The following is a 56,768-nucleotide window of genomic DNA, read 5'->3' on the forward strand; positions in this document are numbered from 1 at the left end:
TCGTCTTCCAGTGTGGGGCGGGCGATTCGGATGAGCGCGGTTTGCCAGAGCAACGTCATGCGCAGCAACAGTTCGCGTTCGATGGTGTCGTCGAGGCCGCGGAGATGAATTTGTTGGAGCAATGCTTTGATCCGCAGTTGTGTGTCGAACACTGTGCGGCGGCGCGTTTCCGTCGGATGCGCGGTGAGCACGGGCGCAACGTGGGCGTCGCGTATCATTTGGGCCCGCGTCGACGGGACTTGCTGAAGTTTCGCGAAGGTTCGCTCCAGCGACACCGCGGCTGTCTGCGACTCGTCGTCGAGGTCTTCCACAAGGTTGGTGAGGAGCGCGAAGTAACTGAATGAACGCGCCACTAAGTTTGCTTTACTCACGTCCATGTCCCGGAAAATTGCCAGGAGGTCGTCGGGGCGCGCTTCGCCGCGCGCTACCGCGAAGGCCGTCACTCGTGTGGATTCGACGAGCTCAAAAATTTCCTGGCCTTCTTGCTGGGCGATGACCTGGCCCAGGATCCTGCCGAGGAGTCGGATGTCTTCGCGGACGCGATCAGTCACTTGGCATTCCTTCCATGTTCGACCCTATGTATTCGGGGCAGATTCATAGTATCCGCTTTCCGACGCGCGCAAGGCACACTCCATGAGATGGAATCCCGCGCCCGCGCTGCACCAGTTAAAGAAGGTTTTATTCACAAAAACTAGACCGAGCTGTTTACTTTTTTCGGACCGAGGCTTAAAGTCTAGGAATCCCACTAACGAAAAGGACTGAATATGACCACGAAGTACGACAATTCAAATTCCGCCGCCTGGAGCTTTGAAACCCGCTCCATCCACGCGGGCCAGCCTGTGGACTCTGACACCAGCTCCCGCAACCTCCCGATCTACCTCACGAGCTCCTTCGTCTTCGACTCCGCTGAGCACGCCTCCAAGCGCTTCGATCTTTCCGACGCCGGCCCTGTGTACTCCCGCATCACCAACCCAACGGTCGGGGCCGTGGAAGAGCGCGTGAACTCCCTCGAGGGAGGCGTCCACGCGGTCCTGTTTGCCTCCGGTCAAGCTGCGGAGACCGCGGCGATCCTCAACCTCGCGCGCGCGGGCTCCCACATCGTCGCATCACCACGCCTGTACGGCGGCACCGAGACGCTGCTGAAGGTGACGTTGGCCCGCCTCGGCATCGAAACCACATTCGTGGAGAATCCCGACGACCCCGCTTCCTGGGCGGCCGCAGTGCAAGACAACACTGTGGCGTTCTACGCCGAAACTTTCGCGAACCCACAGGCAGACGTCTTGGACATTCCAGCCGTCTCCGAGGTTGCACACGCGAACCAGGTTCCTCTCATTGTGGACAACACACTCGCAACCGCCGCTCTGGTCCGCCCACTGGAGCACGGCGCAGACATCGTGGTCGCGTCCCTTACCAAGTTCTACACCGGCAACGGCTCTGGCCTCGGCGGCGTTCTGGTTGACGGCGGCACCTTTGATTGGACTGTCAAGCGCAACGGCGAGCCTGTCTTCCCAGATTTCGTTACCCCTGATCCCGCGTATCACGGTCTCAAGTACGCCGACCTTGGCCCTGCCGCATTCGGCCTGAAGGCCCGCGTCGGCTTGCTCCGCGACACCGGCGCAGCCCCTTCCCCTTTCAACGCCTGGGTGACCGCGCAGGGTCTGGATACGCTGTCTCTTCGTGTTGAGCGTCATAACGAGAACGCGGCCCGGGTCGCCGAGTTCTTGGAGAATCACCCAAAGGTGTCCAAGGTGAACTATGCGGGCCTGCCTTCTTCGCCGTGGTACGAGACGAAGCAGAAGCTCGGCCTAAAGTACACCGGTTCGGTGCTTTCCTTTGACATTGTGGGCGGCAAGGACGAGGCGTGGGCTTTCATCGATGCGCTCAAGCTGCACTCCAACTTGGCGAACGTCGGCGATGTCCGTTCCCTCGTTGTCCATCCCGCAACGACGACCCACTCTCAGTCCGACGAGGCTTCCCTCGCAGCGGCGGGCATCAACCAGGCAACGATCCGCCTTTCCGTGGGCATCGAAAATATTGAGGACATCCTCGCTGATCTGACTGCGGGCTTCGACGCGGTCTAACGTACAGTATGTCCTAATTAACGATTCAGGAGGCTCGATGCTCGTCACGAACGGCACCCCACAATCCGTATCTATTGGGGAATTCACCACTGAGGCCGGCGTGACCATCGATGCCTCCATCACCTACCAAGCGTGGGGCACATTCCGGGGCAGCAACGTCATTCTCGTCGAGCACGCGCTCACGGGAGACTCGAATGCGGTCGAATGGTGGGGCGACGTCATCGGCCCCGGCAAGGCCCTCGACACCGACCACTTCTGCGTCGTCTGCACGAACGTTCTCGGCGGATGTAAGGGCAGCACGGGACCCAGCAGCTTGCGTTCCGACGGCACCGCTTGGGGCTCACGCTTCCCCGCTATCTCTATCCGTGACCAAGTCAACGCCGAGGCCGCACTCTTGGATGTGCTCGGAATTTCCCGCCTGCACGCCGTCGTCGGCGGGTCAATGGGCGGCGCGCGCACCCTCGAATGGACCCTCCTCTACCCAGCCCGCGTCGACGCGGCGTGCGTGATCGCGGTGTCGGCGCGGGCTAGCGCTTGGCAGATCGGTATTCAGACGGCCCAGATCAGCGCGATCGAGCGCGACCCGAATTGGCAGGGTGGGGACTATTACGACGCGGCTCCACCGACCGCGGGCCTCGCCGCCGCCCGCCGCATCGCACATTTGACGTACCGCGGCGAATTGGAGATCGACGAGCGTTTTGGCACCACGGCGCAGCGTGGTGAAAATCCTCTGGGTCCGTATCGAGATCCAAATCAGCGATTCGCAGTGCAAAGCTACCTGGACTACCAAGGCCTGAAGCTGACCGAACGCTTCGACGCGGGCTCCTACGTCGCCCTCACCGAGTCTTTGAACAGGCACGATATCGGCCGTGATCGTGGCGGACTCAACAAGGCCCTGGCCGCAATCCAGGTACCCACGATGATCGTGGGCGTAGACACCGACATCCTTTATCCGTACCACCAGCAGGAACACCTTTCGCGGAACGTCGGAAATTTGCTCGCCATGGCGAAGATCAGCTCCCCCGTTGGGCACGACGCTTTCCTTACTGAGTCGCGCCAAATGGATCGAATCTTGCGGCACTTCATTGAGCTCGCAGATGGCGTTCGCGACGCCGGCATCGAATACCATTTATAGCCGCCTAACTGGCCTTTTACAGACATAGCACCCTACCCCTTGCCCAACAGATTCCCCAACGCTATAATCGCAATCAACTCAAACAAACATTCGATTTTCGGGGGAATCCAATGTCTCTTGCAAATTTCTTGCACACTGACCACTCAAACCAACTCAGCGAATTTCAACGGAGGAAAAATCAGCTCGAAATCGAGCAATGGTACCGCTACAAGCCTGACCCAGAAAAGGACTATCATACCCAAATTGCCGAGGTCAGCGCACTCACAAACATGAGCCGTGCGGAAGTAAAAAACCTGCTCAACGTGGGCACAATGCTCCGACAGCTCCCTAAATTTTTCCAGCTCCTCAGCACGCTTTGGCACGTCAGCATGAACCGACTTTCCGCCATAGAGCGCCAAATGATGGCACTTCAGGACCCGAGCCACATCGCCGCTTTGGACGAGTTTCTGGTTTCCTATTTCACGCCGCGCTACGCCGATCAATCCATCCCGCAACCGCCGACCATTACCAAACATTTGCGTGAATTCGTGCAAAAGCTCGATCCCGAAGCTGCCTCCACCCCACCGAAGCGCACTGGGCGAAAGGTGTCGTTCCGTCAGGGAAACGAAGGCACGGCGCGCATGTCAGTCCAGCTTGACGACGGCGAAATGCAGGAGGTGTACAAGGCTCTCAGTGCCGCGGGAGATCCCACGTGCCCGGATACCTTCTTGGATTTCTTCCGCTCCAAGACCCGCTACAGGGTTAAGCACGTCACCTTCAAACTCGGCGAGGCCCTTCATCTCCTGGGAGGCGGACGCATTGACGATCACAGCGACTTCTGGGCCAAGCAACCCACCAAAAACGTCAACTACAGCAGTTCAGCGAAGACCAGCAAGTATCAACCCACCCCAGAAATCCGCGCGACCGTCCAAGCGCTGGACGGCTCCTGCCGCTTCCCCGGCTGCACCACCCAAGCAACCGAATGCGACCTCGACCATGTCGTTGCCTTCGAACAAGGCGGAAGCACAAGCGTCGACAACCTCGCATGCCTCTGCCGCTTCCACCACAACATGAAATCCAGCCAACGGTTCCACTACGAAATGAACCCTGACCGAACAGCTACGTTTTACTTCCCCAACGGCGCAACGAAGACCTCCACCCCAGGTGGTCCGCTTATCACCGATATCATGTTCGGTCAATCATGGGCAGAGCACCAGCGCCGGCGCCAAGACTACCGCCGTCAGGAACCCAAAGAGTCCACCGACGCAGACAAGAACACCATCAAGACGCCCACCGCAGCCGCATAACACATATCAAACAGCCGAGAGCGGACCGCAAGAACTCCCAAAATCTTAGAGTCACATGCCCAGCGGATAACGACGTACCAAAGCATGCCAACTCCCAAGGCAAAAGTGGCACGCCGCCAGTGATCAGTCAACGCAAACAATCCCGAGACCAACACAAGCGCCACGAAAGCAGCCACCCCCGCTATCTGAACCCCCCTCGGTAGCGGTGATGGCTTCAAACCACGATCATGTGGATTATCCAGCAAGCTCAGCACGCTCCACCACATTGCGCACCAAAAACGCTCGGGTCAGGGGGCCAACTCCTCCTGGATTCGGCGAAACGGCGCCCGCCACTTCCCACACGTCCGGATGCACGTCGCCAACCAACTTGCCGTCTACGCGCGATACTCCAACATCGAGCACCGCAGCACCAGGCTTGACCATATCCGCCGTCAACATGTGCCCGACGCCAGCAGCCGCGACGATCACGTCCGCTTCAATAGTCTCGGCCTTCAGGTCGCGAGTACCTGTGTGGCAAAGAGTCACGGTGGCATTCTCGCTTCGCCGCGTCAGCATCAACCCGATTGGACGACCCACTGTGACGCCGCGGCCGATAACCACGACCTTTTTCCCATCGAGTTCAACGCCGAAGCGGCGCAGCAGATGGATTGCACCGTTCGGTGTGCACGGCAAAGGCGCGGGTTCGTTGAGTACGAGTTTTCCAAGGTTCACGGGATGCAAGCCGTCCGCATCTTTGTCTGGATTGATGCGTTCCAGCACGGCGTTTTCATCGAGATGTTTGGGAAGTGGGAGCTGCACGATGTAGCCCGTGCACTCGGGGTCCTCGTTGAGCTCGTCGATCACGGCGAACAGCTCTTCTTGTGTGGTATCCGCTGGTAGATCCTTTCGAATCGACTTTACGCCTACCTGCTCACAGTCGCGGTGCTTCATTTTGACATATGCCTGGCTGGCTGGGTCATCACCAACTAGTACTGTGGCGAGACCAGGGGTGATACCCTTCTCTCGAAGTGCAGCCACGCGCTTGGCAAGGTCGTCGAAGATTTCGTCGCGGTAGAGATTTCCGTCAAGTTTTGTCGCAGTCACTCCACGATTATTGCACGATCTGGCTCTTACATCGTTGGCTTAAGATTGTTCATATGGCTTTTGCGCACGTGATTTTTGACCAGCCCGTGATTCCACCAAATACGGGAAATGCAATTCGAATGTGCGCAGGCACGGGTGCGCATCTTCACCTCGCTGGGCCGCTGGGTTTCAATTTGGAGGAAAAGAACCTTCGGCGAGCAGGCTTGGACTACCACGACCTCGCCGAGGTCTCCGTGCATGAAAACCTCGAGGCCTGCTTCGAAGCGCTGCCCGGGGCGCGGGTCTACGCGTTCAGTGCGCACGGCGACGTGAGTTACACAGACATCGAGTACCGCATGGGCGACGCACTGTTGTTTGGAACCGAGCCAACTGGGCTGGAGGATGCGGTGCTTTCGCATCCACGTGTCACTGCAGTTGTTCGGATCCCGATGCTTGAGGGTCGTCGTTCGATGAATCTGTCCAATGCCGCCGCTGTTGCGACGTATGAGGCGTGGCGTCAGCTTGGGTTTCCTGGTGTATGAGTTCCACGTCGCGGCGTCGCAATGCACTGAGTAGCGCGACAGCGTCGTCAGCATCAAGATCTCGGGCGGTCATCTTGATTGGTCCCGGCACGAGGTCAAGCCGAAGGTTTCGCAGATGCAGTCGCCGTTGAATTGGTCCTTCTGTCAGGGATAGTTCTTGGATGTGCTTCGTCTTTACGGTCGCGCTTCGACGCATGAGTCGGCCAGAGAAGATGGTGATGTACTCCCCCACTTCCACGGCTTGGCGCCGATATGCGAGTGGAGAGACCCATTTTCCGCGTTCGGGCGAGCGGTAGGCCGGGTTGGTGGAGTCGACAGGGAGGGGCGCGCCTAGACGTTGCGCTAGGGCGCTGGCCTCGTCGTAAGTGCAGACAGGGAGGATTGTGGAGGCGTCTTCGTAGCCGATTGCTGTGGCTCGGACACGCCACCAGTTGAAGATTCGCCAGAGCGGTGGTTGTTCGAGCTGGATGGCGTGGATGCGGTCGATGGGGATGGACTGGCGGCGGCGGTTGGCGAGGCCGTAGGTGATGCGGATGGTGTCGTCGATTTGGATGCTGAACCGCCACGCGCGATCGAGCGCGCTCCATACCGCCGGCACGATACCGAGGGCCGCGGGGAGGAGGAGCGCCGGGTTAAGGATCGCGCCTGCAATCATCAACGCAACGCCCCAACCCTGGCTGAGCGCGATTGCGGTGAGGCTTCGAAGAATGGGCAGCTCGTGCTGTCGGTCGCTGTGCACGCCCGTGAGTTCGGCGCGGATGCGCTCCGCTTCGTGCTTGCGGAGGTAGGAAATGGTGAGCGTCGAGCCCGCGCCGCCCGCGGTTTCCACGCGTAGCTCCGCGAGGCCAAAGATTCTGGGAAGGAATGGCTCAACGACGTCCACCGCTTGGATCTTTTCGCGCCTGGCTGACGTGCGCTTCTTGTTGAACACGCCTTGACGCAGGACGATTTCATCACCGATGTCGTACGTCGTTGCGCGCCACCAAATCCCCGAGACGGCCCAAATGATGAGGCAGGCCGCGACGAATCCTCCGAGCGTCCATGCGAGTACTAGTGGGTGTTCGCGGATGAGGTCGAAGTCGATTTGCACCACTGTTGCGATGACAATCGCGATAAATCCCTGCCAAAACTGCAGCAGCGGAGTGAGCCTGTGAACGCGATTCATAGCGCCTGCATTTTCTTCGCGCGCTCGGACAGACGCACTCGCAGGTCACGGGCTAGCTCACGCTCGAGCCCCGGGATGGTGGCGTCGCTCGAGGCGGACGCCGTGTGCAGTTTGATCTTCGCGAGGTCATAGCGCGCGTCGACGGGCCCCTCGAGGACTTCGATGTATTGGATGCGCCCATAGGGCACGACGGTGAGCGTCCGCCACAACTTTCCCTTTGCGATGAGTAGCTCGTCGCGGTCTTCTTGCCAGCGAATTCGACGCACTTGGAGCGGGTTGATCCATGCGGCAGCAACGCCCAGGGCCGCAACGACGCCGACGCCCCACCAAACCCATGGGAAGAACGTCGCGGTGATGATGAGCGCGATGAGGACAGGAATGGTTAGTGAGCCAATCGTGATCCATCGCGTTGTCACAAGCTTCGGGCTCACACTGTGTTCGAGGTCTAATCGCTGCATGTCCCCACTTTAGCGAAAATCCCGAGACCCCCTGCTCAGGAGTTCAGCAAACGGCAGCGGCTCGAATTTGTCCGCGACCACCGCCGCCACCCCGTTCGCGTTCTGCACGATCCCGCGAACAATGACTGCACGTTCCGTGCGCGCCAACGCCTCGCGCCGCCACAGCCCAACGCTGACGACGACATTCATGAGGCCCGTCTCGTCTTCCATCCCCAAAAAAGTCACCCCGGAGGCCGTGGCGGGGCGTTGCCGGTGCGTGATCACGCCCGCGACGCGGATCCTGGCACCGTCGGGCTGCCCGAGGAGGTCGCAAGCGCGCGTCACGTCGAGGCGGTCCAGGCCCGCGCGCAGAAGCTCGATGGGATGCGTGTGGGTGATACCCGTAGCGGTGACGTCGGCAGCCATCATCTCGAACGCGCTCATCCCCGGCAGCGCGGGCGGCGCGATCACGCTGAGCCCCGGCAGCATGGAGGGCTTTTCGGTGGCGGCGACGCCTGCTTGCCACAGCGCTTGCCGACGCTCCCCCAGCGCCCCAGCGCGCGCCAACGCCTCGAGGTGGGTGACGGTGAGCTCGGCTCGGCGCGCGAGGTCGGCGATGTCGCGGAAGGGTTGCGCTTGGACGATCGCGTCGACGCGGGCTAAGCCGCGCACGGAATTGAGCCCCAGGCGGATGGCGCCGTCTTCGATGCTGGCTTCCGCCTGGGAGCGGTTGATGTCGACGGGAAGGACGGTGACGCCATGGCGGCGGGCGTCATGCAGCAACGACTCTGGGGAGTAGAAGCCCATCGGCTGCGCGCGGAGCAGCCCCACACAAAACTGCGCCGGGTAGTAGTGCTTGAACCATGCAGAGAAGTAGACGATCGAGGCGAAGGACTGCGCGTGCGACTCCGGGAAGCCGTAGGCCGCGAACGCAGTGACTTTGTTCCACAGCGCATCGGCGGTGCTCCCTTTGATGCCGTTGCGCGCGAGGCCCGCGTAGAAGCGCCCTTTCAGCTCTGCCATACGCTCCGGTGAACGCTTGGCACCCATCGCGCGGCGAAGCTCGTCTGCCTCTCCCCCGCTAAAACCAGCGGCGTCCACCGCCAAGTGCATGAGTTGTTCCTGGAAAAGTGGCACCCCGAGCGTCTTGGCGAGCGCGGCCTCTAGCAACGGGTGTTCATAGGTCACGGGTTCTTCGCCGTTTCGTCTCCGCAGGTAGGGGTGCACGGAGCCGCCTTGGATGGGGCCGGGGCGGATGAGCGCGACCTCAACCACGAGGTCGAAGAAGCACCGCGGCTTCAGCCTGGGCAGCGTGGCGAGCTGCGCGCGGGACTCCACCTGGAACACGCCCACGGCGTCGCCACGGCAGAGCATGTCGTAGACGGCGGGGTCGTCGAGAGGGATTTCCCAAAGATTGATCTCCCGGCCCGTCTCCGCGACGAGGTCGATCATATGATGCAGCGCCTCAAGCATGCCAAGGCCCAACAGATCAAATTTCACCAGGCCCGCAGCCGCGCAGCCCTCCTTGTCCCACTGCACCACCGACCGATTCTCCATACGCGCCCACTCCACGGGCACCACGTCCGCGATCGCGCGGTCACAAATCACCATTCCGCCAGAATGGATCCCCAGGTGGCGCGGCTGGCCAATGAATTGCTCGGCGAGCGCCTCGACGCGCGCCGGCACCCCGCCTCGACGCGCCCATGCGTCGGCCACTCCCTGCGGGTAGCCGAGGGCACGCGCGGCGTCGCGGACCGCGCCTCGACGTCGGTAGGTGATGTAGTTTGCTACTTGCGCGGCGTTTTCCCGGCCGTACTTTGCGTAGACGTATTGGATCACTTCTTCGCGGCGCCCGGATTCGATGTCGATGTCAATGTCCGGCGGGCCATCGCGCTCCGGGGAGAGAAAACGCTCGAACAGCAAGCCCGCCGCAATCGGCTCGGCATTCGTGATGCCCAGGGTGTAACACACGGCGGAGTTCGCAGCCGACCCGCGCCCCTGCGCAAGAATGTTTTGGGCTTTGCAAAAATCCACAATGTCGCACACGATCAGGAAGTATCCCGGGAAGCCGAGCTGCTCGATCACTGCGAGCTCATGCGCAATCTGCGTTCGGGCCGCGTCCGCGCGTTCCGACGCTCCGTAGCGCGCGTCGAAGCGAGACTCGACCAGCGCGCGGAGGTGGGCTTGCTCATCGACGGCCACGCCGTCGACGGTCCAGTGCGGTAGTCCGGGCGCGATGAGGTGGAGGGGGAAGGAACACTCTGCCGCGATATCCAGAGCGGTGTCGAGCTGTTCGCGGGGCGCCGGTGGGATGCGTAGCCAGGTGGATCCTGCTGGGTGGAGGCGGTAGCGCGCCTCGTCGAGGGATTCTCGTTGGTAGAGGGCATGCTTCGCCGCGGCAAGGCGGGAGTCGCGCGGGGTTGCCGCGCTGGGGCGCGAGGTGGCGATGCGCCGCCCTGGGTATGAATCGAGGGTGCGGTGGTTGTCGGCATCCTCGGGTGTCATCGTGTAGACGTATTCGAGGATTACGTTGTCACCAAAGCAGGCCAGTTCGCTTGGTTCCCAGGTGTGATCAGCGAGGACATACCAGTGCCCGTCAGCGTGCCTGGCGATCTCTGGCAGCGGAGGGTACTCGGTGGTGTCTTTATCACCTCGCATCCTTGCTGCAGAGATGAGCCGAGACAGCCTCCGGTAGCCTTCCGGGTTCTTGCAGAGCACCGAAAGCACGCGGTGGTCAATGGTGAGTTCCGCGCCGAACACCGTTGCCAATTCCCGGCTTGCCGCGGCCTCAGCAAAGGCCATTGCGCCGTATAGGCCATCCCTATCGAGCAATGCCAAAGCTTCGATTCCGCGTTCGATTGCAGCAGCTACCATTGCGTCCGGTTCACTCGCCCCCAACAAAAAGTTGTAGGAACCGCGCGCATGCAGCTCTGCAAACCCACTCCGCGGCGCTACCGGCACATTTCCGCCAGAACCCTCATCGGAAACCACATGTAGAACTGGTTTCAACTCAGGGGTTGGCTTGCCGGAGAGGATGCGCTCAAGCCGGGACCAACTCAGCGGCTTACCATTGAAGCCACTGATCCCACTACTCCATTTCACAGGTCGCTACAATACTCCCGGCACCCCCCTTTCTCCAAACACATGTTCTAGATTAGCGACAACACAAGAAGGCGTCAAGATAGACCAAGCTGTACATTTTCTGGCCATGTGTGTAGTATTTCCCAACATAAACTGAACAGCTTGGTTCATTTTGGACTTAAATGGCCACCTCAGAGGCACCACGGGCATACATAAAGCGCGCATACAGCACGCACAAAACGCGCAAAAAGCAAGCGCGCAAACCCCACCCGCCTCCGACGTTGCCCTTTGGTTCACAATGCACGAAGCAACCCCCGAGGAGCCCTGCTCACGCCGCCCCGCGCCTGCCTACGTCGGCAATGCGACTCCACAGCAAGCGCGCAGCACGAGCCCGGCGCCAAGGGATTGACACAACAAAAGGAAGACTCATGAACATTCGCAAGACCCTCGTGGCCGCAACTGCACTGGTTGCAGCTACTTCGCTCGTCGCTTGCTCCAGCAACTCCAGCGACTCCACCGGAGAGACCGCAGCGTCCGGCGAGAACACCACCATCCGCATCGGAACCACCGACGCCACCCAAAAGTCCTGGGCCGTGCTGGAGGACCTGGCCGCAGAAAACGGCATCACCCTCGACGTGGTGAACTACTCCGACTACAACACCCCAAACGAGGCACTTGACCAGGGCCAGCTCGACGTCAACCTCTTCCAGCACCTGAAGTTCCTCGCCGCCTACAACGTGGGCAAGGACGCCACCCTCACCCCCGTTGGGGCTACCCAGATCGTGCCACTCGCACTGTTCTGGAAGGACCACACCTCCCTCGACGGCATTGAGGGCGAATCCATCGTGATCCCGAACGACGACTCCAACCAGGGCCGCGCCATCAACGTCCTCGTGCAGGCGGGCCTGGTGACCCTCAAGGAGGAGGGTCTCGTCACCCCAACCCCAGCGGACATCGATGAGGCCGCCTCGAAGGTGACCATTACGCCAGTCGACGCGGCCCAGACCACCGTGGCATACGGCGAAGGCCGCCCCGCGATCATCAACAACTCTTTCCTGGATCGCGCAGGCATCGACCCCAACCTGGCCGTCTTCCAGGACGACCCAGCTTCCGCTGAGGCCGAGCCTTACATCAACGCGTTCGTCACCACCGCCGACCGCGCCAACGACCCAACCATCCTCAAGCTCGCCGAGCTGTGGCACGACCCAGCCGTGCTCGCCGCCGTGGACGAGGACTCCAAGGGCACCGCAATCCCTGTGACCCGCACCCAAGACGAGCTGAAGGCCATCCTGGCCCGCCTCGAAGAGGACGCCCGCAGCTAACCCTCCCGCATACGCCAGCGCCCCGTCGAACGATGGGGCGTTTCGCGCGAAATCCACACGTTGACATAGTTCACGTTGACATAGTTAAGGAACACCATGAGCGGAACTCGTATTGAGTTTGAGGGCATCTCCAAGGTCTTCACTTCCGGCAAACGCACCATTCAGGCGCTTGAAGACGTCACCCTCACGGTTGAGCCAGGTGAGATCCTCGGCGTCATCGGTTACTCCGGTGCCGGTAAGTCCACGCTGGTTCGCCTCATCAACGGCCTCGACACGCCCACCAGCGGCCACCTGCGCCTCGACGGCGTAGACATCGTCGGCATGCCTGAGTCCGGCCTTCGCCAAATCCGCAAGGGCATCGGCATGATCTTCCAGCAGTTCAACCTCTTCAACTCCCGCACCGCCGCCGGTAACATCGCATACCCGCTCAAGCTCGCGGGTGTGCCGAAGCCGGAGCGCGAGCGCCGCGTGCAGGAATTGCTGGAGTTCGTTGGACTCGGCGACCGCGGCCGCAACTACCCCGAACAGCTCTCTGGTGGCCAGAAGCAGCGAGTGGGCATTGCACGCGCGCTCGCGAACAACCCCGCGCTGCTGCTTGCCGACGAAGCCACCTCGGCCCTGGACCCCGAAACCACCCACGACGTGCTGGAACTTCTGCGCAAAGTGAACCGCGAGTTCGGCATCACCATCGTGGTGATCACCCACGAGATGGAAGTGGTGCGCTCCATCGCGGACAAGGTCGCCGTGATGGAAAACGGCCGCGTGGTGGAGTACGGCTCCACCTACGAGGTGTTCTCCAACCCGCGCACCGGCGTGGCCAAGCGATTCGTGGCCACCGCGCTGCGCAACACGCCCGACGCCATCGAGTCCGAGGATCTCCTCGCCCACGAGGGCCGCCTGTTCACCATCACGCTGTCCGAGTCCTCCGACTTCTTCACCGCCGCAGCCAACGCCAAGGCAGCCGGGGCCTCCATCAACATCGTGCACGGCGGCGTGACGACGCTGCAACGGCACTCTTTCGGCAAGATCACAGTGCGTCTCCAGGGTCCAGACCAGGCCATTGACGACTTCTTTGCCCACCTCAACGGCACCACCGACATCAAGGAGATCCGATGACAACCACGCTGGCAGCCGACTGGGGGCGCCTCGGCCCCACCTTCACCACCGCCATCCTGGACACCCTCATCATGGTGTCCGTCACCTTGGCAGTAGGCGGCCTCCTGGGCTTGGGCCTCGGTGTGCTTCTCTACACCACGCGCGCCCAAGGCATCCTGCGCAACGGGCCGGTGTATAACCTCATCAACCTTGTGGTGAACTTCATCCGCCCGATCCCGTTCATCATCATGATCTCCGCTTTCGGCCCGCTCACCCTCCTGGTCGTGGGAACGACGATCGGCAGGAACGCGGCGATCTTCGTGATGATCATCGCCGCGACCGTCGCTGTGTCACGCATCGTGGAGCAAAACCTCGTGGCCATCGACCCCGGCGTCATCGAGGCCGCGCGCTCCATGGGCGCGAGCCCGTGGCGAATCATCACCACAGTGATCATCCCCGAAGCATTGGGTCCGCTGGTGCTGGGCTACACCTTTATCTTCATCGCAATCGTGGACATGTCTGCGATGGCGGGCTACATCGGTGGCGGCGGTCTCGGCGACTTCGCCATCGTCTACGGCTACCGCGCCTACGACTGGCAAGTCACGTTCGTTGCCACCGCCGTGATCATCCTGATCGTCCAGGTTGCCCAACTGTTCGGCAACTGGCTGTCCAAGAAGATCATGCGTCGCTAGTGACGCTAAGGACGAATCTTCGCGACCCACACCTTCCCCGGCTTCGACGCGGCGCCACAGGAGGCCACCACATCCATGGTTTCCTGGCGCGCGTCGATGTGCCACACCCGCCCATCTCTGTGCCGCACTTCGGTGCCGTGCACGCTGAGGTCACCGAAGCGCGCCTGCCCCAACTCCCCCAGGACTGCGATTTCCGCTGCTTGGCCGGGGGCGTCGTAAAGGCCGCGTCCGCGTAACCCGGGGAGGAAAATCTCGCCGCGCTCCGCAAAGGTGTACGCCTGGAGCGCGGCTTCGGCGTTGAGTCGGCCGTAGACGTAGCCGTGGGGGAAGATGACGATTGCCGGCGCGAATCGGTGGCCTTTGGTGTGGCTGGATTCCCAGACGTGCGCGCCGCGGGCGGCGAGGTCGGCGGCGATGGGGCGGCCTTTGATGGCGCAGCATTGGTCGCGCTTCGCGTGCGTGCACACCAGCATGAGGGTGCTCACGGGTTCTGCGCCGTTGCGGCCGGGGCCGGTGAGATCGAGGGTGAAAAGGTCGTCGAGGCTGGTGATGTGGAGGCGTTCGGCCACCCCCTCGGCACTGAACACCAGGTAGACCGTGCGCTTATGGCTGCGTTGGTGCCCTTCGCGGCCAGGGCGGCGGATGAGGGTGAGCCCGGGGAGAGCGCTGAGGCGTTCGGTGTCGGCGCCGAAGGTGTGGCCGTCCAGGATGTCGTGGCTCCAGGGGCCAGGGTGTTCGAGGAGAACGAAGGTGTCGCCGCGTTTCGCGGTGCCGGGGAGGGGCTCGTTGTTGTCTGAGCAGCGCGGGGCGAGGTTCATGGTTGCCTAGCGTACCTGTGGCGCGTCTGTATCTCGGTTTCGCAACGATTCCCGCACACCCGCCACCACCGTTGTTACGCAAGTTACCCTTGGGGCATGAGTTACCGCCTCGTCTCCGCCCCATTTCTGGCCCCAGTTCTCGCCCCAATCCTGGCCATCGGCCTCGCCGCGTGCAGCGCCCCCGAACCTTCACTCGCCACGCTGTCCGCCACGAGCACGGCAACAACCTCCACAACCACCGCAACGACCACCACCACCACTCCCGTCGGGGACCTCGACCCGAAGGAATCCGCAGGCACCGCCGCTGAGCTGCAGGTCCAGGACGTCCGCGTGGGCACCCACGACGGCTACGACCGCATCGTCTTCGAGTTCTCCGGCACCGGCACCCCCGGCTGGTTCATCAACTACACCACCGAGCCCGCACAGCAAGGCAGCGGCTTCCCCGTGGAGTTTGAAGGCGGCACCGCGCTCGACATCCACCTCCGCGGCATCCTCATGCCCTTCGAAACCGGCGTGGACGTAGGCCCGCTTCGAAGCGACGGCGCAGGCGCGATCAACGCGGTGGAGTCCCACGGCATTTTTGAGGGGCAGGAGCAGTTCGTGGCGGGCATCGACAAACCTCGCCCCTACTCGGTGACGCTGCTCGAAAACCCCACGCGGCTGGTCATTGACATCCAGCAGTGACATCCAGCAGCCCTAAATCTAATACTCCGCCTCCACGCGCCACTGCCCCGCCCACACCAGCAGCCACGCGCGCGGACCGTCGCCTTCCCCCGTGACCTGTAGCCGCACGCAGGGTTCGCCGCCGCGCCACCACGCGTCGTCCACCGGCCATGGCCCCGCCCAGCCCGTGACCCTGTAGGCAGTGCGGCCGCGAAGCAGCGTCGCAGGCGCGGCGGTCAGGGCCGCGTCGGCAAGCCCAATGTCGGTGCCGTCGGCGGTGAGGAGACGCACTTTGGTTGCGGGGTGGCGTATCGACGCGGGCAGGGGCGCGCGGATAGCTCCAGCCCATGGCCGGGTATCGGATTGCGCGTGCTCACCGTAAGCGACGAATTGGATTCTTTCGGCGACGCCGCGGCCACCAGCTTCGAAGGGTTGCAGGACGGCGTCGGTGCCAAGCGTGGATTGCACCTGAGCCACCGCCTGCTGGCCTTCGCCGCGGCTTCCCCACAGTTCCGTTGGGGGCGCGGGGGCGCATTGGGGCTCCAGGGTGAGTTCTTCGAGTTGCCCTTGGCCGCCGGTGGTGAGCCAGCCGTCAAGTTGCCAGCGCACGCGTTGCGCGGTGGCGTGTTCACTGAGTGGTTCGGTGGTGCGCCATGTGCGGCTGAGCTCGCGCTCGCCCACGTGAGCTTTGATGGTGAGCCTGCTGCACACCAGACCTGTGCGCGCGATGCGTTCGTGGAGCTGGGCGGCGAGTTGGCGCGCCACGAAGGCCGCTTCGTCGACACGTTGGATTGCTTCTTCGGGGCGGTAGGTGACGGTGAGCTCTGGTTGTGTGAGTTCCGGCGCGACGAGTCTGGTGTCGCGGGCCTGGGCGATGGCGTGGCAGCGTGCGCCCGCAGCACCAAAGCGTGTGGCGATTGAGCGCGCGTCGAGGTCTGCGAGCGCACCGAGGGTATGTAGGCCGAGTTCCTCAAAGGCGTGCACGGTGTCTGGGTCGCAGGCCAGCGCGGGCTCGGCGAGCACCCCGATGGGCTGGCTATACAAGAAGGCCTGCGCACCTCCCGGCGGAACAACCTGGCTGGCGCGGGCTGCGATGATGGCGGTGGGGATGTCATCGGCGATACCCGCAAAGCTGTCCAGGCCCGCGCGGGAGCTTGCATCCACGAGCATGCTCGCGGCCTTGTCCTCGCTGCCGTGATAGTTGGCGGCGGCGCGCACGTCTACGGCAACGAGTCCTGGGCGGAGGATTTCCACGCTGGAGGCCACGTCGTCGAGGCCGTCTGCAATGGTGGAAAACACCCGAGCGTCGCGCTCCTCATTGGCATCCACCAAGGTCAGCGGCGGGTAGATGGCCTGGGCCTGCCGCGCGCGCATGCCTCGACGAATCCCGTGGGAGCGCGCGGCGGCGTCACACACCACCACTCGGTGCTGGGCAACAACCGCCACCGCAGGTGATTCAAAGAGTTTTTCAAACCGTGCTGCCTGCACCGGCCAGTCCGGAAACCAAAGTGCGAGTGTGCGCACGTTACATCACCGTCAGTGTGCGCTGCTCACCGATACTCATGGATGTTTGTGTCCGGCCCCCCTTCGCCATCACCTCTACCTGCAGGTCCACTGCACGAATCCTGCCCGTGCCTTCCCCAATTCCACGAAAGCCCGTGACCGAGGCGCGTATGCGCGCCGCCGGGGAGGCCACCGTTACGCCTACCAAGAGCAACGCCGCAACGCCTGTGCGCAGCTTCCCCAGCAAGGGGCGCGCCTGCACGGGAGTCAGTTGCCGCGCTGCACCGCGGTAGACCACCAGGTCCACGCCTGACACCAGTACCGACACCACAGAAAGCGGATCCGGGCCGGGGTCAGGGATTGCCACGATTCTTTCCAAACTCCCGCCCTGCGTAGCCACAGCAGCATACGCCAAATCTGACCACCCCACTACCGCAACAAAACCGCCAGATCCGCTCACCTGTGCGATTATCTCAGCAAGAAGTGAGGGCGTATCACTACACTCAGTAATGGCCCTGCGCGGCAAGCCGCCACCAACCAACACTTCCCCAAGCGGCGGATGCAACGCAAGCACTTCCTCCGCAGGCAAAACGTCTACCTGCGGCTGTTTTCCCAACATCTGATCCATCTGCTTTCGCAGTGCAGATATGCGCTCTTCGCGACTAAGGAATGCCCACCCCTCGGCCGCTTCAAGTTCTCGCACACCCGTTTGAATCATGGGTTCATGCTAACCCCGCTCAGCACACGCGTCAAGCCCCTCCCCAACTGCCAGCTCAGCACCCAAAACTCACCACAGAACCAACCCCACCAGGGCGTGTCCGGGCCAGTTGCTAGGATGTGCCCATGCTCAACCCTTCCATGTTCAACCCTGGAGCCTTCATCACCCCGATTCCCACCCCACCCACTGTGCGCCTGGGGGCGTCGTTCCTGCTCGGGGCGGGTGCGGCCGTCCTCACCACAGCCCTGCCCCGCGGCGTGCAAGTGGTGCTGATGGTCCTCTTTGTTGGTGCTGGGATTACCCTGATTTTCTCCCACCCCTACCGAGCAAAAATCCGCAGCTTCCTGGAGGAACGCAACCTGCATTACACGCCCAAATTCGCGCAGATTGTGCCGATGTTCATCATCTGGCTGGCCCTCATGATCGCGCCCACCTTCGCCCCCGCCCCAATATGGATCACCCTGCTATTCGGCGCGGGCGTGTGCGCATGGACATACTGGGTGTTTCCGCATATCGACGGCACCAGGGCGCTCGCATTCCTGGAGAGCAAAGCAGGCGCAAAGGATTAATCCACGGGGTTAGTCCAAATCGCGGGCATGCGCCCAGTGGGTCAGCGCGTGCCGGTTGGACTGCTGCGTCTTCCGCAGGATATTGGAGGCGTGGGTTTCCACGGTTTTCACGGAAATGAACAGCTCGCTGCCAATTTCCTTGTAGGTGTAGCCGCGTGCAAGCAGACGAAGCACCTCCAGTTCACGGCGGGTCAGGGCATCCACGATTGGGTCCACCTCCTGGCCATGCTCCACCGCAGCGTCTTGTTCCGGCGCGTCCACTACGCCCGCGCCGGCTGGGTCTGGCTTGGCAAAAGCGTCCAACACGAAACCTGCCAGGCGTGGGGAGAATACGGCGTCTCCCTCAGCCACCCGCTTAATGGCGGCTACCAGCTCCACACCGGAAATGCTCTTGGTCACATAGCCGCGCGCACCGGCGCGGATCACGTTGATCACATCCTCGGCGGCGTCGGAAACGCTCAGGGCCAAAAAGCGCGGAGATCCGCTGACCTGCTGCAGCACTGCAACGCCGCCACCTTCGGGCATGTGCACGTCGAGAAGCACCACGTCAGGCTGCGTGGCGTCGATCCCCGCAACGGCCTCCGCGACGCTGCCCGCCTCGCCGACGATCTCCACCTGCTGCCCGATCTCAGCGCGCACCCCGGCGCGGAACACGGAATGATCGTCAACGAGAAACACCTTCATGAGTTCCATTTGTATCACTCAACCGCCCTCACCCCAAGGGCATGCGGATCACAACCTCAGTTCCACCTTCATTGCGGATATCAACGGTCCCGCCCGCACGCTCCACACGCTGAAGGATGGATTCACGAACACCGTGACGGTCCTCATCAACGAGCGCCAAGTCAAAACCGGGGCCGCGGTCACGGACAAAAATATTGAGTTCGTCGAAGCGTTCTGCGTAGACATCCACGGTATCCACCCCGGCGTGCTTGGCGGCGTTCACCATGGCTTCGCGGGCTGCCAGCACGGCCGCCTTGCCCGCGTTGTCGAGCGGCACGTCCTGCCCCACGATCACGGGGGCGATCCGCGCCCCGAAGAGGTCCTCCACCTCACCGGATGCCCTCTCGATGGCGGTGAACACGGTGGCGTCTTCACGCGGATCGAACAACCACTGACGCAGCTCGCGCTCCTGTCTCCGGGCCAGGCGCTGCACCTCAGGTTCCTCGGAGCGTTTCTGGATGAGCGCCAGGGTTTGCAGCACGGAGTCGTGCAATTGGGAGGCGATTTCCGCGCGTTCATCCGCGGCGGCCTTCTCCGCTCGCTCCTCTGAGATCTTCTCCCACAGGCGGATACCGAAGGGCACGGCGAGCGCGCCCACGCCGAACAAGGTGAGCGCCACCGCAACCACCGCCTGGCCGAACAATGCCCCGTCTTGGCGTTGGAGCGCACCGAAGATCACGCCAGCAAACACCAGCGTTGAGCCCAGAACCACGGTGAATACGGATTGTTTGGTGCCAAGCCTGTCATAGGCAAACCAGGCCAGGGCCGCGCCGACGCCAATCACGGCCAGTGCGATGAACAGCCCGATCGGGAGGCCTGGGCGAAGCAGCACCCCCGAGCCAAGCAGCCCCACCACCACGAGCATGATGTTCAGCGGCATGGAGCTGTGCTTGCGGTCAATCGGCGCGCCCTGCTTCACGGATTTGCTGCAGATCCATACCAGAACATAAATCCATTGCCCGATGCCGAACAAGGTCAGGGCTACGAATCCGACGCGCACCCAGGTCACATTCACGTTAAGATGCGCGGCGAGTCCCGATGCCACTCCCGCGAGGACTGCCCCGTCGGCGCGGCGCTGGAAAGTGGGGTAGGCAGGTTGCATGTGTTGATTCTCCCACGCGGGCTTACACGGGTGGAATCGGGAATGTCCCTGAAACGGCGGGTCGCGCAGAATTGGGGGTACTCCCCGATGTGCCAACGGTAGGCGGCGGCCCACAATGAATGCATGGAAACCTTCACTCACACATGGGCTCAGATGTGGAACACCCGTCCCGTTCGCATGCCGGACACTGCTGGTGCTGGCGTCAGTGAAGGTATTGGTGTTCGCTACCAAATCGACCCCACCCTCGTGCGCATCGCCTTCGTGGTGCTCACCTTCCTCGGCGCCGGCATCCCGCTATATATCCTAGCCTGGGGGTTCATGCCAAAATATTCCCTGGCGCAGTCCCCCATGGAGGCACTGTTCGGCGGCAAGCCCGTCACCGACAAAGCTGACAAAGCCCAGCAAAAGGAACGTCGCAACGGCATCGCGCTGATCATCGCTTTCGTCCTCCTCGGCGGTCTGAGCGCGTTCTCACTCTCCGACATCCCCGCGTTCTCCGGGGTTGTCCTCGCCGCGTTGGCTTGGTGGGCATTGCACGCGCGCACCCCAGAACCTCCCGTCGGGCTGCTGGTCCGCGACGCCGGCCGCGAGCCCACCCATGATCTCAGCTCCTACGCGCCTGCCGACGGGCACAGCGCCCCATTCCAAACGCCCACGCCGCCCGCTTGGGATCCGCTGGGCGCAGCGCCGGGGTTGTGGCACCTGCCTAACCCCGGGGATGCCCCTGAGCCCGCCCCTGAAAAGCCGCGCAGGGGGCGCAAGATCGTGCTCGTGGGAGTCACTGTGGCGCTGCTGGTGGCCCTTGCTTCCGCCGCGGGCCTCGGGATTTACCGCGCTGATGTGAAGGTTGAGAATATGGATGTGGCGGTGGAAGATCAGCTTCAGCCCGTCTACCAAACCGACATTGGCAATATCACCGTGGATTTCTCCGACCTGGAGCCCCTTGAGGAATCACGCGATGTGACCGTACGCGCAAACATCGGCCACGTGATGGTCACCTTGCCCGAACACGTGGCCGTGGAGCTGACGTGCACCAACTCGGCTGGCAACGTCACCTGCCCGGACTCCCCCGTGGTGCCGGAAGGCGTGGACCCGAACGCGCCCCGCCTGCACCTGCACCTAGAAAGCGGCGTTGGTAACCTGACGGTGCAAGAAAGCTAGCTTTCCAATTTGCCGCGCAGTTCCTCACTGAGGTCCGCTACGTCGTAGGGTTCCTCGTAGGACTGCGCGGCTTCGTGGTCTTCGGGGCTCAACGCAAAGTATTTCAGTGCGGTGGTGATCTGGGTGTGGGTCTTGGGATCGGCGTCAATGCGCATCATGCGGTCTTGCTTCCCACCCACCCGGGCCAGATTGAAACGCCCCACCTTTTTGGATTCCAGCAGCAGCACCGCGAGTACCAACACGGGGTTGTAGGTATAGGAAAAGTGGACCGCGCCCGAATCTGGGCCCGCATCGAACTCCCCGCCAGTGAAGTTGCCGGCAAGGTCTGTAAGCCCGAGGTCGGAGAAGATGTCTGCCACAGCAACGATCTCTTCGCTCTTACTGCCCAGGTAGTCCACGAGCGTTTGGGCGTCGTGCTGGGCGGCTGCGCTGACCTCGCCCCAGTATTGATCAATGAACATGTTGCTCCCTTGAGTGTTGTCTTGGCATAACAACGCGGGCACAGGAATCATTTCCTGTGCCCGCGCGTTGTGTTACTCCCACTCAATTGTTCCCGGTGGTTTGGAAGTGACGTCCAAGACCACGCGGTTGACGTCGGCTACCTCGTTGGTGATGCGGGTGGATATGCGCTCGAGTACGTCGTAGGGCAGGCGCGTCCAGTCCGCCGTCATCGCGTCCTCGGAGGAGACGGGGCGTAGCACGATGGGGTGGCCGTAGGTGCGGCCGTCGCCTTGCACGCCAACGCTGCGGACGTCGGCAAGCAGCACCACCGGGCACTGCCAGATTTCGCCGTCCAAGCCCGCGTTGGTGAGCTCGGTGCGCGCGATGAGGTCTGCTTGGCGCAGCGTCTCCAGGCGCTCTTCGGTGACTTCGCCGATGATTCGGATGCCGAGGCCGGGGCCTGGGAAGGGTTGGCGCGCCACGATTTCCTCGGGCAGGCCGAGCTCGCGACCAACGGCACGGACCTCGTCTTTGAAGAGCAGGCGCAGGGGCTCAACCAGCTCGAACTCCACGTCGTCTGGCAGGCCGCCCACGTTGTGGTGGCTCTTGATGTTGGCGGTGCCGGTGCCGCCGCCGGACTCCACCACGTCTGGGTACAGGGTGCCCTGGACCAGGTAGTCCACGGTGGTACCTTCGGGTGCCGCCTCCAGGATGGAGGTCACTGCGCGCTCAAAGGAGCGGATGAACTCCGCACCGATTGCCTTGCGCTTTGCCTCCGGCTCGGTCACGCCGGCGAGCTTGGCAAGGAACGCCTCACGCTCGTCTACGGTAACCAGCTTGGCGCCGGTGGACGCCACGAAGTCGTTTTGTACCTGCTCGCGCTCGCCCGCGCGCAGCAGCCCGTGGTCCACAAAGACACAGGTGAGGCGGTCACCAATGGCGCGCTGCACGAGTGCTGCAGCTACCGCGGAGTCCACACCGCCGGACAGACCACAGATCGCGCGGCCTTCGGGGCCAACCTGCTCGCGCACCGCGTTGATGAGTTCCTCAGCGATGTTTGCGGGGGTCCAATTCTGCTCCAGGCCCGCAACCTCAGTGAGGAAGCGTTCCAGCACCTGCTGGCCATGCGGGGAGTGCAGCACCTCGGGGTGGTACTGCACGCCAGCCATCCGGCGCTCCACGCACTCAAAGGCGGCAACGGGCGCGCCTGCGGTGCTCGCGGTGACAGTGAATCCCGCTGGGGCTTCAGAGACGGCGTCGCCGTGGCTCATCCACACCTTGTGGGTTTCCTCTAGACCGTCGTGAAGCACGCCACCTGCAACGTTGAGGTCGGTGCGGCCATATTCGCGGTCGCCGGTGGAAGCAACGGTGCCGCCGAGTGCGCGGGTCATATATTGGAAGCCGTAGCAAATGCCGAACACCGGCACCCCGAGTTCCAGGATGGCCGCGTCAAGCTGCGGGGCGCCGTCCTCGTACACCGAGCTAGGGCCGCCGGAAAGAATCAGCGCGGCGGGGTTTTTCGCCTTGATTTCCTCCAAGGTGACGGTGTGTGGAACAACCTCGGAGTAGATGCTCGCCTCACGCACCCGGCGCGCGATGAGCTGGGCGTATTGCGCGCCGAAGTCCACCACGAGCACCGATTTGTGGGCCGTATTGTTGGGTTGTGGAGTTTTCTGTGTCACAAGTTGGCAGTCTACCCTGCCAGCCACTGTTTCCTGAACCCCGCTAGCGTTTGCCGGCCATCCCGAAAAGCTCATCCGACGTGCACATGTGGGCGTGAAGCTTCACCCGGATACGCGCGGCGCAGGATCTCGTGCACCGCCACCGGCAAAAAACTTATGCTTCGCGCCCAAGATTTTTCCGAGGCGGCCCCGCACCAAATTCGCTTTGCCTATCGACGCTGCCCAGCGCCACCACCCTCCCGCACGCACGGATGCGGATCACTGCCGCAAGTTGCCACTGCAAACCCTATTGGACTTGATTCACCCATTCCTCCAAGATGAAAGGCATGCAGCAGCCCCCACAGCCGCACTCAACCCCACAACCCACTTCAGGCCACACCTCACTCAGTGGCGTGGCTTTTGTGATTGGCTCCTGCATTTCGCTGCAATTGGGCGCAGCTCTGGCAATGCAGTTGTTCCCGCACCTCGGCGCGGCGAGCACCACTGCCCTGCGGCTAGGCATCGCGAGCATCATCGTGACGCTCATCGTGCGGCCGAAGTTGCGTGGCTACTCGCGGATGCAGTGGCGGGCGATGGCCTTGTTCGGCCTCTCGCTCGGCTTGATGAACACCTTTTTCTACGCGGGCATTGCCCGTATCCCCTTGGGGGCTGCGGTGACCATCGAGTTCCTCGGCCCGCTGCTGCTGGCGGCTGTTCTCTCGAGGCGCCCCCGCGACTTCCTCTGGGTGGCTCTCGCGCTTGCGGGTGTGGCGCTGCTCGGCTTGGACTCGCTGATCCGCACGCCGTTGGACCCCGTGGGCGTGTTCTATGTGCTCTGCGCGGGCGCCTGTTGGGCGGCCTACATTTTGGCTTCGGCGAAGGTTGGTCAGACAGTCCCAGGCTCAAGCGGGCTGGCGTTGGGCATGCTGCTGGCTGCGTGCGTGCCGCTTCCGCTCGGCATCCCGGGGTTGGGGAACCTCAATTGGGAGCTGTTTGGCATCGCGGCCGCGGGCGCTTTGTTTGCCTCGGTGCTGCCGTACAGTTTTGAGTTTGCGGCGTTGCGCAGAATGCCTGAATCCGTGTTCGGCATTCTGCTGAGCCTCGAGCCGGCGTTCGCGGCGCTGTTTGGTTGGCTGCTGCTGGACCAGCCGATCACCCCTTTGGTGGGGCTTGCGATCCTACTGGTGATCGCCGCTTCGGCGGGTTCCACGATAAGCAGGACGCCGCGCCCGCAGAAACCCGTCCGGGATGGCAGCGTCTACTAGACGTCTAGTAGACGCTAATCTCCACTTTTTGGAAACTCTTGAGGTCGGTGAAGCCGCACTTCGCCATCGCCCGCTTGAGGCCGCCCACAAAGTTTTCCTCGCCAAACACCTTGGTGGAGGGGCCGTGCAGGATGGTTTCCAGGCTCACACGCTCAGCACCATAGGGGGTGTTCACCTCCACTCGGGGGAAGCGTGGATGCGCGGCTGCGGATTCCCAGTAGTAGCCTTGCGCTGCCGCCTCGGAAGCGTTGGCCAGCGGCTGGCCCAGTACCACGGCGTCGGCACCGCAGGCGATTGCCTTGACGGCGTCGCCGGAGAAAGAGATCTCTCCGTCGGCGATCACGTGGACGTAGCGGCCGCCGGTTTCGTCCAGGTAGTCGCGGCGCGCGGCGGCAACGTCGGCGATGGCTGTTGCTTGGGCGCTGCCAATGCCCAGGGAGAGATCTTGGGTGGAGGCACCGGAGCCGACGATCACGCCTACCACGCCAGCGCGCATGAGGTGCAGCGCGGTGGTGTAGTCCGATACGCCGCCTGCGATCACGGGGATGTCCAGGGTGCCGATGAAGTCTTTGAGGTTAAGTGGCTCTCCGTCCTCCTGAACGTGTTCTGCAGAAATGATGGTGCCTTGGACCACCAGAATGTCTGCGCCAGCTTTGATTACCACTGGCGCAAGCTCGCGGCAGTTCTGAGGGGAGACGCGCACCGCCACTACCTGCCCGGAGTCGCGGACCTCGCCGATGCGCTGAGCCAGCAGCTCATGGTTGATCGGTGCCGCGTGCAGCTTTTGCAGTGCTTTGATGGCGCCGGAGGAGGCCAGCTCGTTGTGATCGTCCACGCCCTCGATCACCTCTGCGATTGCGGCGTGGAGGTCTTCGTGGCGGCCCAGCAGGCCTTCCGCGTTGAGCACCCCCAACCCGCCTTGCTTGCCCATCTCAATGGCAAACTCTGGGCTGGCCAGAGCGTCCGTGGGGTGGGACATGAAGGGGATGGCAAAGGTGTAGGCGTCGATGTGCCAGGTGGTGTCTACATCCTTGGAGGATCGGGTGCGCCGGGAAGGCTGCACGGTAACCCGTGACAAGGGGTAGGTGCGGCGCGCCTCGCGCCCAATGCCAATTTCTACGTATTCACGCATGGTGTGTGGGGGTGCTTTCTGTTTCTAGCGGTAGTTCGGCGCTTCCACCGTCTGCTGGATGTGGTGCGGGTGGGATTCCTTGAGGCCAGCGGCGGTGATCTGGACGAATCGTGCCTTTTGCAGGTCAGCGATGGTTGCCGAGCCGGTGTAGCCCATGGAGGCGCGGAGGCCACCCACGAGCTGGTGGGTGATTTGGTCCAGGTTGCCGCGGAACGGCACGCGCCCCTCAATACCTTCCGGCACCAGCTTGTCTTCGCTCTTCACATCCGCCTGGAAGTAGCGGTCCTTGGAGTAGGACTTCTTCTCACCGGTGAGGCCGCGACCCTGCATCGCGCCCATGGAACCCATGCCGCGGTAACGCTTGTACTGCTTGCCTTGGACCACCACGATGTCACCTGGGGCCTCGGCGGTGCCTGCGAGCATGGAACCCAGCATCACTGAGGACGCACCTGCGGCGAGGGCCTTCGCAATGTCGCCGGAGTACTGCATGCCGCCGTCGGCAATGATTGGCACCCCTGCCGCGTGAGCTGGAACCGATGCCTCCATGATGGCGGTGATCTGTGGCGCGCCCACACCGGCGACCACGCGGGTGGTGCAGATGGAGCCTGGGCCGATGCCCACCTTGATGGCGTCGGCACCCGCTTCGATCATGGCTTTCGCTGCGCTGCGGGTGGCCAGGTTGCCGCCGATGACATCCACGCGGTCACCGAAGCCCTTCTTCACGCGGGCAACCATGTCCAGCACACCGCGGGAATGTGCGTGGGCGGAGTCCACCACGAGCACGTCCACTCCGGCATCCACCAGGGCTCCTGCACGCTCCCAAGATTCCTCGCCTACGCCGATGCCGGCACCCACCAGCAGGCGGCCGGAAGCGTCTTTAGAGGCAAGGGGGTGCTGTTCGGTCTTCACAAAGTCTTTCACCGTGATCAGACCAACGAGCTTGCCCTGCTTGTCCACGATCGGCAGCTTCTCCACCTTGTTGGCGCTGAGCAGCTCTAGGGCACGCTCCTTGCTCACGCCTTCTTCCGCCACCACCAGCGGCATTGGAGTCATGACCTCGGAAACCTTGCGTTGGAAGTCCTGCTCAAAGCGCATGTCGCGGTTGGTGCAGATGCCCAGCAGCTTGCCTTCGGCATCCACAACCGGCAAACCAGAAATGCGGAAGCGCGCGCAGAGGGCGTCTACTTCCGCAATGGTCATGTCAGGGCTGCAGGTGACGGGGTCGGTCACCATGCCGGACTCGGAGCGCTTCACCGTTTCCACGTGCGCCGCCTGCTCCTCAACGGAGAGGTTGCGGTGAATCACACCCAAGCCGCCTTCGCGAGCCATCGCAATCGCCATGCGGGACTCAGTCACAGTATCCATCGCCGCGGAGACAATAGGGATGTTCAGTGAAATGTTGCGGGTCAGTTGGGTGGAAGTGGTCACTTCACTCGGGATTACGTCAGAAGCATCCGGAATCAACAACACATCATCAAAGGTCAGGCCAACGAGGGCCACCTTATTTGGATCATCGCCGCCAGTGGACACCACGTTTTGCGTCATTGAATACAAATCCTTCCCTTATGACCAACCAATTCCTTTAAGAGTAGCCATTTTCCTTCCGCGTGAAAACCAAGTGTTCGTGTTGTCACTTCCCCTCACGTTGGTGCCACACCTCACTTTCCACGCGTTCCGACGCCGCCCGACGCGAGCAGGCTGCCGCACGGTGTTCAGGCGGGGTACTGAAGGCTGGGCGGGGGTTTCTCTCGGGTTGTCTTCTAGGGGTGTCTTCTCGGGGTGTCTTTGGGGCTTGCACGGCATGCGCTGGCCGCAATATGGTTGGGGGCGTGAATTCTAATTGGCAGCTTCCCCCGGATCCTTTTGCAAATGATCCAAATGATCCGGCCTCGTTTTTTGAAGATGACGAGCCGTTTCCCCCGCTCTCGGTTGAGGAACGCGCGCGTATGAAGCAGGATTTGAAGCTCATGCGCGAGTTCCGCCGGGTGCTGGCTCCAAAGGGTGTGCAGGGGATCTTCTTTTACTGTGAGGATTGCACGGAGGAGCATTTCTACGACTGGGACATCATGGAAGCCAACATGTTGTCCACGTTGGCTGAGGAGCAGTCGGCGGTCCATGAGCCGAGCCCGAACCCGGACCCGCACAACTATGTGCCGTGGGATTACTGTTTGGGGTATTTGGACGGCATCCAGCAGCGCTAAAAAAATGGTGGCCTTTGGGCCACCATTTTTTGTTCTAGCCTGCCTATCCTGCGCTTTCCGGCTCGCTCGGAGCTGGCACCGGCGCTGGCGTGCTCGCTGGCGTTTCCGCCCCGGAGCTGACGCTCGTAGTCGGGCTTGGGGTTTGGGTGACGGTCACCGTCTTGGTCTCGGTGACGGTCTCCGTAATCTTTTCCACCACGGTTTCCGGCGCGCCCGGTTCTGGGGTGACGGTGGTTTCGCGCACCTCAGTCACGGTTTGCGGGATTGCAGCTTGCGCGCGCTCCAGGTCTGCTTGGGCCTGTTCGCGTTGGCGTTGCGACATCTGCTCCAGCAGCGCCTCCGCCTCCGCGAGGACCTGCCGTGCGCCCTCTACGTCGCCGCGGGCGTTGAGGGAGTCTGCGGCCTCAAGCTTGCTGGCGAGCTGCACCACGGCGTCATTGGAACCGAACACTGCCTGGTTGGCGCTGTAAAGCGGGGAACCGGGGGTTGCTGAGTAGATCATTGAACCGCCACCGGCGATCACCAGGGTGGCTGCCGCAGCACCGATCAAACCGGAGGCGACCCTGCCCACGCGACGTCGGTGCGCCTGCAACGGCACCACCTGCGCATCTTGGCTCTGGCTCACTGCGCTGAAATCACTGCGGTCACCGCGATCACTGCGGTCACTGCGGTCGCTGAGATCGAAGCCAAAGTCCGCCAGGTTCGGCGCAGGGGGCATGTCCTTGGCAACCTCCTTGCGCAGCCCCAGCAGTGCTGCCGCGAGGGGATCCGAGCCAAAGGTGGGGTCCTCACCGCGGGCGATGGCGGTCAACAAGGCATCGTCGGCATGTAGCTCATCCAAATGCCGCGCCGCGGAAAACGGCTTGCCAGAACCGGAACCAGTGCCGGAACCGGAACCTGAGCCAAGGTTGGCCATCTACATCTTCTCCTGTTCGAGCGCCTTGCGCAGGGTGGCAAGAGCGCGGTGCTGCGCTACCCGCACAGCCCCTGGTGTACTTCCTACAATTTCCGCGGTTTCTTCAGCGGAAAGCCCCACAAAAATCCTCAGCGTAAGGATCTCGCGTGGTTTATCACTTAGGAGATCGAGAAGTTCCCTCACTCTGTTACTTCCCGCAGCTACGAGGGCAATTTCCTCAGGCGAATCTTCATTTATCTCTACCTCCGGGACAGCTTCAGTGGGGTTTGCGATGTCCCGTGCGTACGCCCGGTGGGCGTCGGCTACCTTGTTGCTGGCAATGCCATACACATAGGCCATGAAGGGCCGCCCGCGGTCCGAATAGGAATGAATCGAGGTTGCCACGGCCAAGCACACTTCCTGCGCCACGTCCTCGGGCGTTGGTTGGCGCCCACCGCCGAGCCTCGCACGGGCGTAGCGCAGCACGAGAGGGTGAATCAACTCAATGATCCGCTGCAGCGCACGCCCCTGCCCCGTGCGTGCCAGCGCGACGAGCTCACCAAGCTCATCTTCGAGTTCAGCCACCTTCTCACCACCTTTCTACTTCCGCCGCTTGCGCCGGCCTCCGTGCTCGGACACAACACATTTACTTTAGTCGCTTCACCCCTCTCATACTCTCCAGCGCCCTTATCAGCCAAAAGCGTGTCGACGCACCCAAGGCGCCAGGGCTCAAAGCTCCAGCGGGAGGTCCGGTAGGCACGGCGTTGAAGAGTTGGCGGGCCCGGCAGAAAGTTGCGCAGGTTTTCTTTTCAATGAAACGCCAATTCAAACATTCATACACCAACCGTTCACCTTTGCCGCCCACACTTGGCTCCAGGTTCGCGCCCCTCTTCGCAGCCCGCCGAACCGAACAGCTCTTATTCAGCTCTCAACCTCGCGTGAAGGGAATGTGCACAACATGACCACCTCAATTACACAACTTTTGCCCGGGCCCAACGCTGACTTCTGGGACTGGCAACTCCACGGCTCGTGTCGTGGTGAAAACTCTGAGGTGTTCTACCACCCCGAAGGCGAACGAGGCCGCGCACGCATGGAGCGCGAGCGCCGTGCAAAGGCGATTTGCCGCGATTGCCCCGTGCTGGAGGCCTGCCGCGACCACGCCCTGGCCGTGGCGGAGCCTTACGGCATCTGGGGTGGTATGAGCGAAACCGAGCGGATGCAGGTGCTCCGTCGCCGCTAAGGCCCAACAAAGCCCCCTCCTCCTCCGGCGGCGGTCCCCCTCAGTCCGCTGGGAGTTGGCTATACGAACGGTGTGAACACCCCTCATCCCTTAATACAACAAGGCCCAAGGACTCAATCCCTGGGCCTTGTTGTGTTGAGCCTTTTAGTGGTGATGGTGGTGCTGCGGTGCAGGTGCAGGCGCAGCTGGCTTTTCCACTACGGATGCTTCCGTGGTGAGCACCATGCGTGCCACGGAGGTGGCGTTGACCACTGCGGAGTGGGTCACCTTCACTGGGTCGATGATGCCCTGCTCCAGCAGGTTGCCGTATTCCAGGGTGGCGGCGTTGAAGCCTTCCCCGTTTGGCAGTTCCTCCACGCGGGAAACAACCACTGCGCCGTCTAGGCCAGCGTTGTCTGCAATCCAGTAGGCAGGCTTGCGGAGCGCGGCTGCGAGAGCGTTGACGCCGATCTTGGCGTCGCCCTCGAACTCCTGCGCGTAGTCCTTGAGCTCCTTGGCAATCTGGACCAGCACAGAGCCGCCACCGGCGATCACGCCTTCCTGCGCTGCCGCGCGGGCTGCGTTGATGGCGTCTTCCACCCGCAGCTTGCGCTCGGAAACCTCGGTTTCCGTGGCAGCGCCCACGCGGATCACGGCTACGCCACCGGAGAGCTTTGCCAGGCGTTCCTCGGCCTTTTCGCGGTCCCAGGTGCTATCGGTATTGGCAATCTCGCGGCGGATTTGCTCGCGGCGTCGCTCGAGGTCCTCGGCGGTGCCTGCACCGTCCACGATGATCGTCTCATCCTTGGTCACGGTGATGCGGCGGGCGGTGCCGAACACCTCTGCGCCAGCCTCGTTGAGGTTCACGCCAACCTCTGAGTCAATCACCGTGGCTGCGGTGACTACTGCGAGGTCATCCATGAACGCCTTGCGGCGCTCGCCGAAGTACGGGGACTTCACGGCAACGGCCTTGAGGGTCTTGCGGATGGAGTTCACCACGAGAGTCTGCAGCGGCTCACCTTCCACATCTTCTGCGATGATGAGCAGCGGCTTGTTGGACTCCACAACCTTCTCCAGCAGTGGGAGGAGGTCAGGCAGGGAGGAAACCTTGTTGCGGACTAGCAGCACCAGTGGGTTTTCCAGCACGGCCTGCTGGGAGTCGGTGTCCGTGATGAAGTATGGGGAAAGGAAACCCTTGTCAAAGGAGACACCCTCGGTGACGTCGAGGTAGGACTCGATGGACTGGGATTCCTCAACGGTAACTACGCCGTCCTTACCCACCTTTTCCATGGCGGCGGCAACCATGTCGCCCACCTCGGGGTCGCGGGAGGACACGGTTGCCACGTTGGCGATGTCTGCCGCAGAGGCTACCTCAGTGGCGCGCTCGGCGAGCTTTTCCACCACGCGCTCGGCTGCAGCCGCGATGCCACGGTTAAGCTCGATTGGGTTTGCACCTGCAGCCACGTTGCGCAGGCCTTCTGCGATGAGGGCCTGTGCGAGCAGGGTTGCGGTGGTGGTGCCGTCGCCGGCGATGTCGTTGGTCTTGACGGCCACGGACTTCACCAGTTGCGCACCAAGGTTTTCAAAGGGGTCTTCCACGTCGATGTCGCGGGCAATGGTCACGCCGTCGTTGGTGACGGTTGGGCTACCGAAAGCCTTGTCCAGCACCACGTTGCGGCCGCGTGGCCCGAGGGTCACCTTCACCGCGTTCGCCAGCGTGTCCACACCCTTGAGGATGCCCTCGCGGGCTTCCTGGTCGAATGCAATCAGCTTTGCCATATTGAATGCGGCCTTCTTTTACTTCTCGATGATCGCGAGCACGTCGCGGGAGTTCAGCAGCAGGTATTCCTCGCCGTTGTACTTCAGCTCGGTGCCGCCGTACTTGGAGAAGACCACGGTGTCGCCTTCCTTGATGTCCATTGGCACGCGGTCGTCGCCGTCAAAGCGGCCTGGGCCCGCGGCGATAACCACGCCTTCCTGTGGCTTTTCCTTGGCGGAATCAGGGATCACCAGGCCGGATGCGGTGGTGGTCTCTGCTTCGGCGATCTTGACCAGGATGCGGTCTTCCAGCGGCTTGATGTTGACGTTTGCCACGATTTTCCTCCGTGTCATGAAGTAGTTCCATTGCGCCGGTTGTATCAACTACCAGCACAGCCGTCGTCGCGGGTGAACAACTGTGGGTCAAACAACCTGACTAGCACTCTACCCCCGCAAGTGCTAACCCCTCAACAACAGGTGTACGCCCAGCGCGAACACGCAGGCTCGCACAATTTTCGACGCGCCCCGCCGTCGTACAAAGCAAGGCAGCTAGGCGGAGTTGCGCACCGCGGCGCGCCACAGCGCGTACTCCTCCGGGAAGTCCTCCAGGTAGTTCTCCACCGCACGGATGGAATCCTTCACCGCCTGGACGATCCCATCGGAGACCTCGTTGCCCTCGGACTCCACGAAGATCACCGAGCCACAAATCGCATTCATCGGGTCCTGGAGAAATGCGGGGTTCTGGGTCGCCGCAGTGTTGCGCGCCAGAGAGGCTACGGGGTTTGGTGCCGCGCCCTCAGCTTTCGCACCGGGGTTGAACAGTGCAGCGTAGGTGGAGCCGTCCTCCTGGAAAGCAACGGCAACGCGATCTTCCACGGTGCCGCCCAGGAACTGGTTGGCGTGTTCCAGGTCGAATTCAATAACGCGGTGGGTGAGGTCAGGGTTCACAAGCAAGCCGGTGAGCACGGGGATTTCACTTTCTTTAGGCAAGAGACATTCCCGCGCAAATGTATGGAGCAATTCCTACATTTTGACTACCCCGAGGCGAACTTTGCGTGAACTGATTTAGCTCACGATCGGCGTTTCCACTTCCAGGGAGGTGTCCGTGCCCACGGACAGCGGCGAAGGCTGCGCGCCCTCTGCGATAAGTTGGCCGGCAAGGGCGGCGATCATCACGCCGTTATCTGTGCACAGGGAAAAGCTGGGCACGCGCAGTTCCACGCCGGCTGAGCGGGCGCGGTCCGCGGCGAGCTCGCGTAGGCGCGCATTGGCCGCCACGCCGCCACCCAAAAGCAAAACTTTTGCGCCGGTGTCTTGGCAGGCCATGATGGCTTTCTTGGTAAGGACATCACACACTGCTTCCTGGAAGGAAGCGCACACGTCTTCCACGCTAATGGTCTCCCCGGCGCGCTCGGCGGCTTCCACGTGGCGGGCCACGGCGGTTTTCAGCCCGGAGAAGGAGAAGTCAAAGCGGTGGGGGCCGCGCAGGTCCTCGGCTTTGTTCAAGCCGCGCGGAAAGGCAATGGCGTTGCGGTTGCCGCGCTGCGCCAGTTTGTCAATCACGGGTCCGCCTGGGTAGCCCAGCCCGAGCAGCCGTGCAACCTTGTCATATGCTTCGCCGGCTGCGTCGTCAAGCGTGCTGCCTAGCTCCCGCATGGGTTTGCCAACGGCATCCACCTCCAGGATTTGGGTGTGTCCGCCGGAGACCAGCAGCGCGATGGCGTGCGGCAGCTCCTCGCCCTCCAGGTTGGCAACGGCAACGTGCCCACCCAGGTGATTCACACCGTAGAAGGGCACGCCCCACGCGGCGGCATACGCCTTGGCCGCGGAGGCACCCACCAGCAGCGCACCGGCGAGACCTGGGCCGATGGTGGCGGCCACGGCGTCGGGGCGCGCAATCCCCGCCTCTGCAAGCGCCTGCCGCATCACCGGGACGATTGCCTCCAAATGTGCCCGGGAGGCGATCTCGGGAACCACCCCGCCGAAGCGCGCATGCTGCTCCATGGAGCTAGCCACCGCGTTGGCCAGGATGGTCATGGAGCCGTCTGCGCCGAGTTCGATGATGCCTACGCCGGTTTCGTCGCAGGAGGATTCAATGCCAAGCACAATCATGGGGTTGGTCCTTTCTCCTTCGGGTCTGGCTGGCGCAGCATCACTAGGGCGTCGGCGCCGGAGGGCTGGTAGTAGCGTTTGCGCACGCCTACCTCGGCAAAGTTGTAGGCGCGGTAGAGGGCCTTGGCGGGCTCGTTGTCCGTGCGGACCTCCAGGAAAATCGGTGCGCCCAGGGTGTTGGCCACGTGGATGAAGTTGTCCATTATCATCCGCGCCACCCCGCGCCGCTGAAACGCTGGGTCCACACCAATTGTATGCACCTCGCACTCCGGGGCATCCTTGGGCCCCATGATGGCCAGGCCGCCGTAGCCCACGAGCAACTCGCCTGCGGTCACGCCCACATACACCGTGTGCGGCTGGGCGATCTCCGCCGCGAAATCCTGCTCCCGCCACGGGCTATCCTCCGGAAACAGCTCCGCTTCCAGCTCTACGAGCCGCGGGATGTGCGCCGGGGTCAAAGCAATACGCTGCAAATCCACTAGCCCAGGTCCACCTCAGGAATCGCCGCCGAACGTGGCTTCGCCGCGGGCTCCTTCGCATCCGGCCGACGCAAGTACAACGGCACCAACGGCTGCGCTGGCGCCTCAAGATCCGCCACGGCAACCAGCGCCGCAGCCTCGGGGCGATGCAGCACGCGAGTGGTTTGGTAGTGCTGCGGGAGCTGCTCAAACAACGCCTGCGGAGCACTGACGACGCCCACAGCGCCCGCAGTGTCCCCCAGGTCCGCCGCCAAGTCCAGGGATGCTGGGGAACACACCTCCGGCCCCGCTACCCTCGTGCCTTCCTTGTACGCCGAGTAATAGACCTCGCGGCGCCTGGCGTCGGTGATGACGAGGGCCGTGGGCGCGTCGGCAATGAATGTTGCGATGGCGTCATGGGAGTGGACACCGTAGACGGGGATGCCGAGTGCGTCGCCGAGTGCCGCTGCGGTGGCCATGCCCACGCGAAGTCCGGTGAACGGCCCGGGGCCACAGCCCACCACGATCGCCTGAAGGTCCGCGAACGTGAGCTGCGCCTGCGCCAACACCTCCTGCGTGGTGGGAATGAGCAGCTCGTTATGCTGGCGGGAATCCTCCAAAATCTCCTGCGCCAACGTGGTGATCTGCTGGCGGGAGGTGGGAACCGTGGGGGTATCAACAACGCCGACCACCATGTCCGGCGTTGAAGTATCAATCGCAAGCACTCGCATTCTTAGAAACAATAGTCCCCCGCGCACGCGTTCGCCCCCTCATGGACAAATCCAAGAAAGGGGGCGCGTGTGGTGGCGGGGTGAGGCGTTAGCTCATCAACACCCAGCCACCTTGCTCCGTGCGCACCACGGGCAGCAGGCCGGATGCGTTGAATGGCTGCCCGGCGTTGCCGGAGGAACACATGTCCAACTGGGTGCGCTCGAAGTGGCGGGTGGTGGCGGTGCCGTCTTCGGCGGCGAGCAGGATGTAGTTTTCATCCTCAGCGATCTCACCGGTGAAGTTCAACTGGCTTTCCTCCACGCCGTACATGCTGGCCACGGACTGGGAGTTCAGCCCTGGGCAGAGCACGGCGCCGGCAACGTATTCGCTGCCGTACATGTCCGTCAAAGACACCGCGGAGGCAGTCAGACCCTGGGCGTTAAACGAACTCAACGTCTGGTCCAGCTTGTCCTGCTGGCTGAGAGAGGACTGCGACACTGCAGAAGCCGCCAAGATGATCGCCATCAGGCCGGCCACAGCAACGATGCAGAGAATGAGCAACTGTTTTGCGCGAGTGGAGAGCTGTTCCATGAGGTGAGGTCCTTGAAAGTTGTGGTGACGTTGCGGCGCGCTTGCTTGTCAGGCTGTCTTTCCTTCGTTGTGCGCGCCAACCTACTTGGAGCATATAAACACGGAAACTGTGCAAAACCCAAGTAGAACACTGGAAAGTTCCTGAGCATTGCCGCCCAATGCCCTGCGATTGTTTAACCCATGAGGAGGAGCACCAGCACCTGGCTCGTGATGATCTTGCCAATCATCGCTGTTGGGTACACCGTTGCGTAGCCGCGGGTGGCCAGGTCCGTGCCGGTTTGGCCGTTGAGGTAGGAAATGATTGCCGGGTTGGTGGTGGAGCCGGCGGCAACGCCCATGGATTCGTCCCAGGTGAGCTTGAACACCTTCATGCCAACCACACCACAAATGATCATTGCCACCACGGTGAGCACAAAGCCCACGCCGATGATGGTGAGCGAGCTCGGGTCAGAAAGCGCCTTGCGGAAGCCCGCGCCGGCTGAGGTTCCCACGCCAGCGAGGAAAATCGCCAAACCGAACGTGGAAATGGTGCGATTCGCATGGTAAGGCAACTGCCACTGGATGCGGCCGGAACGTGACAGCGCGCCGAAAATCAAACCCGCAACGATCGGGCCGCCACCGAAGCCCAAGGACATGACGTTGCCACCCGGAAGCGGGATCGGGATGAGCCCCAGTGCGAGACCCACGAGCAAACCGAGGGTGAAAGGAAACAGGTCAACGTCGGCAAGCGATCTTTCCGAGTCGCCCAAGAACCGCCGCACCTCCGCCATGCGATTCGGCGCCGCGATCACGCGCACGCGGTCGGAGAGTTGGAGGACGTCGTCGGGCTCGGGGACCACGTCTTGGTCGCCGCGGCGCAAACGCGCGATGATGAAACCGTGGTCAACGGTGTTGAGTTCGTCGATGCGCCTGCCGGCGACCTGCTTGTTTGAGATGGTGAAGCGGCGGAACTCCAGGTCCGTGCCCTCGATGCTCACGTCCACCGGCTCCCCGAGCGCCGCAACGGCCTGCTCCAGCGCCTGCGGCGTTCCATTGATCACCAACACCTGCCCCTCATGAAGCTGGTCGATGGGGCGAGCCAGAGAATGATCGTGCGCGCTATGCACCACGCGAGTGGCAATGATGTCCGCCCCCGAAAGGCGCGGCAAATCCGCAATCACACCGCGAATACCAGGGCCGATGCGCACGCCACCCCACTCCAGAGGGTCCGCGATCAGGCCCTCCTTCGTGGCGTCTGCGATGTGGTCCACCTTCAGGAACTTCGCGCCCAGCGCCGCCACGAGGATCGCGCCGAGCACCGCACCAGGGTACGCCAGCGAATAGCCGACGACGGGGTTCGAGGCGAGGTCCGGGGCAATTTCCTCCATCACCGCGACCATCGCCGCCATACCCGGCGTTGACGTGAGCACGCCGGCATACATGCCCGAACCGACGCTGGGGTCCAGGCCAAAGGCACGCACGGCGAAGTAGCAGGCCGCGGTCACAGCGATCAGCAACATCACCATGAACACCGAGAGCTTCCAACCGCGGTGGCGGAACTCCGCAAAGAAGTCCGCGCCCGCGCTCAGGCCGATGGCGTAGACGAACATTGCCAGACCGAGCTGGAAAATTAGCGGCGGCAGCGCAATGTCTGGGTTCAGCGTGGACAGTCCGAGCGCCACAAACAGCACGGCTGCGGCCCCCAGGGAGATTCCGAAAATCTTGAGTTTGCCCAAGGCGAGGCCCACCGCGAGGACCAGGATGAGCGTGAGCAGTGGTTGCGTTGAAAGGAAATCGAGCACGAAGTGCACCTTCACAGATGTAGTGGTGGAGCTTGAGCGGTTCGGAGTGTTGATTTAGTTCCGAATATCTGTGTTTGATTGTGCTCTTGCGTTGGTTCAGGCGCAAACAGAACTGCAAAAAGCGTGCTGCAATGCGACACTTCTCACCCCTCATGAGACCTGAGGGGCAGCGGGTAGGTGCGGCGCGCGGGTAGTTAGGGTGCTCGGGTAGTTAGGGGTGCGCGGGTGCGCCTACACCCAGCGCCAAGAAATAATGCGCGCCTCCGACTCCGGGTTCTCCAAGTTGGCGGTGGTGCGGTCGATGGTGATTTCGAGGTAGCGCGCGGCGATTCGCTCCACGAGCCCACCACCCCACTCGGCAACCACCACGGCGTCCTCCAGCTCCGTATCCAGATCCAAAGAGTCCAGCGCGCCCACCGCATCCACTTCCGTCTGCTCGCCCTCACCGAACAAGCGGTACGCATCCACATGCACCAGCGAAGGACCACCAATTTTCGAGCGGTGCTCACGAGCGATCACGAACGTAGGCGAGGTCACTCGCCCCTTCACCTGCATCCCCTGCGCCAGCCCCTGAGTAAAGGTGGTCTTGCCCGCACCCAAAGGCCCATCCAGAATCACGACGTCGCCCGCCTTGAGGTACGCGCCGAGCTCCTGTGCCAACTGCTGCGTCTGCTCAGGTGTTTCGCAGCGGCGCTCGCCAGGCAAAGAAAAATCGACGTTACTCATTGCGCTCTCCCTCATCAGCTCCGGTGTTGAGATCAGTTGTGTAGACCCGGTGGGTGCGCCCGGTTGGGCGGCAAATGACCTCATAGTGAATCGTGGACAACCGCCCCGCGAGCTCCTCCGCACTCACGCCACCTGGGCCAAAGATGATTGCCTCATCCCCTTGGGAAACGCCATGGGGGTTATCGCCCAAATCCACGATCACCTGGTCCATGCACACGCGGCCCACCTGCGGGTAGGCGTGCCCACCGATGGTGACGTCGAGGCGGCCCTGCGCGGCACGCGGCACGCCGTCGGCATAGCCCGCGGGGATGACGGCCAGCACGCCGTCGGTAGGCGCGTGCCATGTACCGCCGTAACTCACCGGCTCCCCTGCAGCAACGTGCTTGAGCACCGTCACCCTGGCCACCCACTGCATCGCAGGGCGCAGCCCGTGTGTGGTGCCCGGGATTGGTTCCATGCCGTAGAGTGCCACGCCCGGGCGCACCATGTTGTAGTGGAACTCTTGGCCAAGAAAAACGCCGGGGCTATTGGCCAGGTGGTTGGTGGGCAGCGCAAAGCCCAGCTCGCGACCCATTGCAATGGCTTGGCTGAAGAGGTCTTTCTGGCGGGCGTTCATAGGGTTGTTGGGCTCATCCGCGCAAGCAAGGTGGCTCATCACACCGAGCACCTCAATCTGTGGGTGCTCGCGCAGCAGGACGAACACTTCATGGAGGTCATCGAGGTGCACCCCCGAGCGGTGCATACCAGTGTCCACCTTGATATACACCCGCGCCGGGATGCCCAGGGAAATGAGGGCCTGCGCGTGCCGTGGGCTGATAACCGCAAGGTCAATGCGGTGTTCCAAGGCCGCGCGCACGTCCTGTTCAGGTGCCCAAATCCAGGCCAGTATCTCCTGAGTGATCCCGGCCTCGCGCAGAGCGAGGGCCTCGTCCAGGGTGGCCACGCCGAACGCATGGGCGCCATGTTGGGCCATCACTTTGGCTACCTCGGGAGCTCCGTGGTTGTAGGCGTCTGCCTTGACCACGCACATGAGCTTTGCCGGTGCCACATATTCCGCCAGCAGGCGGGTGTTGTGGGCGATCGCGGATAGGTCGATGCGGGCCTCAAGCAGATTCATGATCCCTTATTCTGCCACGCGCCGCTGCCGCCGTGACGCACCCGCGTGCGCGGTGCGGGGTGCGGCCTTGGGTGCGTCGGGTAGCGAAACTGGGGTCACGCTCGGGCAAATGCTCCCGGCGCGCACTTGTTGCTCTATTCTGGAATGCGTGGCTGAAAAACTTTCCAAGCATCTTCCAAAGCTGTCCAAGCGCGGCCCTCACCGCGTGCTGACCGGTGACCTCGCCTACGCTGGCCTGCCCGGCAAGGTGTACGCACCCTCTGAGGGCAACGCCATCCCCGGTGTGGTGTTTGCGCATGACTGGATGAAAGGCATTGAAAAGTACCACGGCTTCATGAAGCACCTCGCAAGCTGGGGCTTTGCCGTTGCCGCGCCAGACACTGAGCGCGGGATCAATCCGAATGCCCTGGATTTGGCCGCAGACATTGAGTCATGCATCCAGATCCTCACCGGCGTGAAACTCGGCACCGGAAATATCACCGTTTCACCAGGCAGGATCGGTATTGTGGGCCACGGCCTGGGCGCCGGAGCGGCAGTGTTGGCCGCTGCTGGGCGCGAAAACATCCAAGCCATAGCGGCGCTGTACCCCTCCCAGGTGAGCCCCTCCGCGACAGATGCCGCCACCAACGTGGAGGCCACCGGCATGGTGCTCGGCGCCGGCGAACTGCCGGTGTTCGATTACGGAAATGCTCCCCTGCTGGCCGCACAGTGGAAGGGCGACGTGGTGTACCGCGAAATCGACAAAGCCACCCACAGCGTAGTCACCGAGGACTCACTGTTTAAGCTGCTCACCGGCACCGGCCGCGTGAACCCTGGCCTGCGCGAACAGGTCCGCGGGCTCACCACCGGCTTCCTGCTTTCCGAGCTCGCCACCGAAAAGAAGTACTCCGCCTTCTCCGACCCGGAGGCCGAAGGAAAGAAGATCACTTCCTACTGGGGCGAGAAACTAGCCGAGCGCGCCAACATCACCAAGATGTAGAAGGCTTCAACACACCCCGCACGCGCCCCTTGGGAACCTTCCCAGCCGTGCGGGGTGTTTGCGTGTCCGCGGCTTTTGAGGCCTCCTCTGTAACTTTCTGTGCCTTACGCGCCTGCTCTTCAAAGGCTTGGATGTGCTGCTCGGCCCGGGCTTTAAATTGCTCGACAAACTGCTGGTAGTCGCTGCTCACCATGCACCTGCTTTCTGAATCTGAATCCCACCTGAGCTACTACCGGAGCTCCCAAAAGAACTTCCGACGCCCCCAGGTTGCGAAGGAGGAGGCGGTGGAGGGGGTGCTGGAGCTGGGGAAGATGCTGGTGCTGGGGCGGTGGCTGCTTGCATGGCAGCAACCTTGGCAGCCATCTTCTCAGGAATCGGCGGCGGCTCATATCCTGCTGGTTTCACGGGTTCCGGCGCCGGTGGAGCCGGTGGAGCTGGCGGAGGTGGTGGAGGTGGTGGCGGTGGTTGGACTTGCTCCCACCAGTTCTCCACCTGCTCCTGGATGAAGTTCACCAAACACCCAATGCCTACTGCGAGGATGCCGAATCCCACGAGTCCGAGGACCCCTTGGAACACCGTCGAGCCTACATTCTCCTCCGGCTGGCACTCAGCCTCTTCTGCAACGGGAGGCTCACACTTCTCAGTATCAGTATCGGTATCGGTTTCGGTTCCCGTCTCCGGAGCCGGACCCGGGTCCGGGGTTGGGCTTGGAGCCGGATCCGGGTCCGGATCCGGGTCCGGGTCCGGTGGACACTGCGTGCTCGCTGGAGTTGTTGGTGTTGGCTTCGGCTGCTCTTTGGGCTGCTCCTTCGGCTCCTGCTCTGGAGTTGGTGCTGGTGGCGGCGCCACCTTCGACGGCTCCGTAGGCTGCTTATCACCCGCTCCCGGTTTCCCCGGTTTCCCTGGCAGCGGAGGACACTGCGCAGCACCCGGTCCAGTGCCCGGTCCAGTGCTCGATCCGGTGGGCGGCGGAGTCTGCGTGCTCTGGGTGCTCGGCGGGGCCGAGTTGTTCGGTGGCGCTGTCTGCGCTGGGCTCGTCGGCAATGCGCTTGATGGTGGTGCCTGCGGGGCACCTGACCCACCGCCACCGCCGCCGCTGCTGCCACCGCCTCCAGTTCCCATTCCGGCGGGGGCATCGCAGGTTGGGGCGGCCTTGGCGGGAGTGGTGGGGGCTTCCGCGGTTGGCGTACAGCCAGGCGCTTTGGGTTTCTCCGGCTCGGGTTTGCTGCACTCGGCCTCACAGCGCTGCACCAACTGGCTGAAGCATTGGTCCATGAGGGTATCGCGTTGTTTGCAGAGGTCCAGAATGCTGTTGCCGGCGTGGTCGATGAGCTGGGAACCGGCTTGCACGCAGGCCATGAAACCGGCGGGGTTGAGCAGCGGGTTGATTACCTGCAACAGCACACTGATCTGTGCAATTGCGGCGTTGAGCTGTTGCAGGAGTTGCTCGATGCTTTGGCGGGTTTGCTCGTCGAGGGAGTCGATTGCGTCCATGGCGGAGTCGGTCTCGTCGGCCGCATCTTCGGCACCGAAGATGGATAGGTCCCAACTCTCAAACTGCCTGGCTAACCAAGATCCGATTGCCTGGTAGAGCATGCCTTGGGCGATGTCACTGAGGTTGGACACCAGTCCTCGGCCCGTCGAGGTATTACTGCTGCCTGCGGCGACCCGTGCACCTTTGCGGATCGAGCCGGTGTCCTGTCCTTCAGTGGAATTGAAGGCGTTGATGAGCATTGCTGCAGAGACTGCGGGACCGGTGTAGAACCCGCGGGAACTGCTCAGCAACATTTGGATGGCGCGGAGATAAAGGCTCACTGCATCACACCCCCTACTGCGCGAGTGTTTGCGCCCTCGGTGCCGATAAGCGCATTTGTGTCTCGCACCGCGGCCTCAGCGCTTTCCACCAGATCAATCATCCGCCGCGCCTGCCGCGCGTGGAGCTCAACGTACAGTTCAGCAAGCCGGCGTGAGTGCTGCATCAACACTTTGCCCGCGGCCTGCGCAGGTACATTTGGCAGCACACGTTGATGCTTGGAAAGTTGTTCCTCAAGCTCAGCGCGCAGCTTTGCGAATAACTCCGGCACCGCGCGCGGGTCTAGTTGCAAGGTCATGAGCCTTGTCCCCCCTTGGTTCAAATGGATCTCTTATTTCATCAACACATCCACTTGCTTAGACTCCCCCAAGCCACAACTTGGTTCCCTGAGAACCAAAGTTTTTCCCCAAGAGGTAACAAGTCATAGAAAAACCGCCTGCTTGTGGGGGCAAACAGGCGGAAAACTAGCCGCATTGCAGCAGCATTGCGGCGTCACACCTTGGAAACTACCGCGGCGAGCGCACCAGCGATCCTTCGCGCCGTTTCCTGTTCTTTTGCCTCCACCATCACGCGGAAAAGCTCCTCAGTTCCGGAGGGGCGAAGCAGCACGCGGCCTTCCTGCCCGAGCTCGTGCTCCGCAAACTCGATTGCGGCCACCACCTCCGGGTGGGTTTCAATAATAGCTTTGTTGGATACGGGCACGTTGATCAGCACCTGCGGGAGCACCTTCATAGCACTCGCTAGCGACTGCAACGAAAGCCCCGTCTCTGCCATTCGGGACATCAACGCGAGGCCCGTCAGCGTTCCGTCACCGGTGGTGGCAAAGTCCGGCAACACGATGTGCCCGGACTGCTCGCCGCCAAGGGAGTAACCGAACTTGTTGAGTTCCTCCAAGACGTAGCGGTCCCCCACGTTGGTGGTGGCAATTTTGATGCCGGCCTGGTCCATGGCCAAGCGCAGCCCCAGGTTGCTCATTACCGTGGCTACCAGGGTGGATTTGCGCAGCTCGCCGTTTTCCTTCATGGCCAGAGCGAGGATTGCCATGATTTGGTCGCCGTCAATCACGTTGCCTTGGGCATCTACGGCGAGGCAGCGGTCGGCGTCGCCGTCGTGGGACAGTCCAATGTCTGCGCCATGTTCCAGGACCGCGTCGCGCACCTGGCCGATGTGGGTGGAGCCGGCGTTGTCATTGATGTTGTAGGCGTTGGGGCGGTTGTGGATCGCCACCACCTCGGCGCCTGCCGCGGCGTAGGCGGCCGGTGCAACATCAGAGGCAGCACCGTTTGCACAGTCCACCACCACCTTGATGCCCTCAAGGCTGCGCGGCATTGAGCGCGCGAGGTGGTCTAGGTAGGCCTGCTTGGCGTCTGGCGCTTCCTCAATGATTCGGCCAATCCCGTGGCCGGTGGGGCCTTCTTCCGGGACAGTTTCCATGGCGGCCTCAATCTCATCTTCCACATGGTCGGGCAGCTTGTGGCCGCCCTTGGAGAAGAACTTGATGCCGTTATCTGGCATGGGGTTATGGGAAGCCGAGATCACAACACCCAGGTCAGCGCCGTAGAAGTCGGTGAGGTAAGCCACCGCTGGGGTGGGCAGCACCCCCACTCGCAGTACGTCTACGCCTCGCCCAGCCATGCCAGCGGAAAGCGCGGCGGCAAGCATTTCCCCGGACACGCGGGGGTCACGGCCCACCACGGCTACGGGGCGCCGCTTGGTGGATCGATGCTCCTTGGCGAGCACCTCTGCGGCAGCCGATCCCAGGCGAAGTGCCATGGTTGCAGTGAGTTTCTTGTTCGCAAGGCCTCGCACGCCATCGGTGCCAAAGAGTCGAGTCATAACTGTTCATGCTATCACCCGCATTCACCACCACCTGGCTTAGCGACGCGGCCAAGGCTGGCACTCACTCACCTCGCAGCGCGGCTTAATGCGCGAGCACGAGCAGGTCCCCAGGGGTGCACTCAAGGACGTCACAGATTGCAATCAGGGTGGAAAAGCGGACGGCTTTTGCGTGATTGTTTTTCAACTTGGAAAGGTTGACAACCGAAACACCCACCCGGTCTGACAATTCGGTGAGCGTCATCTCCCGCTGCTCAAGGAGCTCCCCTAGGCGACATTCGATGAGGCTTTCAGACAAGTCCGTCCACCTCCTGCTGCATCACGCTGGCATCCTTAATTGCTTGCTGCAGCACATACAGGATCGAGATCAGCAAGAAGACAACCACAAACACCGAAGTATTGGTGAGCATGGAGCCGCTCCACTGGTCACCGATCCCCAGGCGATTCGCCATGAAATTGTTGCCCATGCCTTCCACCATTGCACCAAAGATCCAGGCGAAGGAGGCCGAGGCTACGATCGCTGCCTGGCGCGCGGTGCGCTCACTGTAGAGTTTGCCCGCCTTTACCCCGTTGAGCAGCTTCCACATCGCTGCAATTGCCACGGCAAGGCTTCCACTTTTCAGCAGAAAACCCGCCAGGAAGAATGCAAAAGGTCCGCCTTGGGTGGCCTCGAACGTCAGCCCACCGGGCACCGCAGGGCTCAATTCAGTATGGAATGTCTGATCCACCAGCACGTTGATCACATACGTTGCCAAAAACAGGGTGGTGAGCACCCCCATTGCGTTGACATCCCAGGCACTGGACCTTTTGGCCCCGCCATTTTGCTGCTGTTCCAACATTGCAAACCTCCACACAACCCAGATCAAACATAATGAAAAACGATACTTACGTTTTACGATATTAATGTTTAGCATAATGTTTCGCAAGGGGCCGTAACCCGCGTGCGGTGAGCTGCGCGTTCGGCCTTGGCGGCGTCGGCAAAAAGCACCGCCCCACCTTGCTTGGTGAGTGCGGTGCTTCGTCTGCTCGCGCTAGCTCATGGCCATTGGCTTGCGGGTTTCGCGAGCCTCGAAAGACTCTGGAACAACCACGTTCGCGGCATACACTTCCTGGTAGGCGGGGTGGTCGCGGTAGAGTTCGTCGCGCAATGGGTTCAGCTTCTTCGCAAGGATCGCGCGAATCTGGTACACCAGCACGCCCACGTTGAACACCAGGGCGATGAAGGAAACCGTGAACAGCGCCACCGGGTCGTGGGAGGCTTCCACCGCGAAGCGGGAGTCGGTGACAAACCCTGGCACAGCCATGGTGAACATCATCCACAGCGCCAAAGTGCTGGCCCTGTGCTGCAACCAAGCGCCCTTCTTGATGAAGAATGCTGGAATGGTGCAGGAAATCAGCAGTGCGGCGCCGGCATAGAAGGCGTGGTCACCAACACAGTTGTAGACGTAAGCAAAGTTCCACAGGTCGTAGGCAATGATCCAGAACCACAGCATGTCCGGCCACACCATGTCCTTGGACTTGTCGCGAGAAATGATAATTCCGGTCCAACCGCAGATAGTGATCAGGTTGATCAGCCCGGCGATGCCGTTCATGTAGTTCCACGAGCCGGAAACCATGTAGACGCCGTCCACCATGCCGTCGGCGCCCATCGCGCCCACCTCGAAGTCGCGGATACACGCCTCCAGGATGTTCAGCGCCAGGATGGCCGGTGGGAAGGCCAGCGCCCACTTGTTGCGCTGCAGCTTTGGGTAGTAACGCAGGGCCATGAAACCGAGCACACCCGCCAGCGCGGAGTACACCTTCACCCAGTGGAACCAGGTGCCCGTGGACGAGCCCTCTCCCGCAGTGGTTGGCCACACGAAAATCGTAAGCACGATCGGCAGCGCAATAAACAGCACCCACGCCGCAGGGCGCCACCGCCGGCCCACCTCGTTCAGGCCGATCAGCAGGGCCAGGACCACAAACCACGCCACCCAGGAATACCAAGGTATCGTTGCAAACAGAAACATCGTTTCCTCACTTCCAAATTTCCACACGCCCGAACGCTAGGCAGTAGGACCTCAGCACCAAGGGCCTCCAGGGCCTCAGCGCCAAGGGTCTTCAGGACCTCAGCCTTCGAGCAAAATCATTGGGGCGTTGCCTCAACTTTTGGAGTGCGCAACCGCGTTGGCGAGGCGTTGCCCTCATGGACAACTTCAGCCTATCCCCACCCGTTTTCCCTGTATATAGACACTTTTTGCAATGTGTAAAGTCCCGAGCATTCACCCTGATCCCCCACCTGTACCCGCCGCGAAAGTCCGCCTCGGCCAGGCGGTCAAGGAGCTGCTGGCCACCCATGACCTTGCTCAGGTGACGGTCACGCAGGTTGCCAAGCAGGCCGGGGTGACTCGCCAGGCGTTCTACTACCACTTTGAGGATGTTTTTGACGCCGCAATTTGGGTCTTTGAAACCGAGATCGCCGACCACATTCTCAGCCACGCCAGCTACGCACAGTGGGCGGAGGGTTTTGAGCAGCTCCTCGCCTATATGCAGCGCCATCGCGAGCAGGTAGCAGGGGTAATCCACACGCTTTCCTTGGAGCGCACCGAGCGGTTCTTCTTCCATGCCTTGCGTGAGATGATGGCCGCGGTGGTGCAGGACATCGCAGGCGATGCACCGTTGAACGCCAGGGACCGCAAGTTCCTCATCGACCACTACACCCTCGCCGTGGTGGGCCACCTGCTCCACTGGATCGCCCAAGGCATGACCGAGGACCCCACCGAGCTCGTAGGCAACATCAAATTCGTGATGCGTGGGCATGTGAGTGAATCGGTGCAGCGGATGCTGGCGCGCGGGCACACCGCACCCTAGCCCTCATGGAAGAGCGCGTTCCGACGCCACCATCTCCACCGCCCTCTCGTTTGTTTCCCTGGCGCAGTGGGCGCTGTGCATACCAAAAAGCGCCGCCCCACCAGTGCGGTGGAAGCGGCGCTCGAGGCAGTACAGCTTAGCGCTTGGAGTACTGAGGGGCACGACGTGCCTTGTGCAGACCTGCCTTCTTGCGCTCGACTGCACGAGCGTCACGGGTCAGGAAGCCAGCCTTCTTCAAAGCTGGGCGATCTGCTGGGTTGTAGATGTTCAGCGCACGCGCGATTGCGAGGCGGAATGCACCTGCCTGGCCGGTTGGGCCACCACCAACGAGGTTGGCGTGGATATCGAACTGGCCGTCGCGGTCGATCAGCACCAGAGGAGCCTTGATGAGCTGCTGGTGCAGCTTGTTCGGGAAGTACTCTTCCAGGGTGCGGCCGTTCACCACAAAGTTGCCGGAGCCCTCAACGAGGCGCACGCGCACGATAGCGCGCTTACGGCGACCAACGGTCTGGATTGGGCCCTCGTGGTATGCAGGGGCTGCAGCCTCAACCTCGGACTCAACAGCAATAGAATCACCGATGGTGTTGGTGAACTCTTCGGTAGCTGCAGCAGCGAATTCTGCAGCGTCTGCCTCGTAAGCCTCGGTGTTCTCGGTCACGTTCTGATCGGTCACTGGGCCACCGCCTTGATCTCGTAGGTCTCTGGCTTCTGGGAAGCGTATGGGTGCTCGGAACCGGCAAACACGTGCAGCTTCTTCACAGAAGCCCGGGAAAGACGGTTGTGTGGCATCATGCCGCGGATGGATTCCTCGATGACGCGCTCTGGGTGCATCTCAAGGGAGCGACCAAGGGTCATGCTCTTCAGACCACCCGGGTAACCGGAGTGGCGGTAGCGCATCTCGCGATCGCGCTTGTTGGAGGAAACGTGAACCTTGTCAGCGTTGATGATGATCACGTGATCGCCGCAATCAACGTTCGGTGCGAACAGTGGCTTGCCCTTGCCGCGCAGCAGGTCCGCTGCGTGGGTTGCAAGGCGACCCAGCACCACGTCGGTAGCGTCGATGACGTACCACTTACGGGTGATGTCACCGCTCTTCGGGTGGTAAGTAGACATGCAATGACTCCTACTCAAGTCTGTCTAGAACTGCCAGCCAAGGTGTTGAACAAAAGCTCATCCTGCGCGGCGGCCGGTGGAGACCCGCGCAGTGCTGCTGCGCCGAGGCGCTTTGAACACACAGAAGTGCAATAATACTGCACTCAGCGCACCCCAAGCAAACTCGCTCCAACCAATGCGAACTTCGGGCATGGGAAACCCCACTTCGCTTCGGCAGCTCGCCTGCCACGGCTTGTCTTGGGTTTCCCATGTGCGTTCATGGGGTTGCTCCGCCGAGCTGAAGTGGGGTTTCGTAATGGGTGTGACTACTGCAGTGGAATCGTTCTCGCTATAGGGCGCTCCTTATCTTTCGCATGGGTTGCTGTGCTCCTCCTTGGGGTTTAGCCCCAGGAGGCTGCGGCGCGGCGATTGATGTCGCTCATGCGGTCATTGCCTGCGCGCACGGTCTGGGCGATGGTGGCCAGGATGGTGTTGAGTTCCGCTGCCGCCTTATCCCACTGCTGTTGTGCAGCTTGGTATGCGGTTGCGGACTCACCTTCCCAGGTGTTCACCATTGGGCGGATCTGACCCTTGAGCCCTTCAAGGAGGGAGTTGATACGCCCGGAGGTGCTTTGAATGTCTGTTGCCGCAGCTTCGATGGAGCCAAAGCCGTACTTGATCATGGACATGATGGAAGTAATCCCCTTCTGTATTTTCAGTGCGTTGTGAATGCCCGTGGTTTAGAGTGCGAGGCCCTGTCCACCCACTTGGGCGAAGGCGTCGGCGTTTTCCGCTTCCACATTGGAGAAATTCGTGGCGTTGCTACGGATGTTGTCAGAGATCGCGGTGAGTGCCTGGCGCAGGTCGTGCGCGGAGGTGTTCCAGCGCTCCATCAGGCCGTCAAAGCTGGTTTGTGCGGAGCCCGCCCAGGAGCCGCGCAGGCCATCTACCACGCCGCGCAGGCGGTTGAGTTCGCCCTGTACTTGTTCGTTGGTGTCATCTACGCGGCCAGCGGTGGCCACCATGACATCGGCTTCTGTCCTGAATTGCTCAGACATGAGTTCCCTCCCTGAAAATGTTGTGGTTTCCCGCAGCTTCCCCCTAGTTGGTGTAGCGCCCCGAGATGGTGGCGCCCCGTGCCACGTTGTGTGGCTGCGGGCTGCGGTTGAGCTCAAGGCCCACTTACTTAGACTGTCTGGCCACCCAAACGGTTCCCTGGAAATTGAAAAAATTTCTAGGCAATCATTTACCGAGCTTGGAGGCTATTTGCGGCCATGCGGCAGGCTGCTTTTTGTGGCAATGTGGGGGCCTGTTTGCTGTGGCAGCCCACCGAGTACATGTGTGTGGCATCCACCCGGATGTGCCATTCCACCTCGCTGCCATCGCCGGGGCGTTCCAGGTATACCAGCGGGTGCCCTGGGGTGCGCAGTTCCAGCGTTTCGTCTTGTTCGATGAGCAGCTTGACCTCGGCGAGCACCTCATCCACCCCGGCGCCGGCGGTAAGGTCTGCGTGCAGCAAGACGCGCAGGTTGGGGTCAGGTCCGGTGGCCATCACGGTGCCCGGCAGGTGCTCAGGTTCGCTGAGCTCATAGCCGCCTGGCAGCTCCACTCGTAACGCAGCCCGCTCGTAGACCACTGCCTGGCTGCGCGCGGGAGCAGCGGTGATTGGTGCGGCGCTTGTCGACGTCGGCACGGCGGCAGTACTCACTGATTCAGCCGCTGGAGCGCTCATCCCGCGCAAGGCAACCGAGGAGATCACTGCGGCGCCGATGAGCACGCAGGCGATGACACCGTGCACGGGTTTCAGCCCGGCGCGCCAGCCAGAGGCAGCGGCGCCTTGGGCATTGCGTGGTGGGGTGCTCGCCCGGGTTGGCGCTGGTGGCGGCTCGTTGAGTTCATGTTTGGGTGGAGCGGCGATGCCGGGCACTACTGCCCCTGTGCCTTTGAGTGCCACTGCAAGCGCGGCAACAGCTTGCTCCATGCCGAGCAGTTCAACTTCCACGTGGGGCCAGGCCTCGCCTGCGGCTTGTTCAATTTGTTCCACCGTGGCCTGCACCGCCCAGCCTTCTACGATGCCGGTTCCGGGCAGGTCGTAGCGGTAGAAGGTGTCGATCCCTTCCACCACCGTTGCGGCTTCCAGCACGGTGACGGTGACCCCCTCCAGAAGGTGCGCGGGCTGAGTGCTTGCCGTGCTCATGGTGCCACCTCCAATACTTGGGTTGGGTGGGCTTCGGGGCGCGCTACTTGGATGGCGCCCAGCACTTTGCCCCGCACCGCCAGGCTGCCGCGACCGGGCCCCTGGGCGCTTGGGCGGACGCCAAAGATGGGCCCGTCGTCACGCTCCCCGGACAAGACCACTGCCGTGGGCGATTGGTCGCGCAGCGCCTGAAGAAACGGCTGGTAGAGGGCGCGGGTGGCGCCGCCGATTTTGCGGGCGATGATGATGTGCAGGCCAATGTCGCGGGCGTGCGGGATGAGTTCCACGAATTCGTGAAGGAGGTGTTCGGGGACGAGGTCGAGGTCATCGATTGCCAGGAAGATTTCTGGGCCTTGCCACCAACTTCGCTCCTTCAGTTGCTGCGCGGTGATCTCTGGGCTGGGCAAACGCCCGCGCAATGTCACCGCTGCTGCCGCGAGTGCCTCCTCCGTTGCGCTCGTGGTGGCGCTGTACGCCGCGAGCATTTCTTGAGGAAACGCCCCGAGGTGGGTGCGGCGGTGATCCACCAACACCACGCGCGCCTGCTCTTTCCCAAGGTTGCACACTTGGGTGAGCACGGTAGCAAGGAGTGTGGACTTGCCGCTGCCCTGCCCACCGACGCACACCAGGTGGCCCGTAGCCTGGTAATCCCAACCCAATGCCGCGAGGTCCGGGCCACCAATCCCCAAGGTGATCTGCTGTGTTGCAGCCTCGGCGCTCTGCCCGCGAAGCAGCGAGGCCAAGTCCACCGTCTGCGGCAACATTTTGAGTGCTTCCACCCTGGGTTGCTGCGCGCACATTTGGGCCACATGCACCACATCTTGGGTGGAGCACAAGCCGAAGAGCACCATTTCCTTATCCGTGGTAATCCCGCGCCCCGGCAGTGCGGGGAGCTTTTCCTGCGTCTTCCTACAAATCAGTGAGTCCAGAGCCTCACCCAGTTTGAGTTCGTAGCGGGTGTTCATGAGGTCCCGGACCGTGGGACGCATCGCACTCCAACGCGGCATGCTCACCACCAAATGCACCCCCACCGCGAGGCCATCCGCGGCGATGGTTGCCAGATCATCCATGCGTTCTTCAAAATCTTGGGCGAGTGCGTGCCAGCCGTCGATCACTAGCAAGGTGTGCTGCCCATTGCCGCCGGTGCCAGTGCCGGTTCCGGTGCCGGAACCAGAGTCCTCTGCCCGCAGGATACCCATGACCTCATCGATCACGCGGTGGACTTTTTCCTCCTCGCCCCGGTGCGCCACACCCGCAACGTGCGGCAACCTGGTGGTAGAGGCCAGCGCGGTGCCCGCGAGGTCGAGGACATACATGCGCATCTGCGCAGTCGTGTGCATCACCGCAGCACCCAACATGAGCCCACGCAACACCGTAGACTTGCCGGTCTGCGGCCCGCCGCAGACCACCACATGGCCGCCGGCGCCACGCAGGTCTGCAACAAGGGTGTCTTGGCGCTGTTCAAACGGGCGATCCAAAATACCCAGCGGGACCCGCAGCAGACCCTGCGGGTCCCGCTGATACCCCTGCACCACATGCGCGGTGGGCAACTCCTTGGGTAGCGGCGGCAGCCAAATCTTGCGCGCGGCACTGCCCATTTGTTCCCCGAGTTCAGCCGCTGCCTGCACAAAAGCGCCGAGCATGCTCACCCCACGCGGGTCCGGGACAAGGGAGGTTGGGGAGGCCATTTCCGCAGAGGCTTCCGCTGAGGCCGCCTCCACCTCTGCGCTTGTCCCGCCAAGGGTGTAACTGTCCCAGCCATCGAAACGGCGTACTTTGCCAACACCTTGGGGGTTGTGCGCCTCCAACATCAACGGTCCGGAAACGTAGGCGGCACGGAAACCCACGGGCGCCTCAGCACTCGTTTTGTAAAATCCAGTACCCGGCTTGCTAGGCAACTGGTAGGCGTCGGGAATGCCCAGCACCTGGCGCGATTCCGCCGCCGAAAATGTTTTCAACCCGATGCGATAACTCAGGTGCGCCTCCAAGCCGCGAAGCCTACCTTCCTCCAAACGCTGGCTAGCGAGCAGCAGGTGGATGTGCAGCGAGCGCCCAAGCCTGCCGATGGCCACGAAAAGGTCCGCAAAATCTGGGTGCTGGCCAAGCAGCTCGGAGAACTCGTCTACCACTACGAACAGCGCCGGCATTGGCTCCAGATCCTCACCGCGTGAGCGCGCCTGGTTATATTCGGTGGCGTTGGCAAAATTGCCCGCCTGGCGCAACACTTCCTGCCTGCGGTGCATCTCTCCAGCGAGGGCGTCATGCATACGCTCCACCAGCACCGCCTCCTCTGAAAGGTTGGTGATCACCGCCGATGTGTGCGGCAGGTGCTCCAACCCCAAAAAGGTGGCTCCACCCTTGAAATCCACCAACACAAAATTGAGGTCATCAGGGCTGTGCGTAGCGGCCATCACCACCACCAGGCTGCGCAACAGCTCACTCTTAAACGAATGAGGATTGTGGCTACTATGGGGGTAGTTGCACTGCGAGATGACAGGAGCTGTGAGACACTGACCACAACGTCAGAGTCGGCTCGTCGGGGTACACCCCAGCCTATTGATAAGCCCCTGGCGCCAGAAGCCCGCAGGCGTGACCCCCCAACGCCTGTGGGCTTCGTCATGTCTCGAAACGGGATCGCAAAGTATGGGCGAACTGGTGTGCGAGAACGGTAGTGGGGGCCGAGAAAAGTGGGGGTTGAATCGACCCAACCACCACCCAACCCCCCTTCAAACCCCCACCCCATAACCGCAGGTCAACGACAGGTTTTACAAAGAGGGGGGTTAGGGTGGTTACTTTCGGCTACACATAAGCAGAAAAAAACACTTTTACCTACCTTGTCCTTGCGTCCTGTTTTTGTGTTTTTTCACGTATATAGGGTTGCCACCCAACCCCCTAAACCCCCCTCTACTCAGAAATATATCGTGAGCAGGTCTTTTAGGAGGGGGGTTTATGTGGTGGTTGGGTGGTGGTTACTGCGTTTTGATCCCCTGCCTTGATCGCCTGTCACTTGCTTTGCCTTAGGGTCTTGTTGCGTCGTGACAGTGTTGGTAGGATATTCAACAGTGTGGTTGTAGGTGTGGCTACTGCCTCTTCCACAGGGATAACCCCGGAGAGCCGATGTGCTTGGAGGTAGCACCTCCACACCTAGCCAGTGAATCTCCCGACGAGATATAACAGACGTGGAAGAACCTCAGGCGGCACCTGAGGAACATGAGGAGACAGGCGACGGGTCGCACCCGTCCGAAGAGCCGCTGCGGCGAGCCATGGCCTGATACCAGCCGGAAAGACAAGACCATCTCCCGGACAGTTAATCCTGTCTTGGAGTTTTGCCATGTCTGTCGCGTCTGTCGCAGCCGAAAAGCTGTACACTCTCGAAGAACTTTCCGATCTTGGTTACGGTACCGTTGCTAACCTGCGCAAATACGTCTCGCAGGGCAACTTGCAAGCCCACAAGATCGGCCGCTTTTACCGTGTCTCCCAGTCCGATCTCGACCTTTTCCTTGAGACCACACGTGTTGTCACACCCAGCCTCTACAGCGAGTTTGTGGACACTGTTGTCGCACTGGCGCCGGAGTTCACTCCTGAGCAGCGTCGCCGTATTGCGGAAGTCATTTCCGTGGGGGCGGTGGCCTGATGGAGACAAAAGAAAAGGCCCCCGCTGCGACCAACAGCGAGGAGCCTCAAACAAAAACAAGTTTCACCGATCAGGATAGTGCTCTTATTGGTGTTGGTCAAGAGTTGGATTTCGGTGAAACGCTGACACCCGAGCACTTGGCTGAGTTACGTGCGTCTGTCATCTCGGACGAGGTCATCGCGGCGGCCGGTATCTATTCGGCCCGCACAAAGGACGAGCTGCCTGAGGATGCTCAGTACCTCGGCAAGCACGGCTCTGGCATCTACCCGGTCCTGGTATTCCCTAAGAAGGTCGCATCCATTGGGGACTCCTGGCAGGTCAAGCCGCAGCCCGGGGTCATCCCACCTGGTGACAACGGTCGGTCCCCGAAGTACATCTCCCCGGGCAAAGGCTCGGCTTCGCCGTGTCTTAGCCTCGTGGAGCACATCGCCGTTACCGACGACACTGACGTAGTCCTGATCGTCGAGGGAACGAAACAGCCGTTAGCGGTTCAGAGCGTTCTCCCCGAAGAATGGGCGCTGTACAGCTTCTCCGGCATCCACACCTGGAAGACGCTGCACAATGGCGCCTATAACCCTGCCTTCTTCGGTTTCAGCGGGCACAAGGTCGTGATCATCCCTGATGCCGACGCTGCGACCAATCCTTATGTGTTCGATGGCGCCACTGAGCTGGGCGAATACTGCGTCCAGGTCGGCGCAAAAGAAGTGGCCTTTGTGTCTGTCCCTGGCGGTGGCACGACGGGTATGGACGACTACCTGGCCCATTTGCCGGAAGACAAGCGCCAGGGCGCCGTCGAGAACCTGGTCAAGGTGGCAACGAAGAAGCCTGCGAAACGTCGCCCCAGCGGTGCTGCGTGGGGCGAAGCCCGTAAGGGTGAGGCTCAACAGGTAGCACGTGCCTCCGGCCGCACGCCACTGGAGATCGGCAAGTCCGTTGATAAGCAGGAGCTGGTCGAGAAAATCGTAGACATCCTTGTCTCTTCACAGGGCGGCAAAACACTCTTCGTGCAGGACACTCTCGTCGTGAAGGCTGTCTACCGTGGAGCTTCGGTGTTCATCGAGCCGCTGGACGTCTACGACCTCATCTCCGCCACGCTGGAGCAGGTCTTGCTCTTCGATATCTTGGGTGGCGGCGACGTCTGCATCGATGCCTTATCGACGAAATTTGCTGAGGTGGTGCTGCGTCGCCTTGCACTGCGGCTACCGCCACTGAACGGCATTCGCTACGTACCTGTGTTGCTTGATGACATGACTTGGCTGGCGCACTCGGGTTACCACGAGGAAACAGGGCTTTTGCTGCACCTCCCGGCGGAGTTCGAGGGGATGCAGGTTCCTGAGAATCCGACTGCGGGTGATCTGGCTGCTGCCAAAGAGGTGCTCCATGACATTTTTGGTGAATTTGCCGTTCGCGATGAGGCTGATTTCAGCCGACTGTTGGCCGGAGCGCTGACCCCTTTTGTGAGGTCAGCTATCGATTTGGCGCCGATGTTTGTCCTGACGGCGACAGGCCCCGGCACAGGCAAGGGCACGGCTGCCGACGTGTTTTCGATCCTATCTACGGGAAAGACCATCGATGTCAAGCTGCCTGCAAACAGTGCCGAAGAACTGAGAAAAGCGACTTTTGCCCAGCTCCTTGCTGGTAAGTCAATGATCTTCCTCGACGAGTTGGAGTACATCAACGACCCGTCGCTCAACGCAGTTCTTACAGGTGAGTCGATCTCTGACCGAAAGTTGGGTGAGTCGCGTGACATCACTGTCACAAATGCTTCCACCTTCTATGCGGCCGGTAACAACGTGGTGGTTGGTGGTGACACCATCCGCCGTGTCTGCATGGTGTTCTTCCAGTGGAACGACCCAGCCGTGCGTGCTTATGAGCGAAAATTCAAACACGCGGAGTTCCCGGATTATGTGCGGTTGCAGCGTGGGGCTACTGTGCATGCTCTCATGACACTGGTTAGCGCGTGGGCTGCTGCTGGTCAACCGGTGGTTCCCTCCTACGAGGACAAGCCTTTCGCAACGTTCACGAAGTGGCACCGTGTCCTCGGCGGCGTGCTCTACCACGCAGGCTATGCAGACATCATGGACGGCGTAGATGAATTCCGTGGAAGCTACGACCCGGGTGTGCTCTCCAATAGGTCCTTCATCGCGTGGCTGCACGAAACGTTCGGGACAGCAACCTTCAAGGCATATGACGCCTACAAATCACTCAAAACGGCGCCTGACGGTGAACAGTACCTTCCTGCGGATGTTGGTTTGATGAACGATTTGTCATCTCGACTGTTGGGCAAGGCACTGACCAAGCTCGCGGATGTGAACTTGGGTTTTGAGCTGGTACTTCGTAAAGGCGCCGTCAAGCACAACACCAACACGTACTACGTGGAGGTCGTCGACGGCGGTGGCTCCGACGACAGCGACCCTGGCGACGATGGCAGCTCCGGCGGTGGTCCTGACGAACCAGACGCACCGGTCACCCCAGAGCCGGTGGAGGCTGCTGAGTCTGGCGAGACTGTCGTGGTTTTCGATCTGGAGACGGGTGACGCCGCTGACCTGCATATGAGCGAGAGCGCTGACTACATTCGGCTGGCGACCTACTCGATCAACGGCGGCGAGCCTGTTGCCACCACCGACATTGACGGTGAGCTGATCCCACTGCTCACGCGTGCTGATCGGATCGTTGGGCACAATATTCTGCAGTTTGATCTACCTGCCCTCCGTCGGTACTACGGATTGGACAGCGACGCCCTGGTGGAGGCGGGAAAGGTGCATGACACCTACGTGCTGGCGCTTCTGGCCGACCCTCCACCATCCGGCGAGGAACGCAAGAGGAAGAAGTACAACCTCAATGCAGTCGCCCAGCGCCTGCACGTAGGAGGCAAACTTCTCACTGGAGGTGAATCCGTACTCAAGCGCTTAGCTGCCCTGTACGGCGGTTTTGACAAGATTCCCGTCGATAACGCCGACTACGTTAAGTACGCGCTCCAAGACGTGCGCGCGACGGCGGCGGTGTACGCGAAGTTGTTGCCAATGACTCTGGATGCCGTCGGCGCGGACTACCTGCAGCGCGAGCATCTGAAAATGCAACGCATCGCCACCGTCGCCGCCCATGGCGTGCGCATCGACACGCAGGTCGTTGAGGAACTGTTAG

Annotated in this window: 56 protein-coding genes (2 of these 56 running past the window's edge); 17 read left to right on the plus strand and 39 right to left on the minus strand. The window is 61.9% G+C overall.

What is annotated here, in order from left to right; genetic code table 11:
* Positions 1-551, minus strand: partial view of a phosphoenolpyruvate carboxylase gene (gene ppc, locus NQ050_RS03275; protein ID WP_257037840.1) — the start only. 2,035 nt of this gene lie to the left of the window's left edge; the window shows 551 of its 2,586 coding nt (coding positions 1-551); it begins with the start codon at positions 549-551; its stop codon lies off the left edge, out of view.
* 213 nt (positions 552-764) lie between these two features.
* Here ppc and NQ050_RS03280 point away from each other — a divergent pair, with 213 nt between their 5' ends.
* The 3 genes from NQ050_RS03280 to NQ050_RS03290 all read left to right on the plus strand — a co-directional run bounded on the left by NQ050_RS03280 (position 765) and on the right by NQ050_RS03290 (position 4,502).
* Entirely contained in the window at positions 765-2,081 is a 1,317-nt protein-coding gene (locus tag NQ050_RS03280; RefSeq protein ID WP_257037841.1) for an O-acetylhomoserine/O-acetylserine sulfhydrylase, read from the plus strand.
* Positions 2,082-2,118: 37 nt separating this feature from the next.
* On the plus strand, positions 2,119-3,216 hold the full coding sequence (locus tag NQ050_RS03285; protein ID WP_257037842.1) for a homoserine O-acetyltransferase: 1,098 nt from the start codon (positions 2,119-2,121) through the stop codon (positions 3,214-3,216).
* 110 nt (positions 3,217-3,326) lie between these two features.
* The gene (locus tag NQ050_RS03290) at positions 3,327-4,502 is read left to right on the plus strand and encodes an HNH endonuclease signature motif containing protein (RefSeq protein WP_257037843.1); all 1,176 of its coding nucleotides are present in this window, start codon (positions 3,327-3,329) and stop codon (positions 4,500-4,502) included.
* Here the strand turns inward: NQ050_RS03290 and NQ050_RS03295 are convergent.
* Complete coding sequence (locus tag NQ050_RS03295; RefSeq protein WP_257037844.1) at positions 4,436-4,768, minus strand: DUF3017 domain-containing protein; 333 nt, start codon at positions 4,766-4,768, stop codon at positions 4,436-4,438. The genes NQ050_RS03290 and NQ050_RS03295 overlap by 67 nt on opposite strands.
* Entirely contained in the window at positions 4,737-5,585 is an 849-nt protein-coding gene (locus tag NQ050_RS03300; RefSeq protein ID WP_257037845.1) for a bifunctional methylenetetrahydrofolate dehydrogenase/methenyltetrahydrofolate cyclohydrolase, read from the minus strand. The genes NQ050_RS03295 and NQ050_RS03300 overlap by 32 nt, the downstream gene beginning before the upstream one ends.
* Before the next feature lie 53 nt (positions 5,586-5,638).
* Here NQ050_RS03300 and NQ050_RS03305 point away from each other — a divergent pair, with 53 nt between their 5' ends.
* Positions 5,639-6,106: a tRNA (cytidine(34)-2'-O)-methyltransferase gene (locus NQ050_RS03305; RefSeq protein ID WP_257037846.1), complete on the plus strand. Its 468-nt coding sequence runs from the start codon at positions 5,639-5,641 to the stop codon at positions 6,104-6,106.
* Here the strand turns inward: NQ050_RS03305 and NQ050_RS03310 are convergent.
* From NQ050_RS03310 to NQ050_RS03320, 3 genes are read right to left on the minus strand one after another with little or no spacing between them, the layout of a single operon-like run.
* A complete protein-coding gene (locus NQ050_RS03310) occupies positions 5,991-7,271 on the minus strand; it encodes a PH domain-containing protein (protein WP_257037847.1) in 1,281 nt (426 codons plus the stop codon). The two genes, NQ050_RS03305 and NQ050_RS03310, sit on opposite strands and share 116 nt — an antisense overlap.
* Positions 7,268-7,729: a PH domain-containing protein gene (locus tag NQ050_RS03315; protein WP_257037848.1), complete on the minus strand. Its 462-nt coding sequence runs from the start codon at positions 7,727-7,729 to the stop codon at positions 7,268-7,270. Before NQ050_RS03315 ends, NQ050_RS03310 begins: the two co-directional genes overlap by 4 nt.
* Before the next feature lie 9 nt (positions 7,730-7,738).
* Complete coding sequence (locus NQ050_RS03320) at positions 7,739-10,810, minus strand: error-prone DNA polymerase (RefSeq protein WP_257037849.1); 3,072 nt, start codon at positions 10,808-10,810, stop codon at positions 7,739-7,741.
* A 407-nt stretch (positions 10,811-11,217) separates the two neighbouring features.
* Between NQ050_RS03320 and NQ050_RS03325 the strand changes: the two genes are divergently transcribed.
* The 3 genes from NQ050_RS03325 to NQ050_RS03335 all read left to right on the plus strand — a co-directional run bounded on the left by NQ050_RS03325 (position 11,218) and on the right by NQ050_RS03335 (position 13,898).
* Positions 11,218-12,111 (plus strand): MetQ/NlpA family ABC transporter substrate-binding protein, encoded by an 894-nt coding sequence (locus NQ050_RS03325; RefSeq protein ID WP_257037850.1) that lies wholly within the window; start codon positions 11,218-11,220, stop codon positions 12,109-12,111.
* 96 nt (positions 12,112-12,207) lie between these two features.
* A complete protein-coding gene (locus NQ050_RS03330) occupies positions 12,208-13,227 on the plus strand; it encodes a methionine ABC transporter ATP-binding protein (RefSeq protein ID WP_257037851.1) in 1,020 nt (339 codons plus the stop codon).
* Positions 13,224-13,898 carry a methionine ABC transporter permease gene (locus NQ050_RS03335; RefSeq protein ID WP_257037852.1) on the plus strand — a complete coding sequence of 225 codons (675 nt, stop codon included), beginning with the start codon at positions 13,224-13,226 and terminating at the stop codon, positions 13,896-13,898. The genes NQ050_RS03330 and NQ050_RS03335 overlap by 4 nt, the downstream gene beginning before the upstream one ends.
* Positions 13,899-13,903: 5 nt before the next feature.
* Here the strand turns inward: NQ050_RS03335 and NQ050_RS03340 are convergent, their stop codons facing one another.
* Positions 13,904-14,716 carry a sucrase ferredoxin gene (locus NQ050_RS03340; RefSeq protein ID WP_257037853.1) on the minus strand — a complete coding sequence of 271 codons (813 nt, stop codon included), beginning with the start codon at positions 14,714-14,716 and terminating at the stop codon, positions 13,904-13,906.
* Between the two features lie 96 nt (positions 14,717-14,812).
* On the opposite strand from NQ050_RS03340, the gene NQ050_RS03345 reads away from it, so the two are divergent.
* Positions 14,813-15,400 carry a hypothetical protein gene (locus tag NQ050_RS03345; RefSeq protein ID WP_257037854.1) on the plus strand — a complete coding sequence of 196 codons (588 nt, stop codon included), beginning with the start codon at positions 14,813-14,815 and terminating at the stop codon, positions 15,398-15,400.
* 18 nt (positions 15,401-15,418) lie between these two features.
* Here the strand turns inward: NQ050_RS03345 and NQ050_RS03350 are convergent, their stop codons facing one another.
* A complete protein-coding gene (locus tag NQ050_RS03350) occupies positions 15,419-16,903 on the minus strand; it encodes a DNA polymerase Y family protein (RefSeq protein WP_257037855.1) in 1,485 nt (494 codons plus the stop codon).
* A gap of 1 nt (position 16,904) precedes the next feature.
* A complete protein-coding gene (locus tag NQ050_RS03355) occupies positions 16,905-17,600 on the minus strand; it encodes a hypothetical protein (protein WP_257037856.1) in 696 nt (231 codons plus the stop codon).
* A gap of 125 nt (positions 17,601-17,725) precedes the next feature.
* Here NQ050_RS03355 and NQ050_RS03360 point away from each other — a divergent pair, with 125 nt between their 5' ends.
* Positions 17,726-18,169: a hypothetical protein gene (locus NQ050_RS03360; RefSeq protein ID WP_257037857.1), complete on the plus strand. Its 444-nt coding sequence runs from the start codon at positions 17,726-17,728 to the stop codon at positions 18,167-18,169.
* Between the two features lie 9 nt (positions 18,170-18,178).
* On the opposite strand, the gene NQ050_RS03365 is transcribed toward NQ050_RS03360, so the two are convergent.
* Entirely contained in the window at positions 18,179-18,853 is a 675-nt protein-coding gene (locus tag NQ050_RS03365; RefSeq protein ID WP_257037858.1) for a response regulator transcription factor, read from the minus strand.
* Positions 18,854-18,881: 28 nt separating this feature from the next.
* Positions 18,882-19,994, minus strand: coding sequence for an ATP-binding protein (locus NQ050_RS03370; protein WP_257037859.1), 1,113 nt, complete (start codon positions 19,992-19,994; stop codon positions 18,882-18,884).
* Positions 19,995-20,117: 123 nt separating this feature from the next.
* On the opposite strand from NQ050_RS03370, the gene NQ050_RS03375 reads away from it, so the two are divergent.
* Entirely contained in the window at positions 20,118-21,155 is a 1,038-nt protein-coding gene (locus NQ050_RS03375; RefSeq protein ID WP_257037860.1) for a PspC domain-containing protein, read from the plus strand.
* Here the strand turns inward: NQ050_RS03375 and NQ050_RS03380 are convergent.
* Positions 21,152-21,616, minus strand: a complete 465-nt coding sequence (locus tag NQ050_RS03380) for an imm68 putative immunity domain-containing protein (protein ID WP_257037861.1) — start codon at positions 21,614-21,616, stop codon at positions 21,152-21,154. The two genes, NQ050_RS03375 and NQ050_RS03380, sit on opposite strands and share 4 nt — an antisense overlap.
* A gap of 72 nt (positions 21,617-21,688) precedes the next feature.
* Positions 21,689-23,278 carry a glutamine-hydrolyzing GMP synthase gene (gene guaA / locus NQ050_RS03385; RefSeq protein ID WP_257037862.1) on the minus strand — a complete coding sequence of 530 codons (1,590 nt, stop codon included), beginning with the start codon at positions 23,276-23,278 and terminating at the stop codon, positions 21,689-21,691.
* A gap of 326 nt (positions 23,279-23,604) precedes the next feature.
* Here guaA and NQ050_RS03390 point away from each other — a divergent pair, with 326 nt between their 5' ends.
* Entirely contained in the window at positions 23,605-24,522 is a 918-nt protein-coding gene (locus NQ050_RS03390) for a DMT family transporter (protein ID WP_257037863.1), read from the plus strand.
* Positions 24,523-24,526: 4 nt separating this feature from the next.
* On the opposite strand, the gene NQ050_RS03395 is transcribed toward NQ050_RS03390, so the two are convergent.
* Both NQ050_RS03395 and guaB read right to left on the minus strand, forming a co-directional pair.
* Positions 24,527-25,654 carry a GuaB3 family IMP dehydrogenase-related protein gene (locus tag NQ050_RS03395; RefSeq protein ID WP_257037864.1) on the minus strand — a complete coding sequence of 376 codons (1,128 nt, stop codon included), beginning with the start codon at positions 25,652-25,654 and terminating at the stop codon, positions 24,527-24,529.
* 24 nt (positions 25,655-25,678) lie between these two features.
* The gene (gene guaB / locus NQ050_RS03400) at positions 25,679-27,199 is read right to left on the minus strand and encodes an IMP dehydrogenase (protein WP_257037865.1); all 1,521 of its coding nucleotides are present in this window, start codon (positions 27,197-27,199) and stop codon (positions 25,679-25,681) included.
* 284 nt (positions 27,200-27,483) lie between these two features.
* Between guaB and NQ050_RS03405 the strand changes: the two genes are divergently transcribed.
* Positions 27,484-27,855, plus strand: coding sequence for a DUF5319 domain-containing protein (locus NQ050_RS03405; protein WP_257037866.1), 372 nt, complete (start codon positions 27,484-27,486; stop codon positions 27,853-27,855).
* Between the two features lie 43 nt (positions 27,856-27,898).
* Here NQ050_RS03405 and NQ050_RS03410 read toward each other — a convergent pair whose 3' ends face one another.
* Both NQ050_RS03410 and NQ050_RS03415 read right to left on the minus strand, forming a co-directional pair.
* Positions 27,899-28,771, minus strand: coding sequence for a hypothetical protein (locus NQ050_RS03410; RefSeq protein ID WP_257037867.1), 873 nt, complete (start codon positions 28,769-28,771; stop codon positions 27,899-27,901).
* Positions 28,772-29,335: a sigma-70 family RNA polymerase sigma factor gene (locus NQ050_RS03415; protein WP_257037868.1), complete on the minus strand. Its 564-nt coding sequence runs from the start codon at positions 29,333-29,335 to the stop codon at positions 28,772-28,774.
* A 373-nt stretch (positions 29,336-29,708) separates the two neighbouring features.
* On the opposite strand from NQ050_RS03415, the gene NQ050_RS03420 reads away from it, so the two are divergent.
* Positions 29,709-29,990, plus strand: coding sequence for a WhiB family transcriptional regulator (locus NQ050_RS03420; RefSeq protein WP_257037869.1), 282 nt, complete (start codon positions 29,709-29,711; stop codon positions 29,988-29,990).
* Positions 29,991-30,134: 144 nt separating this feature from the next.
* On the opposite strand, the gene groL is transcribed toward NQ050_RS03420, so the two are convergent.
* The 10 genes from groL to alr all read right to left on the minus strand — a co-directional run bounded on the left by groL (position 30,135) and on the right by alr (position 39,223).
* The gene (gene groL, locus NQ050_RS03425; protein ID WP_257037870.1) at positions 30,135-31,748 is read right to left on the minus strand and encodes a chaperonin GroEL; all 1,614 of its coding nucleotides are present in this window, start codon (positions 31,746-31,748) and stop codon (positions 30,135-30,137) included.
* An 18-nt stretch (positions 31,749-31,766) separates the two neighbouring features.
* Positions 31,767-32,063: a co-chaperone GroES gene (gene groES / locus NQ050_RS03430; RefSeq protein ID WP_257037908.1), complete on the minus strand. Its 297-nt coding sequence runs from the start codon at positions 32,061-32,063 to the stop codon at positions 31,767-31,769.
* 213 nt (positions 32,064-32,276) lie between these two features.
* Positions 32,277-32,693, minus strand: coding sequence for a hypothetical protein (locus NQ050_RS03435; RefSeq protein WP_257037909.1), 417 nt, complete (start codon positions 32,691-32,693; stop codon positions 32,277-32,279).
* Between the two features lie 99 nt (positions 32,694-32,792).
* On the minus strand, positions 32,793-33,839 hold the full coding sequence (gene tsaD, locus NQ050_RS03440) for a tRNA (adenosine(37)-N6)-threonylcarbamoyltransferase complex transferase subunit TsaD (protein WP_257037871.1): 1,047 nt from the start codon (positions 33,837-33,839) through the stop codon (positions 32,793-32,795).
* Positions 33,836-34,318 carry a ribosomal protein S18-alanine N-acetyltransferase gene (rimI, locus tag NQ050_RS03445; RefSeq protein WP_373456396.1) on the minus strand — a complete coding sequence of 161 codons (483 nt, stop codon included), beginning with the start codon at positions 34,316-34,318 and terminating at the stop codon, positions 33,836-33,838. The genes tsaD and rimI overlap by 4 nt, the downstream gene beginning before the upstream one ends.
* Positions 34,318-35,028, minus strand: a complete 711-nt coding sequence (gene tsaB / locus NQ050_RS03450) for a tRNA (adenosine(37)-N6)-threonylcarbamoyltransferase complex dimerization subunit type 1 TsaB (RefSeq protein ID WP_257037872.1) — start codon at positions 35,026-35,028, stop codon at positions 34,318-34,320. Before tsaB ends, rimI begins: the two co-directional genes overlap by 1 nt.
* An 88-nt stretch (positions 35,029-35,116) precedes the next feature.
* The gene (locus NQ050_RS03455) at positions 35,117-35,599 is read right to left on the minus strand and encodes a hypothetical protein (protein WP_257037874.1); all 483 of its coding nucleotides are present in this window, start codon (positions 35,597-35,599) and stop codon (positions 35,117-35,119) included.
* Positions 35,600-35,772: 173 nt separating this feature from the next.
* Positions 35,773-37,380, minus strand: a complete 1,608-nt coding sequence (locus NQ050_RS03460) for an aspartate:alanine exchanger family transporter (protein WP_257037875.1) — start codon at positions 37,378-37,380, stop codon at positions 35,773-35,775.
* Positions 37,381-37,611: 231 nt separating this feature from the next.
* Positions 37,612-38,106 (minus strand): tRNA (adenosine(37)-N6)-threonylcarbamoyltransferase complex ATPase subunit type 1 TsaE, encoded by a 495-nt coding sequence (gene tsaE, locus NQ050_RS03465; protein WP_257037876.1) that lies wholly within the window; start codon positions 38,104-38,106, stop codon positions 37,612-37,614.
* Positions 38,099-39,223: an alanine racemase gene (gene alr, locus NQ050_RS03470; protein ID WP_257037877.1), complete on the minus strand. Its 1,125-nt coding sequence runs from the start codon at positions 39,221-39,223 to the stop codon at positions 38,099-38,101. Before alr ends, tsaE begins: the two co-directional genes overlap by 8 nt.
* Positions 39,224-39,371: 148 nt before the next feature.
* Here alr and NQ050_RS03475 point away from each other — a divergent pair, with 148 nt between their 5' ends.
* Positions 39,372-40,202, plus strand: coding sequence for a dienelactone hydrolase family protein (locus NQ050_RS03475; protein WP_257037878.1), 831 nt, complete (start codon positions 39,372-39,374; stop codon positions 40,200-40,202).
* Between the two features lie 186 nt (positions 40,203-40,388).
* Here the strand turns inward: NQ050_RS03475 and NQ050_RS03480 are convergent, their stop codons facing one another.
* The 6 genes from NQ050_RS03480 to NQ050_RS03505 all read right to left on the minus strand — a co-directional run bounded on the left by NQ050_RS03480 (position 40,389) and on the right by NQ050_RS03505 (position 45,860).
* Complete coding sequence (locus NQ050_RS03480) at positions 40,389-42,017, minus strand: hypothetical protein (protein WP_257037879.1); 1,629 nt, start codon at positions 42,015-42,017, stop codon at positions 40,389-40,391.
* Complete coding sequence (locus tag NQ050_RS03485) at positions 42,014-42,313, minus strand: hypothetical protein (RefSeq protein ID WP_257037880.1); 300 nt, start codon at positions 42,311-42,313, stop codon at positions 42,014-42,016. The genes NQ050_RS03480 and NQ050_RS03485 overlap by 4 nt, the downstream gene beginning before the upstream one ends.
* A gap of 194 nt (positions 42,314-42,507) precedes the next feature.
* Positions 42,508-43,851 (minus strand): phosphoglucosamine mutase, encoded by a 1,344-nt coding sequence (gene glmM / locus NQ050_RS03490; protein WP_257037881.1) that lies wholly within the window; start codon positions 43,849-43,851, stop codon positions 42,508-42,510.
* A gap of 85 nt (positions 43,852-43,936) precedes the next feature.
* Positions 43,937-44,149, minus strand: a complete 213-nt coding sequence (locus NQ050_RS03495; protein ID WP_257037882.1) for a helix-turn-helix transcriptional regulator — start codon at positions 44,147-44,149, stop codon at positions 43,937-43,939.
* Positions 44,142-44,690 (minus strand): DUF2975 domain-containing protein, encoded by a 549-nt coding sequence (locus tag NQ050_RS03500; RefSeq protein WP_257037883.1) that lies wholly within the window; start codon positions 44,688-44,690, stop codon positions 44,142-44,144. Before NQ050_RS03500 ends, NQ050_RS03495 begins: the two co-directional genes overlap by 8 nt.
* Positions 44,691-44,882: 192 nt before the next feature.
* Positions 44,883-45,860, minus strand: coding sequence for a DUF5692 family protein (locus tag NQ050_RS03505; protein WP_257037884.1), 978 nt, complete (start codon positions 45,858-45,860; stop codon positions 44,883-44,885).
* Positions 45,861-46,092: 232 nt separating this feature from the next.
* On the opposite strand from NQ050_RS03505, the gene NQ050_RS03510 reads away from it, so the two are divergent.
* Positions 46,093-46,701, plus strand: coding sequence for a TetR/AcrR family transcriptional regulator (locus tag NQ050_RS03510; RefSeq protein ID WP_257037886.1), 609 nt, complete (start codon positions 46,093-46,095; stop codon positions 46,699-46,701).
* A 136-nt stretch (positions 46,702-46,837) separates the two neighbouring features.
* Here NQ050_RS03510 and rpsI read toward each other — a convergent pair whose 3' ends face one another.
* The 6 genes from rpsI to eccCb all read right to left on the minus strand — a co-directional run bounded on the left by rpsI (position 46,838) and on the right by eccCb (position 52,482).
* Positions 46,838-47,374 (minus strand): 30S ribosomal protein S9, encoded by a 537-nt coding sequence (rpsI, locus tag NQ050_RS03515; RefSeq protein WP_257037887.1) that lies wholly within the window; start codon positions 47,372-47,374, stop codon positions 46,838-46,840.
* On the minus strand, positions 47,371-47,814 hold the full coding sequence (gene rplM / locus NQ050_RS03520) for a 50S ribosomal protein L13 (RefSeq protein ID WP_257037888.1): 444 nt from the start codon (positions 47,812-47,814) through the stop codon (positions 47,371-47,373). Before rplM ends, rpsI begins: the two co-directional genes overlap by 4 nt.
* A gap of 380 nt (positions 47,815-48,194) precedes the next feature.
* Positions 48,195-48,482 carry a WXG100 family type VII secretion target gene (locus tag NQ050_RS03525; protein ID WP_257037890.1) on the minus strand — a complete coding sequence of 96 codons (288 nt, stop codon included), beginning with the start codon at positions 48,480-48,482 and terminating at the stop codon, positions 48,195-48,197.
* A gap of 51 nt (positions 48,483-48,533) precedes the next feature.
* Positions 48,534-48,851: a WXG100 family type VII secretion target gene (locus NQ050_RS03530; protein WP_257037891.1), complete on the minus strand. Its 318-nt coding sequence runs from the start codon at positions 48,849-48,851 to the stop codon at positions 48,534-48,536.
* A 188-nt stretch (positions 48,852-49,039) separates the two neighbouring features.
* The gene (locus NQ050_RS03535; RefSeq protein WP_257037892.1) at positions 49,040-49,990 is read right to left on the minus strand and encodes a type VII secretion-associated protein; all 951 of its coding nucleotides are present in this window, start codon (positions 49,988-49,990) and stop codon (positions 49,040-49,042) included.
* Positions 49,987-52,482 (minus strand): type VII secretion protein EccCb, encoded by a 2,496-nt coding sequence (eccCb, locus tag NQ050_RS03540; RefSeq protein WP_368734673.1) that lies wholly within the window; start codon positions 52,480-52,482, stop codon positions 49,987-49,989. Before eccCb ends, NQ050_RS03535 begins: the two co-directional genes overlap by 4 nt.
* Before the next feature lie 839 nt (positions 52,483-53,321).
* Between eccCb and NQ050_RS03545 the strand changes: the two genes are divergently transcribed.
* Both NQ050_RS03545 and NQ050_RS03550 read left to right on the plus strand, forming a co-directional pair.
* Positions 53,322-53,624, plus strand: a complete 303-nt coding sequence (locus NQ050_RS03545) for a helix-turn-helix domain-containing protein (protein WP_257037893.1) — start codon at positions 53,322-53,324, stop codon at positions 53,622-53,624.
* Positions 53,624-56,768: the 5' portion of a hypothetical protein gene (locus NQ050_RS03550; protein WP_257037894.1), read on the plus strand. It continues 122 nt past the right edge of the window; the window shows 3,145 of its 3,267 coding nt (coding positions 1-3,145); its start codon is at positions 53,624-53,626; the stop codon falls past the right edge of the window. Before NQ050_RS03545 ends, NQ050_RS03550 begins: the two co-directional genes overlap by 1 nt.

The sequence above is a fragment of the Corynebacterium sp. 122RC1 genome (genome assembly GCF_024580955.1).
GTDB lineage: Bacteria > Actinomycetota > Actinomycetes > Mycobacteriales > Mycobacteriaceae > Corynebacterium > Corynebacterium kozikiae.

Coding starts and splice junctions, on each gene's coding strand:
- NQ050_RS03290 (WP_257037843.1), top strand. CDS start 3,327: ATGTCTCTTGCAAATTTCTTGCACACTGACCACTCAAACCAACTCAGC.
- NQ050_RS03280 (WP_257037841.1), top strand. CDS start 765: ATGACCACGAAGTACGACAATTCAAATTCCGCCGCCTGGAGCTTTGAA.
- NQ050_RS03310 (WP_257037847.1), bottom strand. CDS start 7,271: ATGAATCGCGTTCACAGGCTCACTCCGCTGCTGCAGTTTTGGCAGGGA.
- rplM (WP_257037888.1), bottom strand. CDS start 47,814: ATGTCTACTTACCACCCGAAGAGCGGTGACATCACCCGTAAGTGGTAC.
- tsaE (WP_257037876.1), bottom strand. CDS start 38,106: ATGAGTAACGTCGATTTTTCTTTGCCTGGCGAGCGCCGCTGCGAAACA.
- NQ050_RS03305 (WP_257037846.1), top strand. CDS start 5,639: ATGGCTTTTGCGCACGTGATTTTTGACCAGCCCGTGATTCCACCAAAT.
- NQ050_RS03335 (WP_257037852.1), top strand. CDS start 13,224: ATGACAACCACGCTGGCAGCCGACTGGGGGCGCCTCGGCCCCACCTTC.
- NQ050_RS03355 (WP_257037856.1), bottom strand. CDS start 17,600: ATGATTCAAACGGGTGTGCGAGAACTTGAAGCGGCCGAGGGGTGGGCA.
- NQ050_RS03395 (WP_257037864.1), bottom strand. CDS start 25,654: ATGCGTGAATACGTAGAAATTGGCATTGGGCGCGAGGCGCGCCGCACC.
- NQ050_RS03410 (WP_257037867.1), bottom strand. CDS start 28,771: ATGGCCAACCTTGGCTCAGGTTCCGGTTCCGGCACTGGTTCCGGTTCT.
- tsaD (WP_257037871.1), bottom strand. CDS start 33,839: ATGATTGTGCTTGGCATTGAATCCTCCTGCGACGAAACCGGCGTAGGC.
- NQ050_RS03505 (WP_257037884.1), bottom strand. CDS start 45,860: ATGTTTCTGTTTGCAACGATACCTTGGTATTCCTGGGTGGCGTGGTTT.
- NQ050_RS03485 (WP_257037880.1), bottom strand. CDS start 42,313: ATGACCTTGCAACTAGACCCGCGCGCGGTGCCGGAGTTATTCGCAAAG.
- tsaB (WP_257037872.1), bottom strand. CDS start 35,028: ATGCGAGTGCTTGCGATTGATACTTCAACGCCGGACATGGTGGTCGGC.
- NQ050_RS03285 (WP_257037842.1), top strand. CDS start 2,119: ATGCTCGTCACGAACGGCACCCCACAATCCGTATCTATTGGGGAATTC.
- NQ050_RS03340 (WP_257037853.1), bottom strand. CDS start 14,716: ATGAACCTCGCCCCGCGCTGCTCAGACAACAACGAGCCCCTCCCCGGC.
- NQ050_RS03535 (WP_257037892.1), bottom strand. CDS start 49,990: ATGAGCACGGCAAGCACTCAGCCCGCGCACCTTCTGGAGGGGGTCACC.
- NQ050_RS03325 (WP_257037850.1), top strand. CDS start 11,218: ATGAACATTCGCAAGACCCTCGTGGCCGCAACTGCACTGGTTGCAGCT.
- NQ050_RS03370 (WP_257037859.1), bottom strand. CDS start 19,994: ATGCAACCTGCCTACCCCACTTTCCAGCGCCGCGCCGACGGGGCAGTC.
- NQ050_RS03375 (WP_257037860.1), top strand. CDS start 20,118: ATGGAAACCTTCACTCACACATGGGCTCAGATGTGGAACACCCGTCCC.
- NQ050_RS03295 (WP_257037844.1), bottom strand. CDS start 4,768: ATGTGGTGGAGCGTGCTGAGCTTGCTGGATAATCCACATGATCGTGGT.
- groL (WP_257037870.1), bottom strand. CDS start 31,748: ATGGCAAAGCTGATTGCATTCGACCAGGAAGCCCGCGAGGGCATCCTC.
- NQ050_RS03525 (WP_257037890.1), bottom strand. CDS start 48,482: ATGTCCATGATCAAGTACGGCTTTGGCTCCATCGAAGCTGCGGCAACA.
- NQ050_RS03345 (WP_257037854.1), top strand. CDS start 14,813: ATGAGTTACCGCCTCGTCTCCGCCCCATTTCTGGCCCCAGTTCTCGCC.
- NQ050_RS03455 (WP_257037874.1), bottom strand. CDS start 35,599: ATGGAACAGCTCTCCACTCGCGCAAAACAGTTGCTCATTCTCTGCATC.
- NQ050_RS03500 (WP_257037883.1), bottom strand. CDS start 44,690: ATGTTGGAACAGCAGCAAAATGGCGGGGCCAAAAGGTCCAGTGCCTGG.
- NQ050_RS03365 (WP_257037858.1), bottom strand. CDS start 18,853: ATGAAGGTGTTTCTCGTTGACGATCATTCCGTGTTCCGCGCCGGGGTG.
- NQ050_RS03360 (WP_257037857.1), top strand. CDS start 17,726: ATGCTCAACCCTTCCATGTTCAACCCTGGAGCCTTCATCACCCCGATT.
- alr (WP_257037877.1), bottom strand. CDS start 39,223: ATGAATCTGCTTGAGGCCCGCATCGACCTATCCGCGATCGCCCACAAC.
- NQ050_RS03530 (WP_257037891.1), bottom strand. CDS start 48,851: ATGTCTGAGCAATTCAGGACAGAAGCCGATGTCATGGTGGCCACCGCT.
- guaB (WP_257037865.1), bottom strand. CDS start 27,199: ATGACGCAAAACGTGGTGTCCACTGGCGGCGATGATCCAAATAAGGTG.
- NQ050_RS03545 (WP_257037893.1), top strand. CDS start 53,322: ATGTCTGTCGCGTCTGTCGCAGCCGAAAAGCTGTACACTCTCGAAGAA.
- glmM (WP_257037881.1), bottom strand. CDS start 43,851: ATGACTCGACTCTTTGGCACCGATGGCGTGCGAGGCCTTGCGAACAAG.
- NQ050_RS03315 (WP_257037848.1), bottom strand. CDS start 7,729: ATGCAGCGATTAGACCTCGAACACAGTGTGAGCCCGAAGCTTGTGACA.
- NQ050_RS03390 (WP_257037863.1), top strand. CDS start 23,605: ATGCAGCAGCCCCCACAGCCGCACTCAACCCCACAACCCACTTCAGGC.
- NQ050_RS03420 (WP_257037869.1), top strand. CDS start 29,709: ATGACCACCTCAATTACACAACTTTTGCCCGGGCCCAACGCTGACTTC.
- NQ050_RS03330 (WP_257037851.1), top strand. CDS start 12,208: ATGAGCGGAACTCGTATTGAGTTTGAGGGCATCTCCAAGGTCTTCACT.
- NQ050_RS03380 (WP_257037861.1), bottom strand. CDS start 21,616: ATGTTCATTGATCAATACTGGGGCGAGGTCAGCGCAGCCGCCCAGCAC.
- NQ050_RS03510 (WP_257037886.1), top strand. CDS start 46,093: ATGTGTAAAGTCCCGAGCATTCACCCTGATCCCCCACCTGTACCCGCC.